Consider the following 47843-nt stretch of genomic DNA (forward strand, 5'->3'; position numbering starts at 1 on the left):
GCTCGCGAGGAGCGGCGCTTGCCGTCTTACTCTTCCATGCTGCCCATCGCGGTGGTGTTGAAACCGCCGTCGACGTACATGATCTCACCACTGATGCCCGACGCCAGGTCAGAGCACAGGAACGCGCCGGCATTGCCGACTTCGTCGATGGTCACGTTGCGGCGCAGAGGGGTCTGCGCTTCGTTGGCAGCCAGCATTTTGCGGAAGTTCTTGATACCCGAAGCAGCCAGTGTACGGATCGGGCCGGCGGATACGGCATTGACGCGAGTACCTTCCGGGCCGAGGCTGCCGGCCAGGTAACGAACGCCTGCTTCCAGGCTGGCCTTGGCCATGCCCATGACGTTGTAGTTGGGCATGGTGCGCTCTGCGCCCAGGTACGACAGGGTCAGCAGGCTGCCATTGCGGCCTTTCATCATTTCGCGACCAGCCTTGGCCAGGGCCACGAAGCTGTAGGCGCTGATGTCGTGAGCGATGCGGAAACCTTCGCGAGTGGTGGCGTCGGTGAAGTCGCCGTCGAGCTGGTCACCCGGAGCAAAGCCGACCGAGTGAACGATCACGTCCAGGCCGTCCCACTTCTTGCTCAGCTCTTCAAAGACCTTGGTGATCTCTTCGTCGCTGGCCACATCGCAAGGGAAGCACAGCTCAGGACCTGAGCCCCAGCCTGCGGCGAACTCTTCGACACGGCCCTTGAGCTTGTCGTTCTGGTAGGTGAAAGCAAGCTCTGCACCTTCACGATGCATGGCGGCAGCAATGCCGGATGCGATGGACAGTTTACTGGCGACACCGACGATCAGGACGCGCTTACCGGCGAGAAAACCCATGTGTTGTTCCTCTTCAGGTTAATCGACAGCTACCGGTGCCAAAAAGGCGGCTTCCAGCAGCTGCTGTGTATAAGGATGTTGCGGTGCGGCGAAGATGTCCTGCGCTGCACCCTGTTCGACCACTTGGCCTTGCTTGACCACCATCAACTGGTGGCTCAGCGCTTTGACGACAGCCAGGTCATGGCTGATGAACAAATACGTCAGATTGTACTTGGCTTGCAGCGAGCGAAGCAGCTCGACGACCTGACGCTGTACGGTCCGGTCGAGGGCTGATGTCGGCTCGTCCAGCAAGATAAGCGCCGGTTTCAATACCAGCGCACGTGCAATGGCGATCCTCTGCCGTTGGCCACCGGAGAACTCGTGAGGGTAGCGGTGCCGGGTATCCGGATCCAGGCCAACCTCCCTGAGTGCTTCGATGATCGCCGTCTGTTGCTCGGCGGGCGTGCCCATACCGTGGATTCGCAAGCCTTCGCCAACGATTTCACCCACTGACATACGCGGGCTCAAACTGCCAAACGGGTCCTGGAACACCACCTGCATCTGCCTGCGCAGCGGACGGATCTGCTGTTGCGACAGAGATTCTAGCGCGTTGCCCTTGAAACGTATGGTGCCCTGGCTGCCGATCAGTCGAAGAATCGCCAGCCCCAGCGTCGATTTGCCCGACCCGCTTTCACCCACGATGCCCAGTGTTTGCCCTTGCGGCAGGCTGAAGCGTATGCCGTCCACCGCTTTGACGTGGTCGACCGTGCGCTTGAGCAGGCCCTTCTTGATCGGGAACCAGACTTTCAGGTCCTCGACTTCAAGCAGCGGGGCGCCGGCCGGGTTGGTCGAAGGACCGCCGCTGGGCTCTGCGCTGAGCAACACTTTGGTGTAAGGATGTTGCGGCGAACGGAACAATTCTTCGCACGATGCCTGTTCGACGATGCAACCGCGCTGCATGACACATACTCGGTTGGCTATTTGCCTTACCACGTTCAAATCGTGGCTGATAAGTAACAACGCCATGCCCAGACGAGCCTGCAATTGCTTGAGCAACTCAAGAATTTTCAGCTGTACCGTGACGTCCAGTGCAGTAGTCGGTTCGTCGGCAATCAGCAGCTCCGGCTCGTTGGCCAGTGCCATCGCTATCATTACACGCTGGCGTTGGCCGCCTGAAAGCTCGTGTGGCAAGGCTTTGAGCCGTTTGTGTGGCTCGGGGATGCCTACCAGCTCAAGAAGCTCCAGCGTGCGTTTGGTGGCGTCCTTGCCGGTCAGGCCCTTGTGCAGGCCCAGCACCTCGTTGATTTGTTTTTCGACCGAGTGCAGCGGGTTCAGCGAAGTCATCGGTTCCTGGAAGATCATGGCGATACGGTTGCCACGGATCGAGCGCAGCTTTTTCTCTTCCACTTTCAGCAGGTCTTCACCGCCGTAGCGGATAGTGCCGCTCGGATGACTGGCAATGGGGTAGGGCAGCAGGCGCAGGATCGAATGCGCTGTAACCGATTTGCCCGAGCCGCTTTCGCCGACCAGTGCGAGGGTTTCACCCCGACGGATGTCAAAGCTGATGTTCTCGACCACCCGTTGCCGTGAGTCGCCCGTCACGAACTCGACCGCCAGATCGCGGATTTCGATCAGATTGTCATTGCTCATCTTATTTCCTTGGGTCGAAAGCATCGCGGGCAGATTCGCCGATGAACACCAGCAGGCTCAGCATAATGGCCAGCACAGCGAACGCGCTGATGCCCAGCCAGGGTGCCTGCAGGTTGGATTTGCCCTGCGCCACCAGTTCGCCCAGCGAAGGCGATCCGGCGGGCAGGCCGAAGCCCAGGAAGTCCAGTGCAGTCAAGGTGCCGATGGCCCCGGTGAGGATGAACGGCATGAAGGTCATGGTCGAGACCATGGCGTTGGGCAGGATATGGCGGAACATGATCGCGCCGTTCTCCATGCCCAGCGCTCGCGCGGCTCTTACATATTCCAGATTCCGGCCACGCAGGAACTCGGCACGCACCACGTCCACCAGGTTCATCCAGGAGAACAGCAGCATGATGCCCAGCAGCCACCAGAAGTTGGGTTGCACGAAGCTGGCGAGAATGATCAACAGATACAGCACGGGCAGGCCCGACCACACCTCCAGAAAACGCTGGCCCAGCAGGTCGACCCAGCCGCCATAGAAACCCTGCAGGGCACCGGCGATGACGCCGATGATCGAGCTGAGGATGGTCAGGGTCAGGGCGAACAGCACGGAAATCCTGAAGCCGTAGATCACTCGTGCCAGCACATCACGGCCCTGATCGTCGGTGCCCAGCAGGTTTTCCCGGGACGGTGGCGCAGGGGCGGGGACTTTCAGGTCGTAGTTGATGCTCTGGTAACTGAACGGGATGGGCGCCCACAGGGTCCAGCCATCCTTCGCCGCGAGCAATTCCTTGATGTACGGGCTCTTGTAATTGGCTTCCAGCGGGAATTCGCCGCCGAAGGTGGTCTCCGGGTAACGCTCCAGCACCGGGAAGTACCAGTGACCGTCGTAGCGCACGGCGAGCGGTTTATCGTTGGCGATCAGTTCGGCGCCCAGGCTCAGGCCGAACAGGATGAGGAACAGCCACAGTGACCACCAGCCGCGTCGGTTGGCTTTGAAGCGTTCGAAGCGACGGCGATTGAGAGGAGACAGCTTCATATCAATGCTTCCTGCTTTCGAAGTCGATGCGCGGGTCTACCAGGGTGTAGGTGATGTCGCCGATCAGCTTCACCACCAACCCCAGCAGGGTGAAGATGAACAGGGTGCCGAACACCACCGGGTAGTCGCGGTTGATAGCGGCTTCAAAGCTCATCAGGCCCAGGCCGTCCAGCGAAAAGATCACTTCCACCAGCAGCGAGCCGGTGAAGAAGATACCGATGAACGCCGACGGGAACCCGGCGATCACTAGCAGCATCGCGTTGCGAAACACATGGCCGTAGAGCACCTTGTGGTTGCTCAGGCCCTTGGCTTTGGCGGTGGTGACATATTGCTTGCTGATTTCGTCGAGAAAGCTGTTCTTGGTCAGCAGGGTCATGGTGGCGAAGTTGCCGATCACCAGCGCGGTGACCGGCAGCACCAGATGCCAGAAGTAGTCGAAGATCTTGCCCAGGGTGCTCAGTTCGTCATAGTTGTTCGAAGTCAGCCCGCGCAGCGGGAACCAGTTGAAGTAGCTGCCACCGGCAAACACCACGATCAGCAGAATCGCGAACAGAAACGCCGGGATGGCGTAGCCGACGATGATCGCCGAGCTGGTCCACACGTCGAACTGGCTGCCGTGGCGAGTGGCTTTGGCGATCCCAAGCGGGATCGACACCAGGTACATGATCAGCGTGCTCCATAACCCCAGAGAGATGGAGACCGGCATCTTCTCGACGATCAGGTCGATCACCTTGGCATCGTGAAAGAAGCTGTCGCCGAAATCCAGCGTGGCGTAGTTCTTGATCATGATCCACAGGCGTTCCGGTGCCGATTTATCGAAACCGTACATGCGTTCGATTTCTTTGATCAGTGCCGGGTCCAGGCCCTGCGCGCCACGGTAGTTGGAGCCCGCCACCGATACCTCGGCACCGCCACCCGCAATTCGGCTGGTAGCGCCATCAAAGCCTTCGATCTTGGCGATCATCTGCTCGACCGGTCCACCGGGTGCGGCCTGAATGATGACGAAGTTGATGATCAGAATGCCGAGCAGGGTAGGGATGATCAGCAGTAGCCGTCGCAGAATATAAGCCAGCATGTTATTGCTCCGCGTTCGCAGGCTTGGCCTGATCAGTGGCTGACGGGGTCGCGGTGGCGGGTTTGACATTCGGCTTCGCCCACCAGGTCATCAGGCCGATATCGGAAAGCGCCTTGGCCTTGGGATGGTCGATGTGATTCCAGTAAGCCACCCGCCAGGTTTTGATGTGCCAGTTGGGTACAACGTAAAAACCCCACAGTAATACGCGGTCCAGCGCTTTGGTATGGGTGATCAGGCTTTCCCGGGAGTCGGCGTTGATCAGCCCGTTGACCAGCGTGTCTACCGCCGGGTCCTTGAGGCCCATGAAGTTGCGGCTGCCCGGGTTGTCGGCGCTGGATGAGTCGAAATACACGCGCTGCTCGTTACCGGGTGAGCTGGACTGCGGATAGCCAGTGACGATCATGTCGTAGTCCCGCGAGCGCAGGCGGTTGATGTATTGCGACACGTCGGCGCGGCGAATCACCAGCTCGATGCCCAGATCACTCAGGTTACGTTTGTAAGGCAACAGAATGCGCTCGAATTCGGTCTGGGCGATCAGAAACTCCAGCTTCACCGGGTTGCCCTGGGCATCGACCATCTTGTCGTCGACGATCTTCCAGCCCGCTTCCTGCAACAGCTGGAAGGCCCGGCGTTGCTGTGGACGAATCATGCCACTGCCATCGGTTACCGGCAGGGTGAAGGGTTCGGTGAACACTCGATCCGGAATCTTGCCGCGCAACGGTTCAAGAATTTTCAGTTCTTCGGCAGACGGCAGACCGCTGGCGGCCATTTCCGAGTTGTCGAAATAGCTTTTGGTGCGGCTGTACGAGCCGTTGAACAGCTGTTTGTTGGTCCACTCGAAGTCCAGCAGCAGAGTCAGCGCCTCACGTACCCTGACGTCTTGAAACACCGGCTTGCGCAGGTTGAAGACAAAACCCTGCATGCCCGTCGGATTGCCATTGGGCAGCTCTTCCTTGATCAGCCTGCCATCCCGGACTGCTGGCGTGTCATATGCAGTTGCCCAGTTCTTGGCGCTGGTTTCCACCCAATAATCGAACTGCCCGGCTTTGCCCGCTTCCAGCGCGACGGTGTTGTCGCGATAGTAGTCGGTGGTCAGCACATCGAAGTTGTAGAAGCCCTTATTGATCGGCAGGTCCTTGGCCCAGTAATCCTTGACCCGTTCATAACGCACCGAGCGCCCGGCTTTTACATCGGCGACCTTGTACGGCCCGCTGCCCAGCGGGAAGTCCAGGTTGCCCTTGCTGAAGTCGCGATCTGCCCAGAAATGTTTGGGCAGCACGGGTAACTGGCCAAGAATCAGCGGCATCTCCCGATTGCCCTTGTGCTTGAATTTGAACAGCACGCGCAGCGGGTCTTCGACGACCACCTGATCGACGTCGGCGTAGTAACCCTTGTACATGGGCGACCCGTGCTCCATCAGTGTCTTGAAGCTGAACTCCACGTCTTCGGCACGCATCGGGTGGCCGTCATGAAAGCGCGCTTCCGGGCGCAGGTAGAAGCGTACCCAGCTGTTGTCCGGGGCTTTCTCGATTTTACCGGCAACCAGCCCGTACTCACTGAACGGTTCATCCAGGCTTGCACGGGCCAGGGTGTCGTAGATCAGGCCGATGTCATCTGCCGGCACGCCCTTGTTGATGAACGGGTTGAGGCTGTCGAAACCGCCGAAGCCTGCCTGACGGAACGTGCCACCCTTGGGCGCATCCGGGTTTACGTAGTCGAAGTGCTTGAAGTCGGCCGGGTACTTGGGCAGCTCGTCGTACAGCGTTACGCCATGCTGAGGCGCAGCCTGTACCGTGCAGGCGAGGCTGGCCAACAGCAGACCGGCCGCTTGCGCGCGCAGGGAATGCAATGGGTTCATCGGGGCTTCTCCAGAGTCTTGAGCCACCACGCACGCAGCCCCAGGGTGTAGGGCGGGGTGGTGACCATGGCGAATCGGTTGCGATAGGCAAGCCGATGATTGTTCAGATACCAGTTGGGAATGCTGTAGTGCTGAGCCAGCAGCACGCGGTCCAGCGCTCGCGCAGCCGCGACCTGTTCATCGCGGGTTTGCGCGCCGAGCAGTTTGTTCAGCAGGGCGTCGACCACCGGGTTGGCAATGCCGGCGTAGTTCTTGCTGCCGTTGATCGCGGCCTGGCTTGAATGAAAATATTGCCACTGCTCAAGACCGGGGCTCAGCGTCTGTTGCAGGGGCATGAGAATCATGTCGAAGTCGAAACGGTCCAGGCGTTGTTTGTACTGGGCGCGATCGACGGTGCGCAGCCCTGCATCAATACCCAGGCGTCGCAGGTCTTCGATGTAGGGCTGCAGGATGCGTTCGAGGTTGGGGTTGACCAGCAGGATCTCGAAGCGCAGCGGTTGCTTGTCGGCGTTGAGCAAGCCCTTGTCCGACAGCGTCCAGCCAGCATCGGCAAGCAGTTTCAAGGCCTTGCGCAGAGTGTCGCGCGGGATGCCGCCGCCATCGGTTTTCGATGGGGCAAATGGCTGGGTAAACAGACTGGCGGGCAACTGATCGCGATAAGGCGCCAGCAATAACCATTCAGCCCCGCTTGGCAGGCCCGTCGCGGAAAACTCGCTGTTGGGGTAATAGCTGGTCGAACGCTCATAAGCGTCGCTGAACAGTGTGCGGTTGGTCCATTCGAAATTGAACAACAGCCCCAGTGCTTCGCGTACGCGGATATCGGCGAAGGCCGCGCGCCGGGTGTTCATGAACAGGCCTTGGGTCTGGGTCGGTATGCGGTGCGGAATCTGCGCCTTGATTACCTGACCGTTTGCGACTGCCGGGAAGTTATAGCCATTCGCCCAGTTCTTGGCCTGATGCTCGATGTAGATATCGAATTCGCCCGCCTTGAATGCTTCGAACGCCACATCGCTGTCGCGGTAGAACTCGACTTCCACCCGGTCGAAATTGTATTTGCCGCGGTTGACCGGCAGGTCCTTGCCCCAGTAATCCTTGACCCGCTCGAACACCAGCTGACGTCCGGGCTGCACGCGGGTGATGCGGTAGGGGCCACTGCCCAGCGGCGGTTCGAAGGTAGTCGCCTTGAAGTCTCTGTTCTTCCAGTAATGCTGGGGCAGCACTGGCAGTTCCCCAAGACGCAGAATCAGCAACGGATTGCCAGAGCGCTTGAAGACAAACCGGATGCGATGACGATTGAGGATGTCGACGCGCTGCACTTCCTGCAAGGCGGTGCGGTATTGAGGATGACCGTCCTTGAGCAGCGTTCGGTAGGAAAACGCCACGTCGTAGGCGGTGATGGGCTTGCCATCGTGAAAGCGCGCCTGCGGGCGCAGGTTGAACACCACCCAGCTGCGGTCCTCGCTGTATTCAACGGACTGGGCGATCAGCCCGTAACTGGAGGTCGGTTCATCGCCGGACGGGTCGTACTGCCCTGTGCCCACCATCAACGGCTCGTTCAGTTCATTGACGCCATATTGCAGGAAGTTTCCGGTCGAGACCGGGCTGCTGCCCTTGAATGTGTAAGGATTGAGCGTGTCGAACGTACCAAACGCCATCATTCTCAAGGTGCCACCTTTCGGCGCCTCGGGATTGACCCAGTCGAAATGAGTAAAGCTGGCCGGGTACTTGAGAACACCAAACTGCGCATAGCCATGACTTTCTGTGATGGCTGCGTTGGCGCAGAAGCTCAAGGCCAGGCTGATGGTTAGCAGGAAGGGACGTATCACGATCCGGGCGACTTGGGCTTTCGGGTCGCTAACAGTAACAGCTTGTTCCAGCTGGAAAAAGACTGCAGGTGACTGCGCCGCCGGGGCTGCATCGGCCACCCGCCCCAAGGTTATCGAAGGGCAAGTGGCCGCGATCATCAGTGCGGCAGGTAAACGGTCAGGGTCTGACCGGGTTTGAGGGCCTGCCCGCTACGTGGATTCCAGCGCTTGAGATGTTGCATCTCGACGTTAAAGCGCTTGGCGACCAGGTACATCGAGTCGCCTTTCTGGATCTTGTACTGCATGGATTTCTTTTCGCCGTCTTTGGCGCTGGCGACCGTTTTACTGCTGGATTTGCTGGTGTCCTGCATGACCAGCGTCTGGCCGACCTTGAGCTTCTTGCCGGTCAGCTTGTTCCAGCGTTGCAGGTCTTCGACATCCACCTTGTTGGCTTGCGCGATGGTGGTCAGGTTGTCACCGCTGCGCACCTTGTAACTTCGGGTACGTGACGGCTTGTCGTTGCTGGCCAACGCTTCGAACACGGGCTGTGAATTCTGCATGCTCGGCTTGACCGGTATGCTTAGTGATTGACCGACCTTCAGGCGGTTGCCGGACAGCTTGTTATTGCCCTTGAGCGAGCTGACCGTGACCTGATAGCGACTCGCCAGGCTTTCCAGAGTATCGCCCTTGCGTACGCGGTAAGGCTGCCAGGCGACCAGCTCTTCCTGTTTCATGGTCAGCAGGCTGGCAGTCAGCAGTTGCGCCTTGGACGTTGGCACCAGCAGATGCTGAGGCCCATCGACCGTCAGGCGCTTCTTGTAGGCAGGGTTGAGCTGGATAAGCTCATCTTCGTCAATATCGGCAGCGCTGGCCAATTTGGACAGATCGACGCGCTTGTTGAGTTCGACGACTTCGAAATAGGGCTGGTTGGCGATCGGATTGAGGTTGACGCCATAGGCTTCCGGCGACAGTACCACCTGGGACAAGGCCAGCAGCTTGGGCACATAGTCCCGTGTTTCCTGCGGAAGTGGCAGGTTCCAGTAGTCGGTCGGCAGGTTGAGCTTGTCATTGCGCTCGATGGCACGGCTCACTGTGCCTTCGCCCGCGTTGTAGGCCGCGAGGGCCTGCAACCAGTCACCGTTGAACATGTCATGCAGACGGGTCAGGTAATCCAGTGCGGCAACGGTCGAGGCCTGGATGTCGCGACGTCCGTCATAAAAGCTGGTCTGGCGCAGGTTGAAGTAACGCCCGGTCGAGGGGATGAACTGCCATAGACCTACAGCCTGGCTGCGTGAAACGGCCATCGGGTTGTAGGCGCTTTCGATGACCGGCAGCAGAGCCAGCTCCAGCGGCATGTTGCGTTCCTCAAGGCGCTCGACGATGTAATGCATATACAGGCTGCCACGCTCGCCAGCGTTTTCCAGAAAGGAAGGGTTGTTGGCGAACCACAGGCGCTGCTGGTCGATACGGGGGTTTTGATCGTTGCCTTGTTGCAGTTGAAAGCCCTGACGCATGCGCTCCCACACATCTTGTGGCGGGGCGAGGGGAGTGACGGGCCTGTGAGACAGGAAAATCGGTTTTTGCTTGATGCCGGCGGCCAGATTAGGCGTGCGATGGCTGCTGACCGGGTCGACGCTGGCAGTGCTCTGGCAACCGGCCAGAAGCGCACTCGCGGTGACAGCCATGGCCTGAGCCAACCGAGTCAATGCGTCCGAATGTGAAGGCTTGCTGATAGATGACGACATTGTTCGGGGGGTACATCCAGACGAAAATGTCGGGCGATTCTAGGAAGCAGCCTGCCGTCGGTCAACCTTTCAGAATTTTATTGCGGTTTTATGGTCGGGTCAGAACTTATTTTTCCATGCCCTCAAGCTGGCAAAGACCGCACTCTGCGAGGTGTTTTGCCCGCCGCTCCGTTCGTCCGCTTTTTCTTTAACAGATGTTTCCCGGGTTCGCAGGAACGGGTTGGTGCGTTTTTCCAGAGCCAGGTTCGAAGGAAGGCTGATGCGATTTTCACTACGCCAGCGGGTGACTTCGGCGAGGCGTTGGGCAATATCCTGATTATCGGGCTGGACGGCCTGGGCGAAGCGCAGATTACTCAGCGTGTATTCGTGGGCGCAATAAATCAGCGTGCTGTCCGGCAGTTTGGCCAGACGCTCGAGGGAGTCATGCATCTGCTCTGGCGTACCCTCGAACAGACGTCCACAGCCTGCTGCGAACAGCGTGTCGCCGCTGAACAGCAAGGGCGTTGTAGCGTCTTCATGGTAGAAGGCGATATGACCGAGCGTGTGGCCGGGAACTGCATGCACCACAAACTCGAGGCCGAGCACTGTCAGTCGGTCATGGTCGACCAGTGCGATATCGCGTGCCGGAATAGTCTCTGCCGCAGGTCCGAGTACGCGTGCCCGGGTCGCCTGCTTGAGTTCCGCCACGCCGCCGACATGATCATTGTGGTGGTGGGTGATGAGAATATCGGTCAACCGGTAGTCCGGATGCTCCGCCAGCCAGCCCAGCACCGGTTTCGCGTCGCCAGGATCGACCACAGCGCATTGCTGGCTCGAAAGGTCTTGTAACAACCATATGTAGTTGTCATTGAAAGCAGGAAGGGCGTGGATCTGTATCATGGCGCAGTTCGCATAGCGGCGGACAATGGTGCATCTTAGAGTCTGTTGCCGCTGTACGCGAGCACCTCTGGAGGAGAACTCATGACCGATGAAGCGTTCGCTCAGGCTGATCCTGAGTGGCTTGCATTGATCCGCGCTGCCCGTGAATGGCTTTCCGGGCCGCTGGGGCAGCTTCTGCTCGAAGAGGAACGGCGCATTCTCGACGAAGAGCTGGGGCGGTATTTCGGCGGCTATCTGGTGCATTACGGCCCGTCGGCGCAAGCGCCGCCGGTTGCCCCGCAGGTGCAACGCAATGTGCGGCTTGGAGCACCATTGCCGGGCGTCGAGATTGTCTGCGAAGAGCAGGCCTGGCCATTGAGCGAACACGCGGCGGATGTCGTGGTACTGCAACACGGCCTGGATTTCTGCCTGTCGCCCCACGGGCTACTTCGTGAAGCAGCCAGCAGTGTTCGGCCGGGCGGGCACTTACTGATTATCGGCATCAACCCCTGGAGCGCCTGGGGCATGCGTCACGTGTTCGCTCGGGATGCGCTGCGCAAGGCGCGCTGCATCTCATCCTCGCGGGTCGCCGACTGGCTGAACCTGCTGGGCTTCGCGCTGGAGAAACGGCGCTTCGGATGCTATCGTCCGCCCCTTGCTTCAGCGGCATGGCAGTCACGGCTTGCTGGGCTCGAAAGCCTCGGTGAAGGACGTCAGAGCCCCGGTGGCGGCTTCTACCTTCTGGTGGCGCGTAAACTGGTGGTAGGCCTGAGGCCTGTACGTCAGGTACGCCGCGACCCTATCGGCAAGCTGATTCCCATGCCGATGGCCAAGGTCAGTCGCAACACTCAGGATCATTCCTGAGCAATGCCCTGATGCACATGAAGCCCATCATTCTGGAAAGGTCGTAATGAGCGATAGCGTTGAACTCTTCACCGACGGTGCCTGCAAGGGCAATCCTGGCCCGGGCGGGTGGGGTGCCCTGCTGGTGTGCAAGGGTGTCGAAAAAGAGCTGTGGGGTGGCGAGGCCAACACCACCAACAACCGCATGGAGCTGACGGGTGCCATTCGCGGGCTCGAAGAGCTCAAGCGTCCCTGCGAAGTGACGCTGGTGACCGACTCTCAGTACGTGATGAAAGGCATTACCGAGTGGATGGTCAACTGGAAGAAACGCGGCTGGAAAACCGCGGCCAAGGAACCGGTCAAAAATGCCGATCTGTGGCAGCTGCTCGATGAACAGGTCAGCCGGCATAACGTGAAATGGCAGTGGGTACGAGGCCATATCGGCCATCCCGGCAACGAGCGTGCCGACCAGCTTGCCAACCGTGGTGTTGACGAAGTGCGTGGCATAAAAAGCTGATATTCGTCAGTCGACGTTCAGTCAGATACTCTGTACGAAATCGAGGATGACATTGCCTGCCGCGTGCGGCGCCACGAGGACGCGGTCCGGTATTTCATGACCCCGTATTTCATGATGAGCCACGTCATTACGCGCCAGTATTGCGCGCAGATCGTTGAGGCTCGTGGTGCGCAGCCGGATGGAAATCGCATGGGGGCGCTCCCTGGTAATTGCAGGTAGCTCGACGCCCGGAAATTCCAGGGCAGCTGTCGCGGCGTCGATGGCACGCAATACGCCGCATCGGGTATCAGCCTCCAGGGCGGCACCGTTGTATGTCACCGCATTGCCGTAGATAGCTCGCCAGCGGGGTTCAAGCCGTTCGGGGTCTGCCAGATAGGTGATCGCCAGAATCCCGTCTGCACCATTGGGGTGGTTCTGCCAGCCGCGCACCCAGATCAGCTCAGGACGATGCTGATGGCAGATAAAGTTGGAGGCGTCCGGGAGTTCCGGGTCGATGAAGAGCGCCAGCGAAACAACGGCTTCATCGTCGCGACCATCGGGAAGCGTCATTTTTCGGCGAAAATCAATACGGCCCTGGCTTTCAAGCCCTGCAGCTGCCATACGCGCGTGGTCATCGTCGGCATCTTTACTGTGCAGCGCCACCAGCGAAACGCCTTCTTCGCCGCGGTCGAGGAATTGACCCAACTGACGTCCGAAGCAGAAACCGTTTACCGAGTGGGTGCCGAATTTCGAAGCATCTTCGACGCTGATCAATTCGATAAAGTTACTGGGAAACATCATCAACGAGGTGACGGTTCCCCAAGGGTGGTAGCTGACCGGCGACGGCGCGAAGCCCATTCTGCGATACAGCTCCAGAGCCTCGGCATGACTACGCACGGTGACAAGAGGATGATCGATACCCTGCGCAAATTGAGCAACGGCTGTCATGGTAATAGCTCCTGATTAGCCTTTGGATTTTGTCGTAAAGGTCGCCAGAAAAGCAGGGGCATTACCCACCACCTTTGCCGGTGTGCCAGCGACGACCGTTTCAGCCGCCACTGCTTTGAGTACGACCGAGTTGGCCGCCACAATGGCATTTGCTCCTACTTCGATGTTTCCCAGAACGGTTGCTCCGGCGCAAAGCAAATAAGTGCGCCTCTGCGGATTTTCGGGTGTCGGTCGCCTGCTTCGTTGAGGGTGCTGCCCAGCGTGACACCGTGCCAGAGGCTCACTTGATCTTCGACTACAGCGGTTTCCCCGATAACAAGGCCGATGCCATGGTCGACAAACAAGGATTTGCCGAGCCGCGCCGCCGGGTGAATATCGATGCTCCAGGTGTTGGCCGCCCAGTTCTGTACTAGCACCGCGCTTTGCTCATCGCCCTCAGCCCACAGTGCATGGGCGATGCGGTATGCCTGAACGGCCTGTATGCCCCGGAAGGTCAGAAAGGCCGTGAGGTGATCCGGTCAGGCAGGATTGACTGTTTCCAGATGGTTGATATCGGCAGCTGCTGCCTGAGCGATGGACGGCCTGGCCTTTATGATCGCCTTGAACCAGTCTTCCAGCGCCACGTTACTCGCTTGGGCCTGCATCTGTCGGGCAAGGTTCGCAGCGAGCGCATCCTCGAAAGTCGAATAGACCAGCAGGTGGCTTGTCGCATAATCGCCGAGTACCGGGTTGCGCTCGGTCAGTTGCCGGGCTTGATCGCGAAGGCGCTGCCAAAGAGGGCTCATATCGATCTCCTGTTGCCGATGGGTCGAGTATGGACACGCGGCAGACGCGTCAGCAATCATCGCAAACTCGGAACTCTGTTGCCTTTATCGCAACTCATGATGCAACTCGGGAGGCGGGCGAGTTCCGGGTAAAATCGCCGAATCCGTTGTATCCCTGCAGCGCCTGCTGACGTTTATCCCTTTCTATTGCGGTTGGATCCGACAGGCTCGCAGCTTCCATGGCGTGTTAGAATCGCGGTCTGTAGATGAGGCGACAGTCAATGGCATTACAAAACCTGGATAACAGATCGATCGTTCTCGATACCGAAACCACCGGTATGCCGGTGACAGATGGTCACCGGATCATCGAGATCGGTTGTGTCGAGTTGATTGGCCGGCGCCTGACCGGTCGGCATTTTCACGTGTACCTGCAACCTGATCGCGAAAGTGACGAAGGCGCGATTGGTGTTCACGGTATCACCAACGAATTTCTGGTCGGCAAGCCCCGGTTTGCCGAAGTCGCCGATGAATTTTTCGAATTCATCAAAGGCGCGCAACTGATCATTCACAACGCGGCGTTCGATGTTGGCTTCATCAACAACGAATTTGCCTTGATGGGTTCGCAGGACAGGGCTGATATCACCCAGCACTGTTCGATCCTCGACACCCTGATGATGGCCCGCGAGCGCCATCCGGGGCAGCGCAACAGTCTGGATGCCCTGTGCAAGCGCTACGGCGTCGACAACTCGGGCCGCGAGCTGCACGGCGCACTGCTCGACTCTGAAATTCTGGCCGACGTCTACCTGGCGATGACCGGCGGGCAGACCAGCCTGTCGCTGGCTGGTAATGCCTCTGACGGCAACGGCTCCGGTGAAGGCTCTGGCAACCGAGGCAGCGAAATCCGCCGTTTGCCTGCCGATCGCAAACCTTGCCGCATCATTCGTGCTTCGGAAAGTGAACTGGCCGAGCATGAAGTCCGTATGAGCACCATTGCCAAGGCATCCGGTGCACCTGCTTTGTGGGTACAAATGCTGGAAGCCGCAGCGCAGACGTCCTCCTGACAGCAACCAGCGAGTGGTGACATGAACCTGGCAAACCCTGCCTTGAGCATTCGGATCGCAGACGAATGCTTTGAGGACTACATTCTCAATAGCGAATTCACGTTTACAGTGCTTGGCTATGCCCAACCGCGTATCGGCGAAAGCGTTGATTCATGGCAGGTTGAGCTGGTCGAGCCGTACAGCAAGAATTATGGTATCGATTCTCAGGAGTTTGCCGATCATCGCGATGCCGCCACGAGTTCGGTGATGGTGGCCTGGCTGGATGACCGCCCGGTTGGCCATATCGTGATGAGCACTCACTGGAGCGGGTTCGCCTACATCGATGAATTGGCGGTAGACGAGTCGGCGCGTCGTCATGGGGTCGCGCGCTCATTGCTCGATGTCGCTCAATTCTGGAGCCGCAAGCGCAATCTGCCCGGCATCGTTCTGGAAACCCAGAACAATAACCTGGGTGCCTGCAGGTTGTATGAGCGTTGTGGATACGTGGTAGGCGGGGTGGACCATATGCGCTATCGAGGCATAGATCCCAACACACGTGAAACGGCAATTTTCTGGTATCTGATCTTTTCTGACTAGCAACTTCCCGCTGGCAGCGGTAGCTCGAGCGGGAGTTCTGTTTGTATTACGGCGTTGTACGGGTGATTTTCACGCCCGATTGCACCAGTTGAAAGTCTTCACCGCCCAAATGCTTGACCCGGTCACCAATTGCCAGTCTGTAAGTGATTACCGGCTGCCCGCCCTGCACCTCACCCGGCTGCGATTCCTGGAATTCATGGACCGGGTAGACGCGACCTTCGGCGTCTCTGGCATGAAATTGTCCGACGAGAACTGAAGCCATTTGCTCTGTAACCTCTGAAACTGAATATAACTGCTGGTTTACGAATCCATCGAGGCTAGTAGACCACTGATCTATAGGTGAGTTTGCCGGCAGGAAAAAAATAATCCGGGCGGTTGTGGCGCGTCGGGGAATTGACCAGGGCAATGGTCGTCTAAAGGCGGCTGTTGTTGTATACCTGATATTCCCTATTAATCAGATGACGGATATTTTCATGAGCCAGGTTCATACCATTGCCGTATTGGTCGGCAGTCTGCGAAAAGACTCCATCAACCGAAAAATTGCGCTTGCCCTCGCGGAGCTGGCACCTGCCAGCCTTAAACTTAATATCGTCGAAATTGGCGATTTGCCTCTGTATAACGAAGACATTGATGGCGCTTCTCCGCCGCCAGCTTACAGTGCATTTCGCGACCAGTTGGGCGCTGCCGACGGCGTGCTTTTTGTAACACCGGAATACAACCGTTCGGTGCCGGGTGCCCTGAAAAATGCCATTGATGTGGGCTCGCGTCCTTACGGCAAAAGCGCTTTCAGCGGCAAACCCGGCGCGGTCATAAGCGCTTCTCCGGGTGCTGTCGGTGGCTTTGGTGCCAACCATCACCTGCGCCAGTCTCTGGTATTTCTGGACGTGCTGTGCCTTCAGCAGCCTGAGGCATACCTGGGTGGCGCTGGAAGCTTTTTCGATGAAGCGGGCGCACTGTCCGACAAGACACGGCCATTTCTGGAGACGTTCATCAACGCCTTCGCTGCATGGGTTGAAAAGAACGTCCAGCCTTCCGTTAATTGATGTGAGCGACGTGCGCCTGCGGACCCATTGCTTTATGTAACGCAGGCGCGTCGTGCTACCTCAATAAGCTGTTTCCTTTTCCTCTGCCACGTGCCCCGGCGCAGTGAGCGATGAGGGCTAGTCAAAGGAAACAGCACATGCCAACAGTACTTCCCTATTTTTTCAGCGACTCTCTGCGCAGCCGATTCACACAGGACATTCATGACGCAGTCGGCAGCTCACGCATCAGCAGTGAAGATGGCAAGTGGCTGCAATTATTGGTCGGAGTAAGTGTCGAGCCCAACAGCGATGCACCCCTTCCAAGAGCTGATCGGCTGATCATAGGCGACAATTCGCCCGCTAACGCCGAACTTGCGGGTGCCTTGTTAATCAGTGACCCCACGCCAGGTGTCGCGCCAGTCTTTTTGAGTACCCTGACCTTCGGGGTCGAGCGATTCGAGAGCCGCACTTCGCTGCTAAGTGCCTTGCAGCAGCGGTTTGGCGACGTCAGCGATATATCGACTATCGAGGCAGAGCGTGTCGAGGGCTCGCTCTTCGAAGCGCGTACGCTGGCGATCATGCGCCAGCAGGCCGGGCATCTGGAACGCCTGTTGGTCCAGTTGCAGGAGCTGCCGGACCTGCGAGCTGCGGCAGGCAAGGCCTTGCAGACGGCGTTAGTGCAGAGAGGCGTCGCAGACAGCGTCGACGTTTTCAGTCAGGTGGTGCAGATTCTGGGCACTGACCCCGGAGCCAATCCGGTGGTGTCATCGGTAGTGGATCGGTAGTGGGCACTCAGTATCTGGCTGATGCTGCTGTGCAGGCATTTTCCCTGAACGTTCTTCCGACGGGTCTGATACGGCAATTTCTGGATGCGCGGGGCCTTGTCTTGCCGCAAGCGCAGAGCGAGCTTTTCGAGCTGGCGCTGGCTGACGTGGTTTCGGGAGTCCGCGATGCATACGAGCAATTGCTGTCTGACTACTGGATGTCAAAACGACAGGACGGCCGTACAGCAAGAGACTTTATTGGTCATGCGCTCGCTGAGTGCTTTCTTCAGCATCTTCTATCGAGCCGGGCACATGGCACGATGACTGAAGCAGAGTATCGCTGTTTGCTCAGCCTGTTACCCTCGCAACCTGGCAATGCACAGTCGATACGCGTTCAACGGTTGTCAGTCACCGTTGCTGGACAGGAGCCTGTCAAGCTGGTGGGCGTGTTCCTGATTGATTTTCCCGCAGAACAGCCGTCGAGTGCGTTTCTCTACTTCTCGCTGTCGGGCTTCTTGCGCTTTGATGATCCGGCTCGTGCAATAGCGCACGTACTGAGCGACCCCTCACGTGCCGAGCTGCTGTTTTATTCATCCTTGAACGATCACCTTGCCATTAAAGAGAAGGGTAAGGTCGAGTCGTATCAGGATGCGTTAGCCAACGTGTTTTTCAGTGAATTCGCTGACTCTGTGATCGCTCTGCAAAAGCGCAATTTGCGTTATGTCCTGGGCCTGCCACCGATCCAATATGAAAAAAATCCGGTTCGGGTTGATGATGCACTGGATATTCGCGCACTACTGGATGGCCGGCTATCAAACCTCCACGACTCAGGGCGCTGGCGTCCGGAAGTGCTGCCCTTTGGCCAAACCTGGGGAGCCTCGATCCAGGCTAGCGTGGGGGAGCATCCGAAGCTTGTTTCCGAGCCTTCTTACAACTGGATTGGCAAACTGAAGAAGCTTGATGTGTTGCTTGAGCGCGTTGATGTTCTACATGCCGGTGTAGAGGGCTGCATGCGTCACGCGCTGAACCGTTACCTGGCTGTAATTGGAGGACCACCTCTGGATGCCCGGGCCCTTTGGATCTTGCCGGCTGCCATGGATGGGGTGCCTGTGCGGCTGCTTTCGTTGGCGCTTGACCGCGTTTGTGGCTACACGCAGGACCCCCTGTCAGACAGCGTGGTGGTGGCAGGGCTGATAACTCCGGTTCTGAATCGGCCGTTGCAACGCCTGCCGTTGGCATTGCTCGAACACATACTGGTCTGTGTACAGGAGGAGTTTCCTCGCCGCTTCGAAGAGCAAATCAGCCAATTCTATTCACGTACGGTTCGTCAGCTGGATAGCAGCGAGCGCCCCGGTGTGATATCCGGCCTGGTCCGCGAGTATGCACTGCGCCTGGAATTGCTTGTTGAAAAGCGTACAGGTTTGCTTCCCGAGTCGGTCATCGAGAGCGTTCAGCAATTACTGGACCGGCCACTGCCTGGTCTCAGGGAGGCTCTGGGTGAGTCACAGGTCGATGCGTTCACCGTTTCTGTTCAGTTCGATCCTGAATCACCTGCAATCCAGGTGCCCAACGCGTTCGTGATCAATAACAGGCTTGCTCACAGCTCGCCCGCTCTGTGGGTACTGAGCAAGGGACTTGTAAGTTTCGAAACCCTGCAGGCACTGAAAGACTACATTGCTGCGCGGTTGACAGGTTTCGAACTGGTTTCGCACTTGTCGGGGGTTCTTGCCGAGCCGGACAGGCAGAGGCTGCTTGATCATCGTACCCGGACTGGCACGCTGGATCTCAAGGTAAAACTGCAACGCATTGAAGAGCATTTCATCGAAACGTTACAACGTGGCGAGGTGGAACGTCAGCGAAGCACTGTGGCGTATCTTTATCAGCAGGCCGTGACCTGGCGGGTACCGTCAGAACTTTTCGTCAACCTGCTGAGTGCAGGAGAGCGCGATGACCGAAATCGCCAGGCTCTTGGCTATCTGGGCGTTGCCATCCAGTTCATCATCTACAAAGCCATCGTCCCTTCATGGGTCAGCGAAGCGTCGGGGACTGATCAGATTACGCTGGTGAATGCCCTGCAGCGGTTCTATGTGACCTGTATCGGCCAGAAAGATTTTTTGTTTGATATACCCAGTCTCTATGACTACTCCTGCGAGCGACTGAAAAGCAGGTTCAACACTGATTTCACCGAGCCTCGCCCTGACCCTGAAAGCGTCCGGGTGACAATGGCGCATTACATTCCTGTCCCGGTCGCACCGGGGCAGACACCCCAGTCGATACCGGCGGCCACACAATCAGTCAGCGAAACCCTTGTGGAATATGCCATCGACCGTTTCCTGTCCAGGCAGGACGGGGTCATCCTTCTCTCATCAGCGCACGATAAGCCACTGAACGCGTCGCTCACTCCGGCTTACGTTCGTGATCTGGTGAGGTCGCTGGACATCGCTGCGGGTTACCGGAGCATGCTCGACCCGATCCTTGCCGCGACTGCTCCTGATTACCTCAAGCGACGCAAACTGTTCGTCGATCAGATCCCTTCGCTGGATATACTGCGAGCGTTTGCGCTCAGGCTCAAGAATGAGTTGTCCGAGCAAGCTTATACGGTCATCGAAAACGTTCTTGATATGCCTGATGCCATTGCACGCCTTCCCGTCAACGGCTGCAAGATGGTATTCAGCCCCCTGCAGTTGCTCCCTGCCAAGGAAGGCTGGGAGCCGACCCTCGTACTCAATACGTATCTGATGGGGCCGCATGAAAGCCAATCGGGGCCGTGGGTGCTTTACGCGCCACTGCACGACGAATTTGTTTTCAAGGAGTACCCGGACCAGGCTGCGCTGTTGAGGGACATCCATACCTCTACCTATCTTCAAGCGTACATTCTGGATCGTGTTGATCCCCATTTGCGCAAAGTCTATGACAAAGGTGGCTTCGTGGAGCCGCATCTACCTTTCAGTGCAGAATCCTCTTTTGACGTGCCCTTTGATACTCCTGCACCGGTGACCGTGCAAATCGATCCCTATAACGGTAACTGTCTGCTGCTGATGTTCGAGGGCGCTCTGGATACCCTGAAGTTACAAGTGCAACAGCACAGCGTCACTAATGCCGAACAGCGCCGCGCTGCTTCCCGGTACCTGTTCACTTTGGGGGCCGAGCAAGTCATGGCACTGATGCCGGGGCGTCTGGGTGCATTGGTTGGTATCATCCAGGGGCAGGCGCTATTGAATCTGTCGGTCATCTCGGCCGGGGGGCAGCACTGGGGCAAGGCCCTGTCGGAGTTCATGGCTGCCTTGAGCGTAATGATCTCTTCCGGGCAGAATTCTTCGGCATTCACATCACGTACGGTTGACGAGACCAGCACGTTACCGGACGACGCTGCTCTGTCCGACACGCTTTTGCAACTGGAAGATGAGCCCAATGAGTCCGGGTTTTCCTGGAGCAATAGCTCACTGACGCAGCAGATAAGAGACCGCCTGCGCGAATTCGAAGCTCATGAGATCGCCTTGGACACGCTGCAAAGGGATGAGCTGTTAAGTGTCTACCGCGATCCGGCCACCGATAGAAAGTATGCAGCCATTGGTGGTAAGACCTATGAATTGCAGTCCGATGAGGACGGTTGGTTCATTATTGCGGGCAAGAAGATTGGCCCCTCGGTCAGTCTTGATGCCGATCAGCAATGGAAACTCGATATTCAGGGCGGACTAAAAGGTGGCGGTGGTGCACTTACCCGTATTGAAGGCAGCGTCATTGATGATCTGGTTGACGACCTGATAGTCATCAATGCTCGAGGTATGTCCGAGATTCGACATTCCTATCGAGAAATGGCCCAGGCCATCGAAGATGCATATGTTCAGGCTCAGCATTATCTGGAAAACTGCCTGGCCAACCTGACCAGGCGATTGCCGGACGGAAAGCCAGATCCACGGACGGAAAAGATACTGGCTGATTTTTTTGCTCAGAAGGTCCCGGATGAGCATTTATATAAAGTCACCAAAAAGGCCGTTACCAAGATTTACGAGGAGTTGATGAGCCCTTCGATGTCGCCTATCGACTCCAAGCGTTACGTGGTCGGCATTAACCGGGTGGGCAACGAGTCCGCCAGTGCGTTTATCTTCGAAGCTGACCCATTAAGGCGGGTTTTTCTGACTGAGCAGTTCTTTCGTTTGCCTACCTACCGTTTCAAGCTCAACGTCATTCGCTCGGGTGAATTCAAGCATGGTCCGCATTATCGCGCCACGATCCTGATTCATGAGTTATCTCACCTGGTGCTCAAGACTGACGACATTGCCTATCTCGAATCTCAGGCGCCATTTGTTGATTTACTGGATGATGCATCGGAGTATCGACTGCGCATCAGAAACGAGCTGACCTATCAACAGCAGAAGACCCTGTCCTACCACACTGACCGCGACAAACTGTTCAGGCAGCTGTATGAAGACGCGTGGCGCGACTTGAGGCGAACGGACGGTAATGGTAAGCAGACGATTCTGCGGATAGCGGGTAAGAAGACCCTAGATGAGGCTCGAGACGTGTTTTACGACGATGTTCGCAAGCGTATCGACATCACGCTTAAAAACGCCGACTCGGTCGCGTTGCTGGTGACACTGCTTGGGCGGGAGCGATTCATGACGCGCTGACAGCATGCCCCGGCGACAGGCATCGCCGGGGCAGTCGCGTTTATCAGACCAGGTAGTGACGCAGTTCGCGGGCAATCAGCAGACGCTGGATCTCACTGGAGCCTTCGTAGATCTGGGTGATGCGCGCGTCGCGGTAGTACCTTTCGACAGGGTAGTCTTCCAGGTAGCCGTAGCCGCCATGAATCTGGATTGCTTTGGAACACACCCACTCGGCCATTTCCGAAGCGAACAGCTTGGCTTGCGAGGCTTCGGTCAGGCAGGGCTGCCCGGCGCTGCGCAGGCGCGCGGCATGCAGAATCAACAGCCGCGAGGCATTGATGCGGGTGTGCATATCGGCCAACAGGTTGGCGATGCTCTGGTGCTCGATGATCGGCTTGTCGAACTGCACGCGTTCACGCGCATAGGCCAGCGCGGCCTCAAACGCGGCGCGGGCGATGCCCAGGGCCTGCGCCGCGATGCCGATACGGCCACCTTCCAGATTGGAGAGGGCAATGGACAGCCCCTTGCCGCGCTCGCCCAGCAGGTTGGCCGCCGGGATTCGGCAGTTGTTCAAGGTGACAGCGCAGGTGTCGGACGCCCTGATGCCCATCTTGTGTTCGCTGCGGTCGACCACGAACCCCGGGTTTTCGGTGGGTACCAGAAACGCTGACAGGCCCTTTTTACCAAGCTGCGGGTCGGTCACGGCAAACACAATGGCCAGTTGTGCGCGTTTGCCGTTGCTGACGAACTGTTTGGCACCATTGATGACCCACTCATCACCTTGCAACTCGGCACGAGTGCGCAGGTTATGTGCTTCGGAGCCCGCATGCGGTTCGGTCAGGCAAAAGCAGCCTATAGCCCGACCGGTGGCGAGCTTTTCCAGCCAAGTGTGTTTCTGCTCATCAGTCCCGTAATTGAGCACTGGCCCGCAGCCAACTGAGCTGTGTACGCTCATCAGCGTGCCGGTAGCTGCGTCGGCAGCGGAGATCTCTTCAACCGCCAGCGCATAGGCGACGTAGTCGATGTAAGTGCCGCCCCATTGCTCCGGCACCACCATGCCTAAAAGGCCCAGCTCGCCAAGTTTGGCGACCAGCGCATCATCGATCCAGCCAGCCTTTTCCCAAGCCTGGGCGTGCGGGGCGATTTCGTTGCGGGCAAAGTCGCGCGCCATGTCGCGAATCATTACCTGTTCTTCGGTCAATTCAAGGTCGTGCACGACTTAATTCTCCACACCGCTGAAGAAACCCTGCACATGCGCGCTGCTGACGTCCTGCGCGCTTGCGTGTTTCCATTGCGGCTTCTTGTCTTTATCGATTATCAGGGCGCGTATGCCCTCAATCAGGTCGCCGCGCTCGAACCATTGGCGGTCCAGGTGCAGTTCCATGGCAAAGCAGTCCTGTAGTGGCAAGTGACGGCCACGACGGAGCATTTCCAGGGTCACGGCCATCGCCAGCGGCGAGTGACGCTTCATGCGGTCGACGGTATCCAGCGCCCACTCACGGGTGTCGCCGATGACCACCTCTTGCAACTGCTCGAGTATGCTGGGGATATCCGGCAAGCCGAAAAAATGATCAATCGCCGGGCGCAGGGTTTCCAGAGGCGGGTAGGGCAGGCGCTGGGTCGCCAGCTTGGCGAGGGCACCCTGCAGGTCCTTGAGCGGCGTCGATTTCCATTTCAGGTGGTCGAGCATGTGGTCGAGGCGCGTCAGCATTTCGCTGTTCATCGACCAGTTGGCAAGCCCGCAGTACAAGGCATCGGCAGCGCCGATCTGGGACCCGGTCACGCCCAGCCAGGTGCCCAGCTCGCCTGGAAGACGCGACAGGAAATAACTGCCACCGACATCCGGAAAGTAGCCAATGGCGACTTCCGGCATGCCTAGCCGGCTGCGTTCGGTTACCACGCGCAGGTCAGCGCCCTGGACAAGGCCCATGCCGCCGCCCAGCACCAGACCGTCCATCAGGGCCAGTATCGGTTTGCGGTAACGGTGAATGGTCAGGTCCAGCTCATACTCTTCGGCAAAGAATGTGTAGTGCAGGTCCTGGCCGTTCTGATGGCTTTCGTACAGTGAACGGATATCGCCGCCAGCGCAGAATGCTTTGCTACCTGCGCCGCGCAGAACCACTGCATGAACAGACGGGTCGTCAGCCCAGAGGTCAAGCTGCTGGCGAAGTGTGCGGACCATATCCAGATCGATTGCGTTCAGGCCTTCCGGGCGATTGAGGGTCAGGTGACCCATGTGGTTACGCACCTCGACAACGATCGAATCCCGGCTGGAGGGTTGCCGAACCGGGCGGGCCGATGAAACCTGTGAACTCATTCTGAACTCCTTGTTCGGTTGCGCTTTCTTCTTTGTTCGAGTCTTGTTGGAGCGTCGCAGAAGATCCTAGCAGCGCAAATGTGCAAAGCAAAACTGCGTTTAAGCATAGCCTGAAGTTTTACAAAGCCACTATTTAGAGCGTTTGCGGCGAGACTGAGTTTAATGCGCCGGGCTGACCGGGGTGAATCATTGCCTGGCTGATGAGTATTATGACTGTCATTAGTGTCACAAAAGGGAATTCCTCGGGTGCACCCATGAAAGTCTCCATGACCGTTCTCTATGACTGATAAATATGCCCCGCGCGAGTGGGCCGCCCATGAGCGTCCAACCATGCCCGGCTCGCCTTCGACGCCTTTGCATTCCGATGCGCGGCGCTGGGCATTTGCGCTGGTGGGGGTGATCGTCGCGCTGACTGGCGGACTAGGCAACGCGCTGGTGGTTGCCAACCTGCCCTATTTGCAGGGTGCTCTGGGTGCTACGTCGCAGGACATCGCTTGGCTGCCGGCTGCGTACATCATGACCAATGTGTCGATGAACCTGCTGCTGGTGAAGTTTCGTCAGCAGTTCGGTTTGCGCGCGTTCACCGAACTGTTTCTAGTGCTTTATGCACTGGTGACGCTGGCGCACCTGTTCGTCAACGATATTGATTCAGCCATCGCCGTGCGTGCGGCGCACGGCATGGTTGGCGCTGCACTCAGTACCCTTGGGCTGTATTACATGATTCAGGCGTTTCCGCAGAAATGGCGGCTCAAGGCGCTGGTGCTCGGGCTTGGCACCGCCCAGCTGGCGACGCCGCTGGCCCGGCTGGTGTCAGAAGACTTGTTGCAGATCGCCCAATGGCGCGGTTTGTACCTGTTTGAACTGGGTATGGCGCTACTCTCGCTGGGTTGCGTACTGCTGCTCAAGCTGCCACCGGGTGATTGTTTCAAGGCGTTCGAAAAGCTGGATTTCCTGACCTTCGGCCTGTTGGCTGGTGGTTTTGCGCTGCTCTGTGCCGTTCTCTCGCTGGGGCGCATTGAATGGTGGCTGGAAGCGCAGTGGATAGGTCTGGCGTCGGCGGCCTCCATTGTGCTGATCTGCGCCGGACTGGCCATCGAGCATAACCGAAGCAATCCGTTGCTGATCACGCGCTGGCTAGGCAGCGGGGCGATTCTGCGTCTAGGGCTGGCCGTTATCCTGTTTCGCGTGGTGCTGTCCGAGCAGTCAGTGGGTGCCGTAGGCTTTCTTCAGGCGCTGAACATGGGCAGTCAGCAACTGCACACGCTGTACATGGTGATGTTGCTGGGCAGTGTGGCCGGGTTGGCGGTCAGTGCGCTGACCATCAACCCTGCGCACCTGATCAAGCCATTGCTGATTTCTCTGGCGATGATGGCAGTCGGTGCCTGGATGGACAGTCATTCGACCAATCTGACCCGTCAGTCGAACATGTACCTCAGTCAATTCCTGCTGGCATTCGGCGGTACGTTTTTTCTCGGTCCGACGCTGGTGCTGGGGATCAGTGGTGTACTGGCCAACCCGCGCAACATGGTGAGTTTTTCGGTGTTGTTCGGGATCACACAAAACATTGGCGGCCTGATCGGGTCTGCTGCACTGGGCACTTTTCAGATCGTGCGCGAGAAGTTTCACTCCAGTCACATCGTTGAGCACTTGACCCTTATCGACCCGCTGGTTCAGGCGCGATTGCAGAGCTACAGCGCCAGTTACAGTTCGGTTATTGCCGACCCGTCGCTGCGCAACACTCAAGGCATGCGCGCGATGGCTACGGCTGCGACCCGAGAAGCCAATGTGCTGGCCTACAACGATGTGTTCATGCTGATCGCCCTGATTGCCGTACTGACCATGATCTGGATTTCAGCCCGGGTCCTGTGGCTGAAAATGACCACTCAACCTTTGGCGTTGGCACCTGTAGCACCTGCCGCTTCGCCTTCCGTATCCAATTCCGGCGTTAAATCTTCATGAACGAATCCACGACCTCAGATACAGAAGCAACCCGCAGCGCGCCGCCACCTGCACCGTTGACGTCGCCGGTGACCAGCAAGCCGCGCTCGACCCGCAAGCGAGTCGTGTCTTCGGTGATTTTCGCTGCCGTCGCGCTGGTCGGGGTGCTGGTTGTGCTATACGCCTGGCAACTGCCACCGTTCGCAAGTCCGATCGAGAGCACCGAGAACGCCCAGGTAAAGGGCCAGACCACGCTGATCGGGCCGCAGTTGAGCGGGTATGTTTACGAAGTGCCGGTTCAGGACTTCCAGTTCGTCAAGGCCGGCGACTTGCTGGTGCGTCTGGATGATCGTATTTATCGCCAGCGCCTGGATCAGGCCATTGCGCAACTGGCGGTACAGAAAGCCTCGCTGGCTAATAACCTGCAACAGCGACGCAGTGCCGAAGCGACCATCGGCCAGCGCCAGGCTGAACTGCAGAACAGCATCGCCCAGAGCCGCAAGAGTGCTGCCGATCTGCGCCGCAATCAGGCACTGGTGACCGATGGCTCGGTATCGAAAAGCGAGCTTGATGTGACCCGTGCTGCCGATGCGCAGGCAAATGCCGCGGTCGCTGAAGCCAGGGCGGTATTGCAGATCGCCCGCGAGGATCTGCAAACGGTGATCGTCAACCGTGGCTCACTGGAAGCTTCAGTGGCCAATGCTCAGGCGGCCATCGAACTGGCGCGCATCGACCTGGACAACACCCGCATTGTCGCCCCGCGTGACGGGCAGTTGGGGCAGATCGGCGTGCGCCTGGGTGCCTACGTCAACTCGGGTGCACAATTGATGGCGCTGGTACCCGAGCAGCGCTGGATCGTTGCCAACATGAAAGAAACCCAGATGGCCCATGTGCGCCTTGGCCAGCCGGTAAGCTTTACCGTCGATGCGCTCGACGGTCACGAGATGCACGGCCACGTACAACGAATTTCGCCTGCCGCAGGTTCTGAATTCAGCCTGCTGCCTGCCGATAACGCGACCGGCAACTTTGTGAAGATTTCCCAGCGCATCCCGGTGCGCATCGTGGTCGATGCCGATCAGCCAATGCTCGAGCATTTACGGCCGGGCATGTCGGTGGTGGTGAGTATCGATACCAGCGTAGAGGGTGATGAACCATCGGGTCCCGAGGCACGATAATCTCGCCACCCCTATCGTGCGACGCAGAGCGTCGCGACCTGCATTCCCACGCTGGAGCGTGAGGAACGATCATCGCAACTATCGTGCGGCGCTCCGCGTCGAGACCTGCATTCCTACGCTGGAGCTTGCGGAACGATCATCGCAACTATCGTGCGGCGCTCCGCGTCGCATGCATTTCTGGACGCTCCGCGTCCTCTTTGCGACCTGCATCAAGACTTGATGGCAGCAGGCACCGCTCGCTGAAGACCTCAAAACAGTTTGCTGAACACCCAGTACAGCGAACCCGAAAGCAGGATGGCAGCCGGCAGGGTCAACACCCAGGCGGTGGCCAGGTTGCGTAAGGTGCGCATTTGCAGGCCTGAACCGTTGGCGACCATCGACCCCGCTACCCCGGATGACAGCACGTGGGTGGTTGATACTGGCAGCCCGTACATGTCCGCCGCGCCGATGGTGAACATCGCCACGACTTCTGCCGACGCGCCTTGTGCGTAGGTCATGTGCGTCTTGCCTATGCGCTCACCTACCGTCACGACGATGCGTTTCCAGCCGACCATCGTGCCCAGCCCCAAGGCGATAGCGACCACAATCTTGACCCAGGTCGGAATAAAACGCGTCGCGCTGTCGATCTGCCCTTTGAACGCATCGAGCTTGGTCTGCGTATCGGCGTCGAAATTGCCTACCTTGTTCTTATCCATCACCCGGATGGTTTCCGAGGTCAGGTACATGTCGTTTCGAACGTTGGTCACCGCTTCCGCAGGCACCTTCGAGAGCGAGCCGTAGCTGGCGACCTGATTGCCGATCTTGCCGGTCATGACCGCCAGCGCAGGGATCAGGTCGGGACCTGCCTGTTTGCTGACCAGATAATCCGACAGGGTCTGGCGCGAGTCAGCCGGGGCAGGCAGGGGAACACTGCGCATCAGTGCCTGTTGGGTGACCTCTGCCACCGCGCCGAACTGAGTGGCCTGATCGGCCGGCATAGTGCGGTTGAGCGCATAGGCCATCGGCAGCGTACCGACCAGAATCAGCATGATCAGCCCCATGCCTTTCTGCCCGTCGTTGGAGCCATGAGCAAATGATACGCCGGTGCAGGTCACGATCAGCATGGCGCTAATCCACAGCGGTGGCGGTGCATTGCCTTCTGGTGCCTTGTACAGCGCGCGGTTCTTGATGAACATGCGCATGGCCAGCAATAGCAAGGCGGCACAGCCGAAACCCACCAATGGAGACAGCAGCAGCGAGTAGCCTATTTTGGTTGCCTGAGACCAGTCCACGCCGCTGGTCCCGTCCCGTCCGTGCATCAAGGCGTTGGCGATGCCGACACCGATGATCGAGCCGATCAGCGTATGCGACGAGGACGCTGGCAAGCCCAGCCACCAGGTGCCCAGGTTCCAGATGATCGCCGCGATCAGCAGGGCGAAGATCATGGCGAAGCCTGCCGATGAGCCGGTTTGCAGAATCAGCTCCACCGGCAGCAGTGCGATGATGCCGAACGCTACTGCACCGCTGGAGAGCATCACGCCGAGAAAGTTGAAGAACCCCGACCAGACCACCGCAAAGCCGGGTGGCAGGGAATGGGTATAGATCACGGTGGCGACTGCGTTGGCGGTGTCATGGAAACCGTTGACGAACTCAAACCCCAGTGCAATCAGCAACGCCACGCCCAGCAGCACGAACGGGGTCCAGGTGGTAACCACCGTGCCCATGTCATCGACATCCTGCTTGAGGCTGTAGCCAGTAAATAGCAGGCCGGCGATGAGTATCGCGAAGAAAATGACCATGGTCAGTCGACCCGGTTTGCGCCCGAAGTGAGTTGCCGACAGGCCCGCCCGGCCCGTCGCATCGGGAGAAAGTGCGTTTATAGCCATGTTCGCAATCCTGATTGAAAGAATATTGACATGGTCATTGCAAAATGTGACAGAGATGCGACATGCGAGTAATCAGTGGCCTTTTGCGCCAGATTTCTGACAACCGGCAGGCCGGGTCAATAATCGACACGTTTGCGAAATGCCCAGCGTCCCGCGACCAGCGTAAACGTCGCGACCAGTGCCACCAGAATCCAGAAGCCTTCAGGGTCGGACGCCAGTGGTACACCCCCCACGTTCATGCCGAAAAAGCCCGCGACAATGTTGATCGGCAATGCCAGAACTGTTACCACGGTCAGGGTAAACAGGGTTCTGCTGCTCTGTTCATTAAGGTTGGCGGCAATCTCTTCCTGCAACAGTTTGATGCGCTCGCCCAGTGCCGTGAGGTCGTTGATCACCAGCGAGGACTCTTCAATGGACTGGCGCAGCGCCTGGACATCCTGCTCGCGCAGCCATTGCGGAGGCTTGTGCAACAGGCGCATCAAAGAGCCCGGTTCCAGCGCCAGCAGACGCTGCAGTCGCACCAGCACACGGCGCATGGCACCGAGTTCGGAGCGATTGTTGCTCAGTCGCTGTGAAAGCAACTGGTCCTCAATGCGGTCGACGTTGACGCTGGTCTTGCGCAGAAACTGGGTCAGCACTTCGCCCTGATCGCTCAGCAGGTGAGCGAGCAGTTCCAGCGGTGAATCGAACTGTTCGCCGCGTTTGACCGCCGAGCGCAACTTGTCTACCGAACGCAGTGGCTGCAGCCGGGCGGTGATCAGCAAGCGCTGTCGAGCGCAGACCCACAAGGTCGAGATGTCGGTCGAGAGCCTGTTGAAATCGAACACCACATCGTTGACTACTGCCAGCAACGTGGCGTCGACGTGCTCGATTCGGGTGGAACGCGAACCCTCGTGCAGGGCCTCGAAAAACTCTTCTGGAAGGTCCAGATGGGTTTTCATCCAGCGCTCGCAGGCTGCGTGCGACAGGTTCAGGTGCAGCCAGATGAAGTCGTTCTCTTCGGGAGGATTTTGCAGGTAATCCAGCGCGGCGGCCGAGCCGATTTCCTGGCCACTTTCAGCGTGGCGAAAACGGAAGCCGTAGAGCAGACCGAAAAGGTCGGAGTCCTGATGATGGTGCGCGATACTGTGGTTCATGGCTGTCCACGTGCGGCCTGGCCCGGGCAGGGAGGCGAAGTCCGCATGATGACAAGGCGTTATTTCATATTTGTGACAGCTTGTTGCCGGGTGTGTCATCTGTCACATGAAGAGACGGCCGCATTGGCGGCCGTTCAGTCAATCGACAGCTGCTACTGCATCGACACCGGTCAGACCGTTGCCAGCGGTACTTTGCGAGTCGGCGCTGGCCAGGCCAGATCAATGTCGGCCAGGTCGCGCTCGGTGAGGCGAATCTGCTCGGCAGCGATATTCAGACGGATATGCTCGGGGTTGGTCGCCTTGGGAATGGCGATCATGTTGTCCTGACGCAGCACCCACGCCAGGGAAATCTGCGCCGGTGTTGCGTCATGGCGTTTGGCGATTTCGTGCAGGGCAGGGTGGTAAAGCAGATCGCCGGCCTGGCCAATCGGGCAGTACGCCATCATCGGTAAGTGGCGGTCTGCGCTCCACAGCATGAGGTCGAACTCGATGCCGCGTTGTTCCGGGTTGTACAGCACCTGATTGGTCGCGCAACGCTGGTTGTTCAGTTCGATCATGTCCGGGACATCAAAGTTGGAAACACCCCAGGCGCCGATTTTACCCGCTTCCTGCAAGCGTTCGAAGGCTTCGACGGTTTCGGTCAGTGGGTACTGGCCCGGCCAGTGCAACAGATAAAGGTCGATGTAGTCGGTGTTCATCCTTCGCAGGCTTGCTTCGCACGCGGCCGGGATACCGCTGCGGCTGGCATTGTGCGGGTAGACCTTGCTGACCACGAATACCTTGTCGCGTTGCCCGGCGATGGCTTGCCCGACGATCTCTTCGGCAGCGCTGTCGGCGTACATCTCGGCGGTGTCGATCAGGGTCAGGCCCTGTTCGATACCCATGCAAAGGCCAGCAATTTCTGCCGAGCGCAGGTGCCCTTTTTCACCCATGTGCCAGGTGCCCTGACCCAGCACTGGCACAGTTCTGCCTGCCAATTCCAGTGTGCGCATGTGACCCCCTGCAATAAATAAGCAGCTAAATGAGCGGTTGATTAAGCAGGTGTCAGGCAACAAGAGGCGCACTAGGTTCCGTGCACCCCATCGCAATGCAGATTTAAACCCGGAACTGCTTCAGCAGCCCGTTCAGTTCTTCACTCAAGTCGCGCAGGTGCAGGCTGGCCGAAGTCGATTGTTCAGCGGCGAGTGCAGTGCTTTGGGACAGTTGCGCGGCCTGGGTCACGTTCTGGTTGATGTCGTCCACCACATGCGTCTGTTGCAGAGTAGCGCTGGCAATGGAGGTGTTCAGGCTATTGAGGTTGCGTAGCGCCTGACTGATGGACGTCAGGCTCTGGCCTGCCTGGTTGGCCTGCTCGATAGTCAGTTGCGAGGAACGGCTGCTGTCGCCGATTACCTTGACCGCCGCGTCGGAATGCTTTTGCAGGCGTTCGATCATGGCCTGGATTTCTGCAGTCGACTTCTGGGTGCGCTGGGCCAGCAGACGTACTTCGTCAGCCACTACGGCAAAGCCACGACCCTGTTCACCTGCGCGTGCCGCTTCGATGGCGGCGTTCAGCGCCAGCAGGTTGGTCTGCTCGGCAATCGAACTGATGACTTCCAGTACGCTGCCGATCTGCGTGCTCTCGCTGGCCAGACTCTGCATCACTTCAACGGCTTGGCCGATGGTGGTGGACAGGTGTTCGATCTGGCGCAGGCTGTTATCGATGTTGACCTGACCCTGCTGCGCCTGTGACTCGGCATCACGCATTTCGTTGGCGGCCTGCTCGGCGTTCTTGGCCACGTCTTGTACGCCATAGGTCACTTCGTTGATCGCGGTGGCAACCAGGTCCATTTGTTGGGACTGCTGCTCGCTGCGTTTCTGCGCCTGCCCGGCATTGCTGCCCAGATCCGTTGAGGCCTGGCCCAGCGCTACTGCCGAATTCTGCAACTGGCCGACGACATTGCGCAGCTTGGCGACAAAGGCGTTGAAGTGAACGCCCAGCTCGGTGATTTCATCCTTGCCGTGGGTTTCCAGCGTACGGGGCAGGTCACTTTCGCCACTGGCGATGCTGGCCATTGCACCGACCGCCGCTCTCAGCGGTCGCACGATACTGCGCACAATCATGACCAGTAGCAGGACCATGACCAGCACGATGCCTGCGATGAAGATGCCGGCGTTCCATAGCTGTGCCTTGAACTCTGCCGCTACGTCATCGACGTATACGCCCGACCCCAGAATCCAGCCCCAGGGCTGAAAAAGCTGCACGTAAGAAGTTTTTTTCACCGGCTCGCTGGCGCCGGGCTTGGGCCAGCGGTAATTCACCATCCCGGCACCCTGGGCTTTGACCAGCGTGACCATTTCGTTGAACACCGCAAAGCCGTCCGGGTCCTTGATGGTCGATATGTCCTGGCCTTCAAGTTTGGGGTTGGTGGGGTGCATGATCATCACCGGGCGCAGGTCGTTGATCCAGAAGTAGTCGCTCTGGCTGTAACGCAAGCCCTTTATCTCTTTCAGGGCCTGTTGTTGCGCGGCTTCGCGCGTCATGCTGCCCGCGGCTTCAAGCCCTTGGTAGTAGGTGAGTATGCCGCTGGCGGTCTGGACCACATGCATGGTTTTTTCGGCCTTGGCCTGATACAGATCGTTATGGATCTGTCTGAGCAGGGTCGCCGACAAAACAAAAAGCATCAGCACTGAAACCACAAGGATCAGCCACAGACGGCGGCTGATGGAAAAACTGCGCATACTCATGATTATCATCCCGTGCATTATTTTTTCTTTTTATGGAAACCGAGCCGCGCAACGCGCGATGCAGAGCCTTTTAAGCTTCTCGGCGCATCATGACCAAACATGAGATGACAGTCATATTTTTTTACAGACCTACATCGGTATAGCGAAAGGCTTACAGCAACAGACGCGATTGGCTCTATCGACGGACCCTCAGAGAATGTAGGATCCAATTCAACAGCTGCAGCGAAGGAACGCCGCAGCGATCAGGGAAGATCGACCATTGCCAGGAGGCTACTGACAGGATGTCGGAATGGTCATGTTGCAAAACCACCCGCTTCGGCGGGTTTTTTGCGTCTGCAGCAAAGCGGGGTGGGGTTCAGCGGTCCGGCTCGCAACCCTTGAGCACCAGCCTGAGAATGGTCCGGGTCGCGGCCTCGTAATCAGCGTCCTCCAGTTTCGCCTTGCCGGTGACGGTTGCGATCTGCCAGTCGAAATCTGCATAGGTCTGGGTCGCGGCCCAGATGGTGAACATCAGGTGATGGGGATCGAGCGGGGCGATCTGCCCGCTGTCGATCCAGGCTTGAATGCATTCGATATTGTGCCGCGCCTGCCCATTGAGCTGTTCGATCTGCTCTGACGTAAGGTGCGGGGCGCCGTGCATGATCTCGCTGGCGAACACTTTTGAGGCAAAGGGCAGGTCACGGGAAATCTGGATCTTCGAACGGATGTAGCTGCTCAGTACGTCGACCGGTACACCTTGAGGATTGAACGGCGTCGAAGCTTGCAGGATGGGCTCGATGATGCTTTCCAGCACCTCGCGATAGAGGTTTTCCTTGGATTTGAAGTAGTAATAGACGTTGGGCTTGGGGACACCGGCCTTGGCCGCGATATCGCTGGTCTTGCTGGCGGCGAAGCCCTTGTCGGCGAATTCTTCGCTGGCAGCGCGCAGGATGAGTTCTTTGTTGCGCTCGCGGATACTGCTCATGACCCGGTTATTCCCTTGCCTGCATGGCGGTCGCGCATGTTAGCACCGGGTTCGCGCAGCGCTCAATGTCGAAGGCCCGAAGCAGGATCGCAACGAGCCGGTTGCATCAGGCGCTCATCAATTCCTGGACTCGGGCAGCCAGAGCATCAATCGCAAACGGCTTGGTCAGTACCCGCATGCCTGGCCCGAGCTGCTCGTCACCAATGGCAGCGTTTTCTGCATAACCGGTGATGAACAGGGTTTTCAGATGCGGACGTACTTCGCGTCCCGCGTCGGCCATCTGTCGCCCGTTCATGCCACCGGGCAAGCCCACGTCGGTGATGAGCAGATCGATATGCACGTCCGAGCGCAGCAGTTTGAGGCCGGCCAGGCTGTCGGCCGCCTCGATCAGGGTATAACCCAGATCCCCGAGCGCGTCGGTGAGCAGCATGCGTACCGTCGGTTCGTCGTCCACGATCAGAATGGTCTCCCCAGACTGGGTAAACTCAAACGGCGCCTGGTGCACATCGCTCTCGTCTCTGGTCGCTGTACCGTCGTAACGTGGCAGATACAGGGATATCGAGGTTCCTTTGCCCACCTGCGACTGAATGCGCACCCGACCGCCGGACTGATTGGCGAACCCGTAAATCATCGACAGACCAAGACCGGTGCCCTGACTAATGGGCTTGGTGGTGAAGAAGGGGTCGAATGCCTTGGCGATGACATCGGGCGTCATGCCTGTGCCGGTGTCGGTCACGCACAGCGACAGATAGTGACCCTCAGGCATATCGTGCATCCGCGCCACATCACCTTCTATCCATTGGTTGTCGGCCTCTATCGTGATGCGCCCGCCGTCCGGCATCGCGTCGCGGGCGTTGATACACAGATTCAGCAGCGCGTTCTCCAGCTGGCTTGCATCGACCAGCGTTGGCCATAGACCTATGGTGCCAATGGTTTCGACCACGATGCTGGGGCCTACCGTGCGCTGGATAAGGTCTGTCATGCCTTTCATCAGCCTGTTCACGTCGGTTGGCTGTGGGTCCAGTGTCTGGCGTCGGGAGAAGGCCAGAAGTCTGTGCGTCAAGGCCGCGGCGCGCTTGGCAGCGCCCTGTGCGGTGACGATGTATTTGTCTACATCGTTCCAGCGCCCCTGTGCAATACGGGTGTTCATCAATTCCAGAGCACCGGAAATGCCCGCCAGCAGGTTGTTGAAATCATGGGCGAGACCGCCAGTCAGTTGCCCCACAGCTTCCATTTTCTGTGACTGACGCAGCTTTTCTTCAGCCTGCATCAGTTCCGCAGTGCGTGCTGCCACGCGCTGTTCAAGCGTGTCGTTGAGCGAGCGCAGCGCTGCAGTGGCCCGGTCCCTCGACCGCCACAGCACGTCGTTCATCGACGTTGATGAGCACGCCCGGGAAGCTCAGTGGAGTGCCGTCATCGGCACGGTCGACACGACCGTTCGCCTCGATCCAGTAGTAGAGGCCGTCGGCACGGCGGACCCGATACTGGTGGGCATAAACACGCCCACTGGTGATGACCGCGTTGATCGCATCGATCAAGCCTTGTTTGTCTTCGGGATGAACAGTGGCAATGACCTGTTCCAGACTCAAACCATCGAAGCCCAGAGCGGGGTCAAGACCAAACGCCTTGGCGAAGGCTTCGTCGACGGTAAAGCGGTCGGCCGTCAAGTCCCAATGCCAGGTACCGATAATCGCACCCGCGGCGAGGGCGAGCTGAACGCGGTCGACGTTCGCGCGTGCGACGGCTTCGCTGATGCGCAATCGCTCCTCGGCGTTGCGTCTTTCCGTCACGTCACTGAAGATGACTGCAATCTGTCGATCAGCCGGTTCACCGACACGCACCGCTCTGACTTCAAACCAGCGCTCGAACGCCTTGGCGTAATTCTCGAAATTGGTAGGTTCGCCGGTTTTGGCGACATGGCCATAAGCCTCAAACCAGAAACGCTCCAGGTCTGGAGCAAACTCGGTCACCCACTTGCCACGCAAATCGACACCGGCCTGACGTTCAAAGGCAGGATTGACCTCGATGAACCGGTAGTCTACCGGGCTGTCGTTTGCATCGAACTTGACCTGAATGATGGCGAACGCTGCTTCGATGGTCTCCAGCATGGCTCTGGAGCGCTCTTCGCTCTGGCGCAGCGCGTTTTCTGCCTGTTGCATCTGTGACATGTCGAGCATCGCGCCGATCATGCGTACGGCTTTGCCCTCGTTGTTGCGTATCACATGACCACGGTCCAGAACATTGGCATAAGTACCATCGAATCGGCGAAAACGGTATTCATCGGTCCAGGCAGTGCCGCTGCCGTCAATCAATGCATGGATAGAGTGGTAAATGCGTGTCTGGTCATCGGGATGGATCTGGGCTATCCACCAGTTACCGGAGGTGTCCAGTGTCGCCAGGGGGTGGCCGTATGCCTGTTCCAGTGCGTCATTCCAGAGCACGTGGTTGGCGGTAAAATCCCAATCCCATATTGCGTCATTGGTAGCCTTGGCGGCCAACCGGTAACGTTCCTGGGCTTCTTCGGTTGCGCGTGCCACCAGATGCTCCCGGGTGCGGTCGCGCAGGATCTTGACGAAGCCAAGGTGAGTATTTTCCTCGTCATACAGCGGCATCATTTCGCCAGACGCCCAGAACAGCTGACCATCCTTGCGCAGGTGCCAGCGTTCGTCCGACGCTCGGCCGACGCTCAGAGCGAGTTGCATTTCATGTTCGATCCGGCCGCAGGCGCGGTCCTCCGGCGTGAAGAAACACTCCGCATCCTGCCCGACCATTTGTGCAGCGGACCAGCCTAACACCTGTTCTGCACCCGGATTCCAGTCGGTAATGATGCCGTCTGGATCCGTGAGGATCATGGCAAAGTCCAGCGCGCTGTCAAAAGCCGCACGCTTGCGCGCCTCCCGGCTGGGCATTGCTGCTGCGCCGTTTTCCGGCCCGGCGTCGATACCGGCTTCTTCAAGTGCTGCGCGCAGGTGCACGACCTGTGCTTCCAGCTCTTCTCTTGTCAGGTATTTCAGAGCGCCTCCGGCTCACACGTTAATTGTCTGCATGGTCGGGCAGCTGCCCGTGGCTGCTTTTCGTACTGCAATCTCACTGTCGAGGTCGACGCTTGCCAGTGCCCCTCAGCGTCCGGGTGCCAGGTGCCGTACTTTGGGTATGTCTCTCTATGGCTATCGACATACAGTCGGGCTTCGGTATGCATCGGCATGCGTGCGGGTTTCTTTAAAGGGCGTCAATATCGGTGCTCAGGCCTTTTTTCCGGGTTTCTTCCGGTCGCATGCTACGATTTATCCTTTCGTTGTGCGAACAGTGCCCTTCGTATGTCCGTGAATTCAAACAGTTCTGATACACCCGCCACAGTCAAGCAGCCTGCGGTGAAGCGACGTCTTCCCAAAGGGGAGGTGCGCAAGGCAGAGATCATTCAGGCAGCCATGACCATCTTCGCCCGGGATGGCTATGCGGGGGCCTCGTTGTCTAACATTGCCAAGGTTGCAGGTCTCTCTCAGGTCGGATTGCTGCATCATTTCCCGACCAAACTGGTGTTGTTGCAAGCTGTTCTTGAACATAGGGATCAGTACGTTGCTGCCAGGTTGCAGGACGCCGGGCAAGTCGCTTCGCTGGAGGGGTTCATGGCCTTTCTGAAGCAGGTCATGAGTTTCAGCATCGAAGACGCCTCCGTCAGCCAGGCGCTGATGATCATCAACACTGAAAGTCTGTCGGTCACGCACCCTGCACACCGCTGGTTCAGTGAGCGTTTCCAGATTGTGCACAGTCATCTTCAGACGAATCTGAATGTGCTGGCTCAGGCAGGTGAAATTCGCCAGGACGTTGATGTCAGGCAAATCAGCCTTGAGATAGTTGCGATGATGGATGGCATGCAGATTCAGTGGCTTCGATCGCCAGCAGATGTGCAGATAGACAGCGCATTTGCCAGGTTTCTCGAACGACTGGCGCAGGAACTGGCAGGGCGCTGATCAACGATCAATCGCATGAGAGTAATCGGTGGTCGCATCGACCACCGATTACCGCTACTCAGAATGGCTGTTGCTTAGTAAGCCTGCTCTGCCTTGACTTGTACTGCCTTGCGCAGGGGGACTGGAAGGGGGTTTGAATCTCGTGTGGTCAGTTGCTCCGGATAAAGCGCTACTACCGTGCGGTCGAGTGCCAGGTTTTCCGAGTCCTTGCCCACCAGGACCTTGAACTTGCCAGGGTCGACGTTCCAGCTCACCGAATCGGGTGAGTAATAAGCGAAAGAACGCGAGTCCAGTGCAATCGTGACGGTTTTGCTTTCGCCTGGCTTCAGGTAAACCTTGGTAAAGCCCTTCAACTCTTTCTCCGGGCGATCAACCTGAGGCCTGGATGGCTGCACATAAAGCTGAGCAACTTCAAAACCTGCCTTGTCGCCAGTATTGGTGACCTTGAAAGAGGCCTGAATGGTCGCGCCCGGAGCCAATACGTTGCTCGACAGTTTCAGATCACTGTACTCGTACGTGGTATAGGAAAGCCCGAAACCGAATGGATAGAGCGGTTTGGTGTGCTTCTTGTCGTAACCGCGATAGCCCAGGTACAGGCCTTCGCTGTAGGTCATTTCAACTGGAGGGTTGGCGCTGCTGAAATAGTACGGCTCCGGGTTCGAGTAGGAAGCATGGCTGGGGTTGTCCTGCGCCTTCTTGTCCAGGGTGATCGGAAGCTTGCCCGACGGGTTGACCTTGCCATACAGAATTTCGGCCAGTGCCTGACCACCCTGTTGCCCCGGATACCATGCGTGCAGAGACGCAGCTACCTTGTCAGCCCAGGGCTGCATATCCATACCACCGCCACCGTGCAGTACGACGATGGTTTTGGGGTTGGCTTTCTGAATGAAGCTGATCAACTCGGACTGGAATTGCGGCAGTTCGAACGGCCGATCAAGCGACTCACCCTCGTATTCGAAGTTATTGCCGGCGGCTACCACGACAGCGTCGTAATCTCCCAGGTTCTTCGGTGGACGCAACGATGCCCAGCTCATCTGCACACCGTTCATGCCACCCAGCACCGGAGTGAAGTTGCCTTTAAGCCGGCGATATTCCAGGCGCACGTTGTACTCGGTACCAGCCTTGAGACTGGCCGTTTTGACGGTGCGCGGCACCACTGGAATCAGGTCGAACGAGACTTGCGAGCCCTCATCCTCAAGCACCAGCTCGTCATTGATCCAGAGTTTATAGGCACCGTCCGCCCGTACCTTGAACACCTGAGGGCCGCTGATCGTCGGTTTGATCTTGCCGGTGAAACGCGCCGAGAACGAGCCTGCTGACGGGGTATAGCCGTTGACTGTGCTGGTGCCGTTATCGGTCTGGTTGGTGTTGGTAATCCAGTCCAGATTGACACCTGGCTCGACGCGGGTTGCAACCGGGTCGCCGGACAGCGAGGTATTGGCGTAATACTCGGCTTTTACACCGGTATTGCTGATGGCCTGTTGGTCTTTAGCGGGCTGATACCAGACCGACGACTTCGGGTTCAGGCTCATCTGTGAAAGGTATTCCACGTTGGATGTGTTCGACGCCAGTTGCTTGAGCCCGCTCAGTTCAGTGACATAGCTTGCGGGCGCCGAATAAGCCGTACCGAACGGCGCGGTCGGGGGCTGCATGGCCAGATCACCAATGACCGCTATCTTTGCGTTTCTGGACAGTGGCAGCAGAGGCTTGTTTCCGTCTACCGGCTGGTTGCGCAGCAGAACTATCGACTCTCTGGCCACGTTCAATGCGGCCAGTTGCCCGTACTCACGATGCTCCAGTGGCTGCGCCTTGTTGATGCCCTTGTCAAAACCATAGCTGACCAGTGCTCTCAGGTTTCTGCGCACCTTGTCATCAATCACGTTCTGATGCAGTTGACCATTCCAGACATAAGGCAGCAGTTTGGCTTCAGTAAACTGGAGTCCGCTGGGCATGTCGATATCGGTACCCGCCCACGCACCCTTGAAGGCGTCCTGAACCGAGTTGAAATCGCTCATGACGTTACCTTGAAAACCCCATTGGCCTTTCAGGATGTCGGTGATGAGGTGGTGGTTTTCACACGCATATTCGCCGTTGATCTTGTTGTAGCCGCACATGATCGAGGCGATATTGGCGTTCTTGACCAGTGACTCGAAGCCAGGCAGATACAGCTCTTGCATCGCTCGCTCGTCAATCTTCACATCCAGATAATGACGGTTCGCTTCCTGCTCGTTCATCAGGTAGTGCTTGGCGGCCGCCTGGACGCCTTGCACCTGAATGCCGTTGGTCACCGCAGGCGCCAGTACGGCACCGAGAAACGGGTCTTCGCCGCTCATGTACTCAGCCGCTCGCCCGTTGAAAGGCGTACGGTAGAGGTTGATGGCTGGCGAGAGCATTTGCTGCCCGCCCGCTATCCGGGTTTCGTAGCCGATCGCCAGACCGAATTCCTTGGCCCGGTTGATGCTCCAGGTGGCTGCGAGTGCTGACGGGGAAGGGTACTGCGCACCGAACGTCTTGCCGCCAACCAGCACGCCCATTGCCGAATCGTAGGCGACCGTACCCTGAAGGTTGAACTTGTCCAGCTTCGGAATCATCCGGCCGTCGTCAACGCGCGAGAAATTGATTTTTTCCGATTGCGTCATGTTGTCGAGCATTGCGCCTACGCGCGCTTCGACTTCATTGCCTGTCATCGGCGTCACAGCGAACACGCTGCCTGCCTGGGCGATACCGAGCGCCAACAGGCTCAGGCCCAAGCCTTGTTTGATCATGGGCACGGAGTTATTCCTTACGTCATTCATAGGTTGATCGGTTGCAGTCAGTGGGTCACTCAGTGGTCTTCATTGCCGGCAGGGGCGTCAGCAGTGTCGATCGGCGCATCCACCACCGTTTGCGCGCCATTGGGCGTTTTCTGTACGGCAGCGTCGGCACCGGTGATCTGCTCACGCTGAGCGTCGACCTCTGCACGGCGCTCGCTCGACGTGGATGGCAGCGGGTTCTGCCTGTCAGCGGCAGACACCGGCAGGGCGGCAAGGGACATCAGTAAAGTGGCAACAACAGGCAGCAGGGGGCTGGCCATCGGGAGAGTCTCCAAATAGAAATATGAAACAGGCAGACAGGCAAGTCGGCAGCTCGGGGCGGCCGACAGGTTCTTCAAAACGTGCGTGACAAGCAGAAAATTGCTGAACGGTAAAATACACGAATGCAATTTTATATATTTGATGGTATGTAAATTCAGGTATCAACTATACGCATTTAACTTTGATTTAATCCCATAAAATTCATATTTAAGGCAATAAATTAGTGTTTTTTACTATTTTATAGAAATTAATATTCTTTTTTAAAAGCAGAGTGCTCACTCTGTTTTTGGCATTGGCTACGGTTTTCCATGTGGCCGCGTGCTGAGGAGGACAAGTATCGCTGCCGCCTGAATACTGGCAGCAAGTGCCAGCGCTATCAGGTCGCTGTCAGGCCCGTTGAATAAAGTCCGGACACCACCGAAGAGTGCTGGCGCAAAGGCGTAGCAGCCTTGAGCGATGGCGACGATCAACGTCACCACGCGCGCAACCTGATGCCTGGGAAATTCCGCTTGGGCAATTAGCGGAGGCAGTGATGTCGCATTGCCGATACCCACACCGAAAAGAATCATGCCGGCACATAACAGGGCAGGGCTTGTGCCTATAAACATCAGCACCACACAGCCCAGGCACTGGCAGGCGTAACTCAGGCAGGCGACGTGGCGTCGACAGGTGCCTGGCGCTAACAGCCTGCTGGACAGAAACCTGCCGAAGATAGCGCTGCAGGTAGCGACACCCATGGCCATACCTGCGGTCTGCTGTGTGACGTGATCAATCAGCAGCAGGAATAATTGGCTGATCAGGCCAATCTGTGCGAACAGCCCGAGCGACATGGCTGCCGCCAGCGTGAGGAATGGTCGGTTACTCCATAACGTTAAGGGCGCAGTGTCCTGGAATGGAGGCAGGTCAGTGGTTATCTGGAGAATGTCGTCGGGCTGCTGACCCAGATGTTCAGGCCTGAAGCGGAACACACCGAAAGCGAGGAGCGCGATCACACCTGTTGAAAGCACACCCACCACGACCGCAGCAAGGCTGAACCCGAACCGGTCGATCAGGTACACCCAGCCCGATGAAAAGACTACACCGCCGATGCTTGCGCCGTTATAGGCCATCGCCAATGCGCCAGGGCGCTTGCTGACAAACCATGGCGAGATGGTAGCGTTGACCGCTGCCGCGCCCATGGTTACCCAACCGAATCCGCTCAGCGCCGTGGCGATGAACAATTGCCAGGGCTGATTGGCGATCGACCAGCCGTACACACCGACAGCAAGGGTTGCCGCCCCTGAAACCGTAATCCACGGGAGGCCATACCTTTTGTACAACGCAGGCAGGTTGACCACGACCAACGTACCTGCCAGAAAATGTACCGTGACCGCAGCCGAGCACAACGCGGTCGACCAGCCGGTTCTCTGAATCACGGCATACATGAATATCGGCGGACCGTAAAAGCCTATGCCCCAGCCAAACACAGCCATCAGAAACGTGGCAGCGACGACTTTTCTGCCAAAAAAACTTGATTGATGCATAGGTGAATCCCTTCAAGTGGTTTGGCAGCAGTATGATGACCGCCTACGAGAACACTTCAGGGATGGCTGAACTATGGATGTTGAAGCAGCAGACCTCTCGCTGGCGGCAGTGGCGGGTGCCATTGCTGACCCAGCACGATCCCGAATGCTTTGCGCGCTACTGGACGGGCGCGCACGAACCGCGACCGAGCTGGCGGCGCTGGCCGATATAGGCGCATCGAGTGCCAGCGGGCATTTCGCGCGTTTGCGTGAGCAGGGGCTGGTGGAAATGCTTGTGCAGGGCCGGCATCGTTACTATCGACTGGCCAATGCGCAGGTGGCGCAAGCGCTGGAGTCCTTGCTGTTACTGACTCAGCACAGCGCTGCGCCCTTCAAACCCAACACGCCTTCGGCCTTGAGACAGGCTCGAACCTGTTACGACCACTGCGCCGGTGAAGTCGCCGTCAAGTTGCACGACGCCTTACTGAAGGCCGGCTGGTTAAATGAGCAGGGCAAGGACTATGTGATCAGTGAGCGGGGTGTCGAATCACTGAATGCGCTGGGCATCGACGCAGACGCAGTACGTCAGCAACGCAGACGTCTGGCCTACGCCTGCCTGGACTGGAGCGAACGCGCCCCGCACATTGGTGGCGCTCTGGGGGCGGCGCTGCTGGAGCTGATGCTCACGCGCGGCTGGGTAAGCCGCCATCTGGACTCCAGAGCACTGAAGCTGACGGCGAAAGGGGTGGGCGGTATGGCGAAGGCGTTTGGTATGTGAGGCGTAACCACGCTGCTACCGAGCATGCCTGGTAGCAGCGTGGCTCAGGCTCAGAAGCTGTACTTGGCCGTCAACGCATAGCTGCGCGGGTTGCCGTAGACGTCGGTGGAACCCCATACCGAGCTTGCGCCAATCGCCGTGTAGTAGGTGCGGTCAAAGATGTTGTTTGCGTTCAGTTGCAAGTCGAGGTTCTTGCTCACCTGATACCCCGCCATCAAGTCTGCGACGGCATAGCTGCCTTGTTCCAGGCGATAGCTTCCATCGGTGAGCGCGATGTCGTTGTACATGCGGCTCTGCCAGTAGACGTTGCCGCCGACGCGCATCTTTTCCAGTGCGCCTTGCAGGCGGTAGACGGTCGATACCTTGAACAGGTGCTCAGGTGTGTCGGTGTTGAATTGCTGGTTCTTGTTCGCCGGATCGGTGTCCTTGAGGTAGTGGGTGCGGGCATAGGTGTAGCCTGCGCCGACTTGCCAGTTCTCGGTCAGCGCGCCTTGCAGTTCCATCTCGATGCCCTGACTGCGTACCAGACCGGCTGCGTCGTAACAGGTCAGGACCGCGCAGCCCGCTTGGGTCGGTGACTCGGTCTTGAGGTTTTTCTGGTCGATCCGGAACACTGCCAGGCTGGCATTGAGGGCGCCGTTGAAATATTCGCCCTTGATGCCGACTTCATAGTTTTCGCCCACTACGGGGTCTAGCACCTTGCCAGACAAGCTTTGCGTGCTCTGTGGCTGGAAGACATCGGTGTAGCTGGTATACAGGGAATGGTGTTCATCCAGCTTGTAGATCAGCCCCGCGTAGCGGGTCAGATTGCGGGTGACCTTGTAGTCTTCATCGCCAGAGCGATCGTCGTAGTCGTACCAGTCCAGACGGCCGCCGAGGATCAGGGTCAGCGGGTCGGCCAGGCTCAGACGTGTAGTGAGGTAAATCGCGTCCTGAGTGGCGATGCTGTGCGTCTTGCCATCGCGGACGAAGTCCGGCTTCGGCGCGCCAATCGGCAGTCCTGTGTCATAAGGGCTGTACTCCTTGCTGGTCTTGTCGTACACGCGCCTGCTGGTCCCGACCACCACTTCATGGGTGCGCCCAAACGCTTCGACCGGTCCGCTGGCGTAGACATCGAACGCAGTCTGCTGCTCCTCAGGCTTGGACTGATAGGCCGTCGTTTCCAGCGGGCCGTTGTAGCGCGACAGGTAAGTGCCTGAAAACAGACCGTCCAGCGACGAGCTCGAGCCTGCTACGCGCAGTTTCCAGTCGTTGTCGAAACGGTGCTCCAGCTCACCGAACACGGTGTCTATGCGGATTTTCTTGTTTTCCCAATCCGAACCGGAATAGGTCGAACGCGGCAGGTTCAGGTGATGGCCGTCAGTGCCGAGGGGCAGACCGCCCCAGAAGTAATTGGTCTGATCTTCCTGACGAGACAAGCCCAGAGTGGCGGTCGTGGCATCGTTCAGATCGGCCTCGACAACCCCGTAGAAAACGCCGTGATCGCTTTTTTCCTTGTCGCGGAAACTGTTGGCATCCTGGTAGGAACCGACTATTCGGCCGCGTACCGTGCGGCTATCGTTCAGTGGTCCGGAGGCATCGAATACGCCGCGGTAGTCGTCCCAGCTCCCGACCGTGCCGGTGAGGGTGACTTGTGGAACGGCGGTAGGACGTTTGCGCACCATATTGATCGCCGCTGAAGGGTTACCAGACCCTGTCGCCAGGCCTGTAGCGCCTCTGATCACCTCGACATGATCGAACATGGCCAGGTTGGGCTGAACGCCTGCCGTGTAGCCCGAGTATGAGGCGGGCAGGCCGTCGTACATGATGTTGTCGATGCCGAAACCGCGAGAGGTATAGGTTTGCCGACCCGGTCCGCTGGACTGGTCCAAAAACAGACCTGGGGTGTATTTCACCACGTCGTTGATGCTGGTCATGGCCTGGTCGTCCATGCGCTGACGAGTGACGACGGTCACAGCCTGCGGGGTTTCGCGGATGGTCAGCGGCAATTTGGTCGCTGTCTGCATCGGGCCCGTGGTGTAGGACTGACTGTCTTCGGTAGTAGAGCCAAGTTGGTCGCTGCTGATTTGCGTCGCGCCCAGCTCCATTGTCGTCGCCGATGACGCTTCTGTGGCTTGCGTTTCAGCGCCGTAGGCAGCGTGAGAAGTTGCGATCCAGATGCCCATTGTCAGCAGGGCAGGGGTAAAAAGAAAACGGCTTTGCGATTGCTGGCCCGGCATGAACCCGACACTCCCTGAAGCCGTCCATGGCTGGATGATAATAATGTTGATAACTGTTCGCATTATTGTGGCAGGTTGTTTCTGTCAGAAAAAGACACTGCGAACAAATAGTTAACAAAATTTTCACATTTCCACTGCGAGCACAGGTGCCTCTGTGCCGTACATCAGATGAGCTTTTGGCAGCGCTATCGGTCTTGAAGAGAGGGATCAGGCAGGCATTTTTCCAGCTGTGGAATTGCCCATTCGACGAATGCCTTGACCCGTGGCGAGAGCTGCAAGGCGTGCGGATAAACCAGTTGAATCGGCAGATCTGCCGTTTCGAAGTCGTTGAGTACCCTGATCAGGCGACCGTCAGCCAGTTCGTCTGCAACCTGATAATGCATCAGCCGGGTCACGCCCAGACCCTGCACGCAGGCCAGGCTGGCGGCGCGGACCTGATTACAGACCAGTCTGGGGGTAATGTCCTGTATCAACTCTTTGCCCTGATGCCGGAAGTACCACTGCCGACCGTACGAAGCCAGCGTAATGCACGCGTGCTCAGGCAGGGATTTCGGGGTGTCCAGCAGCGGGGCGGTGCGCAGGTAGCCCGGGCTTGCGCAGCTCACCAGCCGGGTCGCCCCGATCCTGCGCGCGACCATCGCCGAGTCCGGGAGATGGCCGATGCGCAACGCCAGATCAAGGCGCTCGTCAAGCAGAGGCACGATCTGGTCATTGAGGTTCAGCTCGACGTTAATGTTCTGATGCTCGCAGAGAAAGGCGTTCACCAGCGGGGCGATATAACGCTGTCCGAACTCGACAGGTGCCGTCACCCGAAGAAGGCCGCGTACGATTCCGTCGCGGCCATCAAGGCGCTGTTCCATATCATCGAAGTCCGTGAGCATGCGCCGGGTCCAGCGCAAATACTCCTCGCCCTCATCGGTCAGAGCCATGCGCCGCGTGCTGCGGTTCAACAGGCGTACGCCCAGATGACTTTCCAGAGCGGCCAGCGAGCGGACCAGCGACGCAACCGATTGCCCGGTGACATCCGCCGCCGAACTCAGACTGCCGCTGTCGACGATCCGCACGAAATTGGCCATTGCCTTGAGCCTGTCCATTGCCACCTTCTGATTTGTGCGATTAGTGCATAGGTCTTGTCAGGTCCGCAGCATAGGTGAAACCGCTGCCGTGGCCGACACTTGCGAAACTGCTTCCAACCGGAGTTTCAACCTCATGAGTCTGCAACCCAACCCCGCCCGGATTCTCGCATACGACCACATCGGTATTCGCGTCAGCGACCAAAACCGCGCACTGGCCTTCTATCAGGCGCTTGGTTTTGTCGAGAGTGCGCGTTTTCCACGTTACGAAGCCAACGAGATGCTCAGCCCGGACGGCGTGCGCATCAACCTGATCTTCAATGGCGTTCGCGTGCCCCGTGCTCACAACGTGTTGCTGGATGCCCCGCTGAAACTACCCGGCATGACGCACCCGGCGTTTATCGTCGATGACTTGCAGGCGCTAGAGCGCTGGCTCGACGCGCAGGGAATTGTCGTCACTGAAGGGCCGCACCCCATCGGCCCGCGACGAATTGCACTGTTCATCCGCGACCCCGATGGCAACGTTCTGGAATTCAATCAACTCGTCGATGGAGACACACAATGAAACTGTACGATCTGCAAGCCTCCGGCAACTGCTACAAAGTCCGCCTGTTCGCTGCCCTGGCCCATATCGAGCTTGAAGTGGTCGCGGTGGACTTTCTGAACGGCGAGCATAAAAAGCCACCACTGTCTGACCTCAATCCTCTGGGCGAATTACCTGTTCTACAAGATGGCCCGGTCGTCCTGCGCGACTCGCAGGCCATTCTGATTTACCTCGCTGGCGAATATGGCGGCCTGGCGTGGTGGCCCGCTCACCCTCAAGGCCAGGCCGAAATCGCCCAATGGCAGTCGTTCGCTGGCAACGAGATCCAGCACAGCCTTTGCGCGGCGCGACTGGTGCAGAAATTCGGCGCTGCGCTGAACAAGGCCGAGGCCCTGCAGAAATCGTCTGTTGTGTTGGGGCTGCTCGACAAACACCTTGCACAGCATGACTGGCTGGCAATGGGGCGGCCTACGATTGCCGAGTGTGCGGTTTATCCGTATGTGGTGCTGGCACCGGAAGGCGGTGTGGAGCTGGGGGCGTATCCGAGTGTTTTGCGGTGGATTGAACGGGTGGAGGGGCTGGCGGGGTATTTGATGAGGCCATGACAGGCGGGGCGCGGCACGAATTCCAGGCTATTGGGCAGCTTGGGAGTATCAGTTTTTTT

Annotated in this window: 33 protein-coding genes and 3 pseudogenes; 12 read left to right on the plus strand and 24 right to left on the minus strand. The window is 58.2% G+C overall.

Annotated features, from left to right (window positions below):
• Positions 1 to 26: 26 nt before the first annotated feature.
• The 8 genes from fabI to gloB form a co-directional block, all read right to left on the minus strand.
• Complete coding sequence (gene fabI, locus ALO64_RS23295) at positions 27 to 821, minus strand: enoyl-ACP reductase FabI (protein WP_004660733.1); 795 nt, start codon at positions 819 to 821, stop codon at positions 27 to 29.
• A gap of 18 nt (positions 822 to 839) precedes the next feature.
• Positions 840 to 2450, minus strand: a complete 1611-nt coding sequence (locus ALO64_RS23300; protein WP_044344219.1) for an ABC transporter ATP-binding protein — start codon at positions 2448 to 2450, stop codon at positions 840 to 842.
• Between the two features lies 1 nt (position 2451).
• Positions 2452 to 3471, minus strand: coding sequence for an ABC transporter permease (locus ALO64_RS23305; protein WP_002552741.1), 1020 nt, complete (start codon positions 3469 to 3471; stop codon positions 2452 to 2454).
• Between the two features lies 1 nt (position 3472).
• Positions 3473 to 4546, minus strand: a complete 1074-nt coding sequence (locus ALO64_RS23310; protein ID WP_044344220.1) for a microcin C ABC transporter permease YejB — start codon at positions 4544 to 4546, stop codon at positions 3473 to 3475.
• Position 4547: 1 nt separating this feature from the next.
• Positions 4548 to 6404 carry an extracellular solute-binding protein gene (locus ALO64_RS23315; protein ID WP_044322785.1) on the minus strand — a complete coding sequence of 619 codons (1857 nt, stop codon included), beginning with the start codon at positions 6402 to 6404 and terminating at the stop codon, positions 4548 to 4550.
• On the minus strand, positions 6401 to 8230 hold the full coding sequence (locus tag ALO64_RS23320) for an extracellular solute-binding protein (protein WP_044344225.1): 1830 nt from the start codon (positions 8228 to 8230) through the stop codon (positions 6401 to 6403). Before ALO64_RS23320 ends, ALO64_RS23315 begins: the two co-directional genes overlap by 4 nt.
• 137 nt (positions 8231 to 8367) lie before the next feature.
• The gene (locus ALO64_RS23325) at positions 8368 to 9954 is read right to left on the minus strand and encodes a lytic transglycosylase domain-containing protein (RefSeq protein ID WP_044344221.1); all 1587 of its coding nucleotides are present in this window, start codon (positions 9952 to 9954) and stop codon (positions 8368 to 8370) included.
• Between the two features lie 99 nt (positions 9955 to 10053).
• Entirely contained in the window at positions 10054 to 10833 is a 780-nt protein-coding gene (gene gloB, locus ALO64_RS23330; RefSeq protein WP_044344222.1) for a hydroxyacylglutathione hydrolase, read from the minus strand.
• A gap of 81 nt (positions 10834 to 10914) precedes the next feature.
• Between gloB and ALO64_RS23335 the strand changes: the two genes are divergently transcribed.
• Together ALO64_RS23335 and rnhA are read left to right on the plus strand one after the other, a co-directional pair.
• On the plus strand, positions 10915 to 11676 hold the full coding sequence (locus tag ALO64_RS23335) for a methyltransferase domain-containing protein (RefSeq protein WP_005733148.1): 762 nt from the start codon (positions 10915 to 10917) through the stop codon (positions 11674 to 11676).
• Positions 11677 to 11722: 46 nt separating this feature from the next.
• A complete protein-coding gene (gene rnhA, locus ALO64_RS23340) occupies positions 11723 to 12172 on the plus strand; it encodes a ribonuclease HI (RefSeq protein ID WP_002552748.1) in 450 nt (149 codons plus the stop codon).
• 21 nt (positions 12173 to 12193) lie between these two features.
• Here rnhA and ALO64_RS23345 read toward each other — a convergent pair whose 3' ends face one another.
• Together ALO64_RS23345 and epsC are read right to left on the minus strand one after the other, a co-directional pair.
• Entirely contained in the window at positions 12194 to 13099 is a 906-nt protein-coding gene (locus ALO64_RS23345) for a VOC family protein (protein ID WP_044344223.1), read from the minus strand.
• A 15-nt stretch (positions 13100 to 13114) separates the two neighbouring features.
• A pseudogene (epsC, locus tag ALO64_RS26685) lies at positions 13115 to 13884 on the minus strand (serine O-acetyltransferase EpsC).
• Positions 13885 to 14144: 260 nt separating this feature from the next.
• Here epsC and dnaQ point away from each other — a divergent pair.
• Together dnaQ and ALO64_RS23360 are read left to right on the plus strand one after the other, a co-directional pair.
• The gene (gene dnaQ, locus ALO64_RS23355) at positions 14145 to 14924 is read left to right on the plus strand and encodes a DNA polymerase III subunit epsilon (RefSeq protein WP_002552751.1); all 780 of its coding nucleotides are present in this window, start codon (positions 14145 to 14147) and stop codon (positions 14922 to 14924) included.
• Between the two features lie 21 nt (positions 14925 to 14945).
• Positions 14946 to 15500 carry a GNAT family N-acetyltransferase gene (locus ALO64_RS23360; RefSeq protein WP_002552752.1) on the plus strand — a complete coding sequence of 185 codons (555 nt, stop codon included), beginning with the start codon at positions 14946 to 14948 and terminating at the stop codon, positions 15498 to 15500.
• A 46-nt stretch (positions 15501 to 15546) separates the two neighbouring features.
• Here ALO64_RS23360 and ALO64_RS23365 read toward each other — a convergent pair whose 3' ends face one another.
• Positions 15547 to 15762 (minus strand): hypothetical protein, encoded by a 216-nt coding sequence (locus ALO64_RS23365; protein ID WP_002552753.1) that lies wholly within the window; start codon positions 15760 to 15762, stop codon positions 15547 to 15549.
• Positions 15763 to 15973: 211 nt separating this feature from the next.
• Here ALO64_RS23365 and ALO64_RS23370 point away from each other — a divergent pair, with 211 nt between their 5' ends.
• Both ALO64_RS23370 and ALO64_RS23375 read left to right on the plus strand, forming a co-directional pair.
• Positions 15974 to 16543 (plus strand): NADPH-dependent FMN reductase, encoded by a 570-nt coding sequence (locus ALO64_RS23370; RefSeq protein ID WP_002552754.1) that lies wholly within the window; start codon positions 15974 to 15976, stop codon positions 16541 to 16543.
• A gap of 137 nt (positions 16544 to 16680) precedes the next feature.
• A pseudogene (locus tag ALO64_RS23375) lies at positions 16681 to 21917 on the plus strand (dermonecrotic toxin domain-containing protein).
• A gap of 43 nt (positions 21918 to 21960) precedes the next feature.
• Here the strand turns inward: ALO64_RS23375 and ALO64_RS23380 are convergent.
• Both ALO64_RS23380 and ALO64_RS23385 read right to left on the minus strand, forming a co-directional pair.
• Complete coding sequence (locus tag ALO64_RS23380; protein ID WP_005733141.1) at positions 21961 to 23112, minus strand: acyl-CoA dehydrogenase family protein; 1152 nt, start codon at positions 23110 to 23112, stop codon at positions 21961 to 21963.
• A gap of 3 nt (positions 23113 to 23115) precedes the next feature.
• A complete protein-coding gene (locus ALO64_RS23385; protein ID WP_044344518.1) occupies positions 23116 to 24213 on the minus strand; it encodes an enoyl-CoA hydratase/isomerase family protein in 1098 nt (365 codons plus the stop codon).
• 279 nt (positions 24214 to 24492) lie between these two features.
• Here ALO64_RS23385 and ALO64_RS23390 point away from each other — a divergent pair, with 279 nt between their 5' ends.
• Together ALO64_RS23390 and ALO64_RS23395 are read left to right on the plus strand one after the other, a co-directional pair.
• Positions 24493 to 26172, plus strand: a complete 1680-nt coding sequence (locus ALO64_RS23390) for an MFS transporter (protein WP_044344516.1) — start codon at positions 24493 to 24495, stop codon at positions 26170 to 26172.
• Positions 26169 to 27326, plus strand: a complete 1158-nt coding sequence (locus ALO64_RS23395; protein WP_005733139.1) for an HlyD family secretion protein — start codon at positions 26169 to 26171, stop codon at positions 27324 to 27326. The genes ALO64_RS23390 and ALO64_RS23395 overlap by 4 nt, the downstream gene beginning before the upstream one ends.
• 248 nt (positions 27327 to 27574) lie before the next feature.
• On the opposite strand, the gene ALO64_RS23400 is transcribed toward ALO64_RS23395, so the two are convergent.
• The 6 genes and pseudogenes from ALO64_RS23400 to ALO64_RS23425 all read right to left on the minus strand — a co-directional run bounded on the left by ALO64_RS23400 (position 27575) and on the right by ALO64_RS23425 (position 36993).
• Positions 27575 to 29191, minus strand: a complete 1617-nt coding sequence (locus ALO64_RS23400; protein ID WP_044344515.1) for an inorganic phosphate transporter — start codon at positions 29189 to 29191, stop codon at positions 27575 to 27577.
• A 116-nt stretch (positions 29192 to 29307) separates the two neighbouring features.
• The gene (locus ALO64_RS23405) at positions 29308 to 30327 is read right to left on the minus strand and encodes a transporter (protein ID WP_044344514.1); all 1020 of its coding nucleotides are present in this window, start codon (positions 30325 to 30327) and stop codon (positions 29308 to 29310) included.
• A gap of 170 nt (positions 30328 to 30497) precedes the next feature.
• The gene (locus tag ALO64_RS23410; RefSeq protein ID WP_044344512.1) at positions 30498 to 31319 is read right to left on the minus strand and encodes an aldo/keto reductase; all 822 of its coding nucleotides are present in this window, start codon (positions 31317 to 31319) and stop codon (positions 30498 to 30500) included.
• 103 nt (positions 31320 to 31422) lie between these two features.
• Entirely contained in the window at positions 31423 to 33054 is a 1632-nt protein-coding gene (locus ALO64_RS23415) for a methyl-accepting chemotaxis protein (protein ID WP_082303429.1), read from the minus strand.
• Between the two features lie 355 nt (positions 33055 to 33409).
• Positions 33410 to 34018 (minus strand): TetR/AcrR family transcriptional regulator, encoded by a 609-nt coding sequence (locus ALO64_RS23420; RefSeq protein WP_044344511.1) that lies wholly within the window; start codon positions 34016 to 34018, stop codon positions 33410 to 33412.
• Between the two features lie 106 nt (positions 34019 to 34124).
• A pseudogene (locus ALO64_RS23425) lies at positions 34125 to 36993 on the minus strand (PAS domain-containing protein).
• Between the two features lie 342 nt (positions 36994 to 37335).
• On the opposite strand from ALO64_RS23425, the gene ALO64_RS23430 reads away from it, so the two are divergent.
• Complete coding sequence (locus tag ALO64_RS23430) at positions 37336 to 37989, plus strand: TetR/AcrR family transcriptional regulator (RefSeq protein ID WP_044344509.1); 654 nt, start codon at positions 37336 to 37338, stop codon at positions 37987 to 37989.
• A 74-nt stretch (positions 37990 to 38063) separates the two neighbouring features.
• Here ALO64_RS23430 and ALO64_RS23435 read toward each other — a convergent pair whose 3' ends face one another.
• From ALO64_RS23435 to ALO64_RS23445, 3 genes are all read right to left on the minus strand, one after another.
• Complete coding sequence (locus ALO64_RS23435) at positions 38064 to 40754, minus strand: beta-glucosidase (RefSeq protein WP_044344508.1); 2691 nt, start codon at positions 40752 to 40754, stop codon at positions 38064 to 38066.
• Positions 40755 to 40813: 59 nt separating this feature from the next.
• Positions 40814 to 41062, minus strand: a complete 249-nt coding sequence (locus ALO64_RS23440; RefSeq protein WP_002552767.1) for a hypothetical protein — start codon at positions 41060 to 41062, stop codon at positions 40814 to 40816.
• 297 nt (positions 41063 to 41359) lie between these two features.
• Positions 41360 to 42586: an MFS transporter gene (locus ALO64_RS23445; RefSeq protein WP_044344507.1), complete on the minus strand. Its 1227-nt coding sequence runs from the start codon at positions 42584 to 42586 to the stop codon at positions 41360 to 41362.
• A 73-nt stretch (positions 42587 to 42659) separates the two neighbouring features.
• On the opposite strand from ALO64_RS23445, the gene ALO64_RS23450 reads away from it, so the two are divergent.
• Positions 42660 to 43343, plus strand: coding sequence for an ArsR/SmtB family transcription factor (locus tag ALO64_RS23450; RefSeq protein ID WP_044344506.1), 684 nt, complete (start codon positions 42660 to 42662; stop codon positions 43341 to 43343).
• 50 nt (positions 43344 to 43393) lie between these two features.
• Here the strand turns inward: ALO64_RS23450 and ALO64_RS23455 are convergent, their stop codons facing one another.
• Together ALO64_RS23455 and ALO64_RS23460 are read right to left on the minus strand one after the other, a co-directional pair.
• Positions 43394 to 45562: a TonB-dependent siderophore receptor gene (locus ALO64_RS23455; protein WP_044344505.1), complete on the minus strand. Its 2169-nt coding sequence runs from the start codon at positions 45560 to 45562 to the stop codon at positions 43394 to 43396.
• 185 nt (positions 45563 to 45747) lie between these two features.
• Entirely contained in the window at positions 45748 to 46656 is a 909-nt protein-coding gene (locus ALO64_RS23460) for a LysR family transcriptional regulator (protein ID WP_044344504.1), read from the minus strand.
• Positions 46657 to 46771: 115 nt separating this feature from the next.
• Here ALO64_RS23460 and ALO64_RS23465 point away from each other — a divergent pair, with 115 nt between their 5' ends.
• Together ALO64_RS23465 and ALO64_RS23470 are read left to right on the plus strand one after the other, a co-directional pair.
• A complete protein-coding gene (locus ALO64_RS23465; protein WP_005731427.1) occupies positions 46772 to 47200 on the plus strand; it encodes a VOC family protein in 429 nt (142 codons plus the stop codon).
• The gene (locus ALO64_RS23470; protein WP_044344503.1) at positions 47197 to 47784 is read left to right on the plus strand and encodes a glutathione S-transferase family protein; all 588 of its coding nucleotides are present in this window, start codon (positions 47197 to 47199) and stop codon (positions 47782 to 47784) included. The genes ALO64_RS23465 and ALO64_RS23470 overlap by 4 nt, the downstream gene beginning before the upstream one ends.
• Positions 47785 to 47843 lie beyond the last annotated feature (59 nt).

The organism is Pseudomonas meliae, assembly GCF_001400515.1.
Classification (GTDB): domain Bacteria; phylum Pseudomonadota; class Gammaproteobacteria; order Pseudomonadales; family Pseudomonadaceae; genus Aquipseudomonas; species Aquipseudomonas amygdali.

Coding starts and splice junctions, on each gene's coding strand:
- ALO64_RS23465 (WP_005731427.1), top strand. CDS start 46,772: ATGAGTCTGCAACCCAACCCCGCCCGGATTCTCGCATACGACCACATC.
- ALO64_RS23400 (WP_044344515.1), bottom strand. CDS start 29,191: ATGGCTATAAACGCACTTTCTCCCGATGCGACGGGCCGGGCGGGCCTG.
- ALO64_RS23435 (WP_044344508.1), bottom strand. CDS start 40,754: ATGATCAAACAAGGCTTGGGCCTGAGCCTGTTGGCGCTCGGTATCGCC.
- ALO64_RS23470 (WP_044344503.1), top strand. CDS start 47,197: ATGAAACTGTACGATCTGCAAGCCTCCGGCAACTGCTACAAAGTCCGC.
- ALO64_RS23460 (WP_044344504.1), bottom strand. CDS start 46,656: ATGGACAGGCTCAAGGCAATGGCCAATTTCGTGCGGATCGTCGACAGC.
- ALO64_RS23300 (WP_044344219.1), bottom strand. CDS start 2,450: ATGAGCAATGACAATCTGATCGAAATCCGCGATCTGGCGGTCGAGTTC.
- ALO64_RS23415 (WP_082303429.1), bottom strand. CDS start 33,054: ATGAGTATGCGCAGTTTTTCCATCAGCCGCCGTCTGTGGCTGATCCTT.
- ALO64_RS23315 (WP_044322785.1), bottom strand. CDS start 6,404: ATGAACCCATTGCATTCCCTGCGCGCGCAAGCGGCCGGTCTGCTGTTG.
- dnaQ (WP_002552751.1), top strand. CDS start 14,145: ATGGCATTACAAAACCTGGATAACAGATCGATCGTTCTCGATACCGAA.
- ALO64_RS23335 (WP_005733148.1), top strand. CDS start 10,915: ATGACCGATGAAGCGTTCGCTCAGGCTGATCCTGAGTGGCTTGCATTG.
- ALO64_RS23385 (WP_044344518.1), bottom strand. CDS start 24,213: ATGAGTTCACAGGTTTCATCGGCCCGCCCGGTTCGGCAACCCTCCAGC.
- ALO64_RS23445 (WP_044344507.1), bottom strand. CDS start 42,586: ATGCATCAATCAAGTTTTTTTGGCAGAAAAGTCGTCGCTGCCACGTTT.
- ALO64_RS23420 (WP_044344511.1), bottom strand. CDS start 34,018: ATGAGCAGTATCCGCGAGCGCAACAAAGAACTCATCCTGCGCGCTGCC.
- ALO64_RS23360 (WP_002552752.1), top strand. CDS start 14,946: ATGAACCTGGCAAACCCTGCCTTGAGCATTCGGATCGCAGACGAATGC.
- ALO64_RS23325 (WP_044344221.1), bottom strand. CDS start 9,954: ATGTCGTCATCTATCAGCAAGCCTTCACATTCGGACGCATTGACTCGG.
- ALO64_RS23365 (WP_002552753.1), bottom strand. CDS start 15,762: ATGGCTTCAGTTCTCGTCGGACAATTTCATGCCAGAGACGCCGAAGGT.
- ALO64_RS23370 (WP_002552754.1), top strand. CDS start 15,974: ATGAGCCAGGTTCATACCATTGCCGTATTGGTCGGCAGTCTGCGAAAA.
- ALO64_RS23450 (WP_044344506.1), top strand. CDS start 42,660: ATGGATGTTGAAGCAGCAGACCTCTCGCTGGCGGCAGTGGCGGGTGCC.
- rnhA (WP_002552748.1), top strand. CDS start 11,723: ATGAGCGATAGCGTTGAACTCTTCACCGACGGTGCCTGCAAGGGCAAT.
- ALO64_RS23345 (WP_044344223.1), bottom strand. CDS start 13,099: ATGACAGCCGTTGCTCAATTTGCGCAGGGTATCGATCATCCTCTTGTC.
- ALO64_RS23405 (WP_044344514.1), bottom strand. CDS start 30,327: ATGAACCACAGTATCGCGCACCATCATCAGGACTCCGACCTTTTCGGT.
- ALO64_RS23440 (WP_002552767.1), bottom strand. CDS start 41,062: ATGGCCAGCCCCCTGCTGCCTGTTGTTGCCACTTTACTGATGTCCCTT.
- ALO64_RS23310 (WP_044344220.1), bottom strand. CDS start 4,546: ATGCTGGCTTATATTCTGCGACGGCTACTGCTGATCATCCCTACCCTG.
- ALO64_RS23390 (WP_044344516.1), top strand. CDS start 24,493: ATGACTGATAAATATGCCCCGCGCGAGTGGGCCGCCCATGAGCGTCCA.
- gloB (WP_044344222.1), bottom strand. CDS start 10,833: ATGATACAGATCCACGCCCTTCCTGCTTTCAATGACAACTACATATGG.
- fabI (WP_004660733.1), bottom strand. CDS start 821: ATGGGTTTTCTCGCCGGTAAGCGCGTCCTGATCGTCGGTGTCGCCAGT.
- ALO64_RS23455 (WP_044344505.1), bottom strand. CDS start 45,562: ATGCCGGGCCAGCAATCGCAAAGCCGTTTTCTTTTTACCCCTGCCCTG.
- ALO64_RS23305 (WP_002552741.1), bottom strand. CDS start 3,471: ATGAAGCTGTCTCCTCTCAATCGCCGTCGCTTCGAACGCTTCAAAGCC.
- ALO64_RS23410 (WP_044344512.1), bottom strand. CDS start 31,319: ATGCGCACACTGGAATTGGCAGGCAGAACTGTGCCAGTGCTGGGTCAG.
- ALO64_RS23430 (WP_044344509.1), top strand. CDS start 37,336: ATGTCCGTGAATTCAAACAGTTCTGATACACCCGCCACAGTCAAGCAG.
- ALO64_RS23395 (WP_005733139.1), top strand. CDS start 26,169: ATGAACGAATCCACGACCTCAGATACAGAAGCAACCCGCAGCGCGCCG.